Below are 57,671 nucleotides of genomic sequence, written 5' to 3' on the forward strand. Positions count from 1 at the left end.
TACGCAATGGCTCCGCTCACCGGGCCTTGACCACCCATACCAACCCAGAAAGAAAGGCGAACAGACTCTACTAACTCACGGCCCGGATCAGGGGGCTGGGTCACTCGCTCGGCATTGTGATCTGCCCACCTCCTCGGCAAATGCCCTTGAGCAACCGCTTCTTCGAGTTTCCGCGAAACGGCCTCGATACTGGATCGGATGTTTTGGAGTGCTCCGTAAGGAGAGAGGTCACCGGCAACGTTCGGAAACGTATCGGTCAGCGCGGCTGTAATACCCTCACCCTCGTCATCTAAGCGCCGGATCCAACCAACCGTCGACGGATACCCATCAGCAACGAGCGAAGCAGTGATTCGAGCAGCGAACTCTACGTCGACGGCTTCGCGCGCCGCGATGCTCCAGGAGCGTGGCGATCCCATATCTGAAAGCGCAAATGCCGCCTCCAATTCCGCCTGAAGCTCACTCACCCTTGCGCAAGCCGCTCGTAGTCGCTCGCGAACAAATGCTCGGTCACTTTGATCGTTCAGGAACTCCCAGCTTGCTCGAGCTGAAAGGCTTTCGTCTCGAATTTCAGTGAAAGCGCTTTGGATCGTAGTTTCACCTATAGCAGCGACCAATGTACCTAAATTCGAGAAGTCCAAGCGCGCAGGCGTCGATCTTCGGAGCTCGTGTAGGCGCGCCTTGATTTCGATCAAGCGTTCAGGATTGGAATTGGCGTCGATGCATAGCGAAACAGCTTGGTTTTTTGAGCGTGCCAAGAGCTCTTGAGCGTATCCTTGTATGTATTGAGGTGGGTCTGATTCGTCGATCATGCGAACACGGTATTACTTGCTTGATCTGGCGTCGCGGGAGATTCTTGGCACACCCCAAACATCTGAGATGACGTGACTCCAGAAATTCCTCCATGAAGAGATGGCCTGCGACCCTGTCGTCCCTCGTTTACTTCGAGAGTCTGAGCTCTCCGTTCGATTCCCGGCGGACCGCGGTCAGCGGCGGATAATTTCCACTATGTGATCCCAAGGGTCCAATCTCGGGCTCACTCGCTATGGCGTGCGCACTGCCGCGCTGGTTGCGCCGCGCACCACGCCGCCGCCATCGCGCCAACGGGCGAAAATCCTGACACCGGCGGGATCGAAGGCCACGGCACCATTGGCCCGAACGAAGACGGCGAATGTCTTCACCTCGCCTGCGCCGAAGCTGACCGTCGTCAGCGCGGCGCGGGGGGTGCGGCAGGCGCCTCCGTTCGACAAATCGGTCTCGCAGACCTCAATCGTCACCGGAATATCGGTTCCGGTCACATCGGCGGAGAAGGTGATCTCGCCGGTGCTGCCGAGGTTGAGCGCGGCGGTGGAAAGAAAGCCGACCCCGGAAGTCGAGGGAATGCGGATCACGCCGTCATTGGACGCGGTGGTGCCGATCGAGAGGATGTCGGGTTGCTGCGTGGTGTCGGCCGAGATCAGCACCGTGTTTACGCCGGCGACCGAAGGGGCGTCGTCCGCGTTGGCGCACGAATACGTCAGCGCGACCTCCCGCGCCGCGACCGGCTCTCTCGGTGTCAGGGCGAAGAGATAGGTGACTGGCCGCAGCACTTCCGCGCCGCGGGTCTCGCCTACGGCACCGTCGATCGCATTGGTCGCCGGGTTGGTCGGCCGGAATTCGAGATCGAAAGGCTGGGACGGGTCGGCGAGCGCCAGGCCGCAGTCGAGGCCGGCGCGATAGCCGTTGTTCAACAGCGTCGCGAAGCCGGTGATCGGCTGACCCACCACGCCGGAGCGCGCATAGGGCAGGGTCGCACCGCGCAGGCGGGGATAGAGCGTGTTGTCCCATCCCGCATTGACCCGGATGATGCCGCGCTGACCCGGCGGCGAGGTGATGACGAACATGATGCCCGGGCTATTCCGCCGCGGCGTGGATTCACGATTGGGCGCAAAGATCTCCGCCGATGTTAGCCCGTCGGCAACATTGTCATTGCTGGCCAGCGGCTCGCTGCCCTCCGAATAATAGGGCGAATACAGCGTAATCTGGGTATCGACGGTGCTACCAGACGTATTGATCGAATAGGGCGCAAGCTCGTATTCGCTCAGGCTCGACCCGTACCAGATGGAGGCTTCGGGGCTGAACCCAGCATGGTTTCCTTCTCCCGGGTCCGCGGTCGCGTAAGTATTGTCCACGACGCTGATAAACCGCGTCTGCTCACTGCCAACGGGATAGATCGGCTGGATCTGAGTCGGCGAATTCAGACTGTCATTAGACGGCGCTCCCGGCGACAGCCAGAAGGTGAAATCGCCCTGCTGGCGCATGTAGCTGGAAACCCGGATTGAGTAGGTCGTGCCCGCGACCGCGTCGAAATCGAAGACAAAGGGCGTCAGTGCCGGGGGTGGACCGCCATTGTGCGCTACACCCCTGACCAGCGAAAGCGCGTCGACCTCGCTCCCCGTATAGACGGCGATCTGCGGGTTGATGAAGGCCGAGGTGGCGTTAATGCGGTAGCGGCCGGTCTCGGGGGCCGTCCATCTGTACCAGACGCCAAGTTCCTCACGCTCGCGCATTAAATCGTAGAAGATGTCTTCGGTCGGTTCGTCGGTTTCTCCCGAGGCAAACCGGTTCTGGCCGTGGATAGTTTCGCCGAACGCGATCGAGATGGCGTCTGCAAAGTCGTCATTGAGTGGATTTTGACCCCAACCGATCGTCAGTCGATAGGGCGGATGGGGCGAGTCAGGAGCCGGGGCGCCCGGCATGCTATCAAGCTTCACGTAATAAGTTTGGCCGGCGTCGACATCGAAATAGGACTGAAAATGATTGATCGACGCCCCTTCGAAACTCGAGATCCGACTACCTAGTTGGATCAGATCGAGCTGTTCGTAGCTTGCTCCCTCGAAAACCTCGAAATTGATCAAGGGCCATGCGCTGATGCCGTCATAGACAATCGAACCTTCAGTCGTGATGTAGGCTCGTCCGTCGGATTCAGGAACAAATCTCCACCACTGGCTATGACCGCCGCCGCGCAGATCTGGGAAGCCGGGCTGCCGCGTGGCATAGCGGTTTGTACCTCGAAAGGACGATAAAGGTCCCACCACGTCCGTGGCGTCTGCGAAGTTGTCATTTAGCGGCGAACGATTGTCCTCAGGGCTGATAATTTCTAGAATTGCTCCGAACGTTCCTCGTCCGGAAACGTGGATTAGATACCTCTGGCTGGACTGTGCTTCGATCAAACCATCGTAAAGGTTCTCGACTCGGCTTCCAGCGTTGGACGTGAAGCTTGAGAGCAACGTATCGCCTGACGCGTCGAAAATTTCCACTAGGCCGTCTCGCGGGTATTCTTGGGTTCCGTCGATCGTATTGCCGTGTCTGAGCCGATAGGCGTGTCGACCCGAGTGTGAGGGGGTCCAGAGAAGCCAGGCATCGCCGCCTCCTGCAAAATAGCCGGGCAAGGACAACGGAGCCTGTACACATCTCTGAGTTAAACCGTGAAGCGCTATGGGCATCGACAATGATGAGCCAGATATTTCAAGCGGTGTGTCCCGCGTCTCGTAGCCCGTGCTCAGAGCAGGCATGAGTTGCACCCCAACCGCGTCGAAGTTTGGATCTCGGTTCTGTTGGACCGCGAAATGGAAAACCTCACCCGCTTCGGCTAGAAATCGGTAATACGGGTTGGCTCCCGCCGCGCCGCTTTCTGTAACAACGCCAGACTCGGTGTTGCGGACTGCACACCGCAACTCGGTTTGGATCGCTTCGAGCGCTTCAATATTCTCGCCGCGAAAAACTGAAGCGCGAAAGCTATAAAACGGCTGCTCTGCAGGCTCGCGCGCTCGAAAAATGTAATCGCCGCTCTCCGGTGCCACCCATTTCCACCAAAGCGTTCTTAGATTGGGGACAAGCCCAAGCACGCTTGCATTGGCTACGGCCTCGGCGCTTCCAAAATAGCCGAACCCGAAGTCGCGAAGACCACTTAGCTGGAGAGCATCCGGAAAATTGGTGTTCGGCGAACCCACAAGCAAAAGCACTGTGCGCCGCAGGGGGCGATATCCGTCGATTTCAATCGATACTGACGACCGATGCACCCCCGCAGGAAGCGTCGCGGCGACTTCGTTGAGGCGTATGATTATACTCGTCGTGCGCTGCGTAGAAGAGGGCGCTTCGATCTCAATCCAAGAGGCGCTTGCAGACGCAGACAACGGAATGCCGATGAATTCGTTTGGATTGTGAAATCCACCCGGAGTCGAAATTGAGATTTCGGCTTCGTAGGGTGAATTTATATAGCTTTGATACAGGCTGAAGGGCCCTCCTACCGTACCGCCGAAAACGATTTCACTATCAAACCCGGTACCGACTTCCCTGATAAAATCGAGCTGAGAGAACTCATTTATCCGAAATGGACCAAGAGTGGTCTGATCAAGTATATCCAGAGCTTGTCCGACGCGAACGGATGTCACTTCGTGATTGAGACGCCGATCGAGCAGGAAAGGACCGCTTGCGCGGAATGCGCCCCATATTTCCGTTGGAGAATATTGTCCAACGCTCCGGAGGAGGGCAGTGGCTCCAGCAACCTGCGCCGCGGCAGCCGATGTGCCGGTCACGGCACCGTATTCACCGCCCAGTGTCGATGTTGGCACTCCCTCTCCCGCCGCCGACAAATCTGGGATGCTGCCAAAGACATGCTCAGCGGTGCCTTCGTTCCAATTTGCGCTAGAATGAATGACCCAAGTATTTGAAAAATCCGATATCTCACCAGTTGCCGTTTCGGACTGAATAAACATGCGTCCAAAACCAACGCCGCATGGCATGCCTCGAAAACGCTGATATCGACCTTCGTTTCCGGAGGGTATAACTCGCGGTAGCTCGCTAATGGAGTTGGATCGTCCAAATGTAGACACGCATGCTGAGTTGAGATTGGTCGCGCTGTTCTCGACATCGATATAGGGCAGATCGGCAAATCCGTAGTAGATCGCTCCGACGTCTTCGTGGCGCCCATAGGCCCAGTGAGAGATTTCCAACTCTGCGGCAAAGAGATCTGAATACCATGCAACCAGGCAGGCATCGCGCTCGCCGCAATATTCTTCGCCGGTCATTCGCGTAAAAACCTGCACTGGCAATAGACGAGCGCCTGGCGCCACACCGCGCATGTCGGCGTTTGAGCCGACCATGATGCCCGCAGTTTGTGTGCCGTGAGCACATTCGGGCAGATCAGTACAAGCTTCGGCTGCGGCCGGCCCGACTGCGGTGGCCAAACCGCCCGGGCAGAGGCTCATGCCATTCTCTCGTGTAGTGGAAAAGCATAGGCCGTGTTCGAGATTGGCCGCGATGAAGGGGTGATCGGTGTCCACTCCTGTGTCGAACTGGACGATAGTCACACCGGTCCCATCAATTCCTTCGGCGTGTAGAATGGGGGCCTCGATCGCGTCCCCGATCTCGAGCATGGTCGGGCGCATGAAATGATCTGGCTCTACCGATGCGATATTGGGATCGGCTCGTAGCGCTTGAAGGGACGCCATATCGACGTCTGCGGCAAAATAATTCGGGTCACTGTACAGATGGGTGACAGAGAATGCGTCAGCTTCGCCTATGACGGCGCTCGTCCGCTCAACATGTCTTTGAAGAATTGTGCGGCGGAGGGTCTCCTGAGAAATCGCACTTCCAGATGACGGTTCGTTCAATCGTACGATGACGCGTTGGCGTTCAGTACGTTCGGGACCTGCTTGGGCGTTCGCGGTCGAGAAAAGCGAAACCGATAGGAGTGAAATCAGCGCAAGTGATCTGAACAAATTCAAGGGGATATATGACATGTTTGGATCCTTGCGATCTTCATCCTCAAATTTACCCGAGCCTTTTCGTATAGCAATCAGAGATTTATAACCGACCTGCTGACCCAGCCCCCTGACCCAGGCCGTGAGTTGGTAGAGCGTGCACTCCTGTTGCGCTGCTCCCAGAGAACTGGGCCGCTGGATCGCGACACACGTGCGCCCGCCGCAAGAATATACCCGTGATTGTCTCTCACGAGATCGCGCAGTAGTTTCGGACTGATGGCGATTGGATGAGCAGAATGAGAGTTGTCCTAGGCTTGGTAGGTGCCCTCTTACTCGCTGCGGCTGGCTTAGCCGCGCCTGTTGAGCTCGAACCCGAAACGCACGAGCGCCTCGATGCCGGCGAGCGTCAGCGCGTCATTGTGGAATTTGCGATCCCTGCGTTGGACTATGCTCGCGAGCGCAATGCGTCTGACGGTGAAATTGAAGCGATAATCGACGATGTGCGCGACCGGGTCCTGGCATCTGCTTTTGGACGTCCTGCCGGCATGATGGCGACGTTGGAAACCCCTGAACCGCAGGGGCCCGTGTTGGTGCGCGCTTTCCGTTATACGCCGGCCGCGGCGATGGTTTTAAGCGCAGCAGAATTGAACGCGTTGGCCCGCGAACCCGGCGTGAGCCGGATTATTGAAGATCGTCTCGACGCCCCTTTACTGGATCAGAGCGTGTCGGAAATCGGTGGCACCGATTTGCATCAGCGCGGGTTCGACGGAACCGGAACGGCGATCGCCATTCTCGATACCGGGGTTGATCTCCAGCATGGCATGTTTGTTGGACGCGCGGTGGCGAGCGCGTGCTTTTCCTCGACGGTGTCCGGGCAATCGACCAGCTTTTGCCCGAGCGGCGTGCCGCAGGCGATCGGAGGTCAGGCCGGAGATAACTGCGAAGCTCCGCTCATCAACGGAAATAGCGGGATTCTCGATTGCTTTCACGGCTCGCACGTTGCCGGCATTGCCTTGGGATCGAGCATCTTCAGCGAAGGAGCGCAAAACCTCCAAATTTCGGGTGTGGCTCCGGGTTCACAGCTTGTTGCGGTACAAGTGTTTTCGCGCTTCACGGGCGCACAGTATTGTGGGTCGGCGCCTGCATGCGCGCTGTCTTATGTCAGTGACCAGATCGCCGCCCTTGAGTGGATCTATAGCGAGCGGTCCAATCACCCCTTTGTCGCGGTGAATATGAGTTTGGGCGGCGGCGAATACCGAGATGCCTGCCTCGATGATCCGAGACGCGAGATCATCACCGCCCTTCGATCCGCCGATATTGCAACTGTCGTGGCGACCGGCAACGATGGATTTCGCGGTGCCATTTCTGCTCCGGCCTGCATTCCCGAAAGTGTCGCCGTGTCCGCGTTCGGAAATTATCCGAACATCGGTTTTTGGGGCGATCTGACTGCGCCTGGAACGGACATCCTATCGGCTTACCCGTCACCTGCAGATGAGGGAGGCAATTACGCCGCTATTGCAACCGGAACCTCGATGGCCGCTCCGCACGTCGCCGGAGCGTTCGCCTTGCTGCGGCAAATGTATCCGGAGGCCGGGATAGATCAGGCCGAGGCGGCCCTGATGACAACTGGTGCGACGTACATCCGCGTCGACCGCGCTGCAGATGGACTGGCCGGTCATGCGGGAAACCGCATTGGTGCTTTGGCGCTGAGCTCAGCTGGGCAAATCCGCTTCTTTCACCGCCAGTTCGACGACAGTTCGAGCCTCTATCGCGACATCACCATCACCAATTCCTCCGCGACCGCCGCGGATTGGGCGCTGGAGTCTAACCAGAACTGGCTGACGTTGAGATTAGTCGGCGAGGAAGAGACGGCGCTTCTTCTTTCAGGGACTCTCGAAGCCGGTGCCAGTGCTATAGTCCGAATTGAACCGGTTATCAGTCTGATCTCGGTTTACGAACTCGGCGCCAGCATCGAGATCAGTTCGTCGTCCTCAACGACGTCAATCACTCTCCCGGTTCGTATGTTGGTCCGGCCACCGCTTCCAGCGAACGACAACTTCGTCGATGCGCTCGAGCTCAATCCAGCAGGACGAACAACGGCATTCATCGACAATCGCGACGCAACAACAGAGCCAGGCGAGCCGGCTCATGCTGGTGTTCAGCCCATCGGGACGCAATGGTGGTTGCTCACGCCGGATCGAAATGGTGTCTACAACATCCGCGTGAGCCCCGGCGATTACGACGGTGTGGCCGCGGTCTATAGGGGTAATGCTCTGAACTCATTGGCGCTCGTTGCCCAAAGCAATAGTGCGCCAGACAATCCCAAGCATGCAGAAATCACTCTTCCAGTCACTGCAGGGGTAACCTATCGCATTGTGTCCGGGTCCGATGGGGAAGACGAAACCGGGCAGGGCTTTCTCTTCATCAGAACCGAACCCGACGTGCCCGCTAATGACCAGATCTCCGAAGCACAACGCATATCGGGGGCTCGCGGACGGCTTCGTGTCGACATGCAAGCAGCAACTCGCACTTCTGACGAAGAAGGCCGCCCTGGAATAACGATCTGGTACCGCTGGACCGCGCCGCGCAACGGCAATTTTGCGTTCTTCGCGCATGAAGGACGCACCGCACAATATGTCGACCTGTTCGATGGACCCGATCAGGCGGTGCAGCGAGGCGAGGTTACGCCCGATGTGGCGTACAATGGGACGCGGGTCACCGTTGAGCAGGGTGAAGAGCTATATATTGGTCTTCGCGCCCGAGGCCTTCGCCAATCCCCGATCGAGTTTGCGTGGCACCCTGCGGATGAGCAGGGCTTGCCCGTTCGCGCAGCGGTGCTCCCATCTTCACGTGTTGTGCGGCTCGGCGACTGGGCGACAGCATTTGTGACGCTGATCAACCCGGCATCGTTTGGGCAGACCTTGACCGGCTGCCGAATTCTGCCGCCTGCGATGTTCGGTGGAGGCTTCCATTTTCAGACGACAGATCCTGCGTCAAACACCCTGACTGGGACCAGAGATGCCCCCGTGACGATTGGTCCGGGACAGTCCCAGTCCTTTGTCGTGTCCATTCAGTCGCCGCAGAATGAGGCGATGGATTTTGATATGGAGTTCGTTTGTGACGGCGCTGCGGCCGCGGTTGCGACACCAGTCAGCGCATTCTGGCTGGCAACAAGCGATGTTCCCCGGCCTGACCTGCTCTACATCGCAGCAACGGCGAGTGGAAACGGCATTCTTGACCTTGAGCCCGGCGGAACGCGAGCCTTTGCCGTCGCCGTCGTGAATGCAGGTGAGCCGGGTCGGGCATCGATCGGAACCTACTCAACGATTGGAACGAACGCGACTATCCGAATGTGCGAGACTGACCCCACGAACGGGCAATGCGTATCAGACCGTGAACGGTCTTTGTTTCTCGAAATGGATCGCAATCAGGTGCGGACGTTCACCGTGTTCGTTGGATTAACCCCTGATGCGGTTGTTCCATTCGACCCCGCCAATTCGCGCGTGGGCCTCCAGTTTGGCAACTCAAATGATGCCGGGGTGGCCTCCGTCGCCGTCCGGACCCAATAGTGTGCTCGCGCGCCGTATAAATATGCGGAGCGGAATGTACGTCGCCTATAGCACTGGAATCTCCAACCAGAAGGAAATCCCGCAATCGGGCCTTGCCTCATTGCTTATGGCGTTACAGTCAGTTGAACACCCGGTGTCCAACCTCAAACGTAAGCAACGAAATCGCGAACATCGCGACCGCGAGCAACGCCCATCGGAAACTGGACTTGGTGATCTCCTTCATGCGCCCGAGCTTGTAAGCAAAGCGAACTGCTTTGAACGCGAATCACCTGCTGTGAGAATCCCGCATCGGGGATGAGGGTGGGGCGGAGATAAATTCGCTTAGAGGGCGATTGCGATTGCCTGCTTTGTAATTCTAGGCTGCTATTTGGACATGAAAAATAGACGTCAATCATATGCTGTGAAAACGAAATGCGACGCCTGTGGGTATATGTCATTTCATACCATTGAGCCTGAAGGTGTTGGACCGCAATTGAGCTACTGCAAAGATTGCGGGCCAGATCAACCTCTGCGGTCTGAAACTCTTTCCTTCGTCCGCCGTGACACGAGCGTTGCGCACGGGCTGTGACCAGCCGATGTCTCATCCCCGTTTGACCTGAGTGCTCGAAAAGTCAGTTCGAGTGACGGGGGCGGCGGCCGAGACTCAAAGCTTACTTTCTGAGAGCCTAAGAGAATTGGATTCGATCGAGCCGGCGAAAACAGCGTCGGTTCGCCATCGAAGCGACACGGCCGGGCGAAACGCCCGGCCGCGTTATCAAGGTCTGAGGCGACCCGATTGCTTCTTCTTGGCTGCCTTGCCGCCACGGCCGAGGCCGATCTGCTTGGCGAACTGCGAGCGGCGCTTGGAGTAATTCGGCGCGACCATCGGGTAGTCGACGGGCAGACCCCAGACGTGCCCCCTGTTTTCATCCAGCCGAAGCCAGAGTCCGGGGGTGATTTGTGCCGATTGACAATCCGGGCCATTCAGTCCCCAACAGAGACCGGTTCGCTTTTGTCTGAAAGCACCGCCATTTATTCCCGTAAAATCAGAGACTTTCCCCTAACCGGGACATTCCGGGCTTGCGGTGAGTGCCGCAGGCGGGACTGGAAAATGCATTCCGGGCAGAGGCTCGCCGCCGCCGGAAGGCATCCGTTCGCAGGCACTTTCGCAGAAACGAGCGACGCGCTGTTCTCAAATGCGAGTCATTGGGCGTAAGATTCCGGCTCGGGGGAGGACCGGGCGATGCGCAATCTGTTGATCGCCGGCGGCATTCTGGGTGCACTCGTACTCGCGGCCGGGCTTTATGTTGTTGGCGTGCTTCAGGGCTGGCACGGGCAGACCCGGGGGCCGGGCGATATCACCGGTGAGGCCATTCCTGCCGAAGTCATCGAGGATCGGGTTGCCCGTATCCAGGCATCGGCGGACGCGCTGGGCGAACCCGCCGATACGGAAATTCTGTTCGGCGATCTGCATGTCCATTCAACCTTCTCAACCGACGCCTTCGTCTGGGCCCTGCCGCTGCTGCGTGGCGAAGGGGCCAACCCGCTGGCGGATGCCTGCGATTTTGCCCGCTATTGTTCGGCACTCGATTTCTGGGCGTCCACGGATCACGCCGAAGCCCTGACACCGACACGCTGGAGCCAGATCATTGGCACCATGCAGCAATGTGCCGCGCGCTCGAACCCGGACGGCACGCCGGATGTCATCCCCTTTGTCGGCTTCGAATGGACCCAGGTTGGTGCGCTTCCCGACGAGCATTATGGCCACAAGAATGTGATTTTCCGCACGCTGGACCCGGATCAGATCGCCGCCCGTCCGATTGCGGCCGCGGGCATTACCGTCACGGCGCTGCGGGACAATGCGCAAGCCCTGCTGCCGCCGGAAGTCGCGTTTCTGGATCTGGCCAATCGGCAGGACTATTACGACTTCGGCCGTTTCGTTCAGGAGGTACGCGATGTGCCCCTGTGCGACGAGGATGTGCCGTCAAGCGAATTGCCGCGCGAATGTTATGAGATTGCCGCCACGCCGGGTGAGCTGGTGGCGCGGCTCGAAAGCCAGGGCCTTGATCCCCTGATCATTCCGCACGGCTCCTCCTGGGGCTTTTATACCCCGCCGGGCACGACATGGGACAAGCAGCTCGATCCCGCACAGCGGCCGGAAAGCTTTCGCCTGATCGAGATATTCTCCGGGCACGGAAATTCCGAGGAATACCGGTCCTGGCGTGCGGTGATCGGCGATGACGATGCCCCCGTCTGTCCCGAGCCGCCGGACAATTATCTGCCGTCCTGCTGGCGGGCCGGCGAGATCATCCGTCAGCGGTGTCAGGCCGAAGGCTTGTCCGATGAGGTTTGCGAAGCGCGGGCGATCGTCGCGCGAGAGGATGCGGCGTTTGTGGGTTTGGCCGGTCATTTGTCGGTGTTGGGCGAAGACGAGGAGGACTGGCTGGATTCCGGACAGTGCCGCGATTGCTTCCTGCCAACCTTCAACCATGTGCCGACAACCAGCGTGCAGGCCGGGCTGGCGACGACGCGATTCGACGATTCCGGCGACGCGTTTCGCTTCCGCTGGGGATTCATCGGCTCATCAGACACGCATACGGCCCGGCCGGGCATCGGCTACAAACCCTTCGAGCGCCACTACATGACCGATGCAGGCGGGGCGGTCAGCCAGGATATTGCCGAGCGCTTCCTGCCGGCGGATGGCGAAGCGCCCGCCGAGTCGCGCCGGATGTCGCGCGACGAGCTGATCCGGACGCCGGGCTTCCAGATCACCGAACTGGAGCGGCAGGCCAGCTTCTTTACCGGGGGCGGGCTGGTGGCGGCCCATGTCACCGAGCGGTCCCGGGATGGCGTCTGGCAGGCGCTGGAGAACCGGCAGGTCTATGCCACGTCCGGACTGCGCCAGCTCTTGTGGTTCGACCGGATCGATGAAGACGGAAACCGCCTGACCGCCATGGGAGGCGAGGCCGAGACCGCCGAGGCACCCGTCTTCCGGGTGCGCGCTGCCGGCTCCTTCCGTCAGAACGAAGGTTGTCCGGATTATGCGGTTCGCGGTCTTGGGCCGGATCGGCTGGAGCAGCTTTGCCGCGGTGAATGCCACAATCCCGGAAGCGAGCGGTATCGCATTACCCGCATCGAGGTCGTGCGTATCCGCCCGCAATCCCATGAGGGCGAGGCGCTGGACAATCTGATCGAAGATACTTGGATGACACTTCCCTGCGATGATCGCGGGGAGGGCTGCGAGGTGACGTTCTCGGATCCCGGCTATGCCGAAGCCGGACGCGACACGATCTATTATGTCCGCGCCATCCAGGAGCCTTCAGGCCAGATCAACGCGGAAGGTCTGCGCTGCACCTATGACGAGAACGGCCAGTGCATCGAGGTCAATCCCTGCTTCGGAGATTATCGTACCGAAATGAATGATGACTGCGTTGCCGATGTCGAACACCGGGCCTGGTCGTCTCCGATCTATCTCACCTACCTCGCGGGGGAAGCCGTGATCGAGGAGACCGAATGAGTCTCGGCAAATGGGCGTGGGGCGCCGGCGCTCTGGCCGGCGGTGTGATGGTGCTGGTCAATGTCTTGTGGCCAGACGAAGCGGCGATAGCCCCGGGCGATGACGCGGCCGCGATCGTGAACGGGCATGTCATTCCGGTCGAGGATGTCGAGATCGCGCTCGAAGCCATGGCCCGCGACAGCCGGGGCGCTATCGACCAGAGCGATGCCCGCTTCGCCATTCAGCGGCTGATCGACGAGGAATTGCTGTTCCAGCGCGGCATTGCGCTCGACATGCCGCGCAACGCCTCCAATGTGCGCCGCTCGATCGTCATGTCGATGATCGATTTTGCACAAGCCAATGCAGAACCCTTGCCTCCGGACAATGAGCTCAGGGCCTTTTTCGAAGCCAATCTCGACTTTTTCGAAGCCGCGGACCGCTATCGCGTCAGCTGGGAATCGGCCGCATCAGCGGACGCGGAGCGCCGGCGGCCAGCCGCCCACCCGCCGAACCGGATGCTGACCGCGACGGACCTTCGCAATTATCTGGGCGACGTTCTGACGGGCGCTGTCCAGTCCGCCGCGCCGGGGGAAACCGTTGGGCCCATCGCCAGTGGCGGCCGGGTTCACTGGATCACCGTCGTGGAGTTTGCTCCGGCCGGAGAGACGGAGTTCGAAACACACCGCCGGCGCGTTGAAGCGCTGTGGCAGGAGCGGGCAGCGGAAGCCGCTCTGGAGGCCTATCTGGCAGAATTGCGCCGGTCGGCTGATATCGAAATCCAGCCCTTGCCGAGCGAATGAGATTCTGGGTCGGCCTGCTTGCTGTCCTGATTATTGCGGGCGTGGCCGATGCGCACGAGCGCAGCCGCTCGAACTCGATCTGGCAGGAGACCGAGGCCGGGCTGACGGGCCGCATCTATCTGGAAGCCCGCCAGGCCACACTCCTGCTGTCGCTGGAAGATAGCGGCGTCAGTCTTCAATCCGCCTTTCAGCAGCGCCTGATCGAGGGGATTGCTGTCAGCCGCGGGGGAGGCGTCTGCGCGCTTCAGGCATCACCGCAAATCCAGCTACGGCCCGACGGGCGACTGGAGGGGGTCGGGTTCTGGGCCTGTCCGGAAAGTGGCCTGATCGAGATCGATGTTCAGGTGTTTTCACCGCTCTCGGCCAATCATGTCCATTTCATCCGTCTCGAAAGCGAATCCCACCTGAGCGAGCAGGTGCTTTCAAGGGGGCGCACGACCGCCCGTTTCGGTGATGAGAGGCATGCGGCGCCGGCCCGCTGGACCGGATTTCTCGGTCTCGGATTCGAGCATATCCTGGCCGGGCCAGACCATGTCGCCTTTGTCATCGGGCTGATCCTGCTGGTAACCCGATGGCGGCGTCTTGCGCTGGTGACGCTGGGCTTCACGCTGGGTCATTCCCTCACGTTGGCCCTGGCCGTTATCGGGTGGGTCTCCCCCCCCGGCGCCGCGATCGAATCCCTGATCGGGTTCTCCATCCTGTTCATTGCGGCCGAAGCGGCGCTCGCCAAACGAACCGAATTCGCGATCGCGGGCTGGAGCGGCGGCACCGCCCTGGCCGCGTTGGCCGCGCTGTCAGCGCTCTCCGGCGGGCTGCTCGCCTGGCCTGTCTGGATCAGCCTGATCGTGCTCACCCTCGCCTATTTCCAATGGCTGGCTTCCGGCGGGAATGCCCAGACAGCGGCACCCGTGCTCAGCGGCGGGTTTGGTCTGGTTCACGGGGTGGGCTTTGCCGGCATCCTGCTCGAGATCGACATGTCACGCGAAGCCCTGATCACGTCCCTTCTTGCTTTCAATATCGGAGTGGAGCTGGGCCAGCTGACGATTGTTGCTGGCGTGCTCATCCTTGCCGCCATCGTCCGGCTCGTCGCGCCGGACCGCATTCTGGAATACGGGCGAGCCGCAGCGCTGGCGGGATTGGCCTTTCTGGGGAGTTTCTGGTTTCTCGGGCGCGCCTTCGGCTAGCCGCCGTTGATCATCGGTGGATCGTGGGTCCGCGCCGCGGCCAGTTCGCTTTTGCCGGACTATGCCCCAGTTCGCTTCCATACGATCAGCGACCTTCCCGGAACCGGGAGACTGCGTTGATGACGCGTTCGAAAGTCGCCCTCCGGGGGCAGGCCCTCCCCGGCCGGCGATCTGCAAGATCGACTCTCCAGGTTTTCCCGATGTGAGCGGCCGGATCCGGCCCGAGCTGACCGCTATCAGATCGAAGCCGGAGCAAGCCGGAAATTCCGTCAACCCCCATGGATGTGGCGTAGGCGCGCCGGCCCCTGCACGCGACAGTGTTCTCTGCGTGCGCGCGCAACGGGGGGGAATTCCGATGGGACAGCGACCTGCCAAAACGAGGTTAGACCAGTCCCGGATTCGGAGCGGAATCCTGCTGCTGGGATCGAGTGCGGCCCTGATCTTCGCCGCGTCATCCCCCGCTTTGGCAGGAAGCGGCAGCATCGTCAGCGGTGTGACGCTCGCGATCGACGGGACCTGTTCCGCATCGCTTCCTCGGACGCAATTCCAGGCCACATACACCGCGACCGGGGTAACGAATGACGGCTTCGGGGATGACGAATTCCTCTACTATCTTCTGGACGGCGACAATTTCGTGATCGGTGGCTCGTCGATCATTGCCGTACCGCCCGGCAACACGGTCTCGCTCAGCGCGGCAATTTCTCAAAATGCCGCGTCCACTGCTGCCGATTACTCGGTCATTCTCGTCGATCTGCCGCATTTCCTGAGCCAGATCTACCCGCCGTCAGACGGAAGCACGCTCTACAACGCAGCGATTCACGGCGCGATTCTCGATACCGAAGCGTTCAACCCCGGAGCGCTTGACCCGGACTGTCCGAACTCGACACCTGCGGATACGACTCCGCCGGTTCTTGTCTCGATCGAACGTCAGACTCCGTCGTCGCAGACAATTGGCGCGATCACGACAGCGGTGACGTTTCGAGCGACGTTTGACGAAGCTATCGTTCCGGCTCCCGGCACCGCCGCTTTCTCGGTCGCGGGAACAGGGGTCTCCGGGTCGGTCCAGTCGGTCAGTGCGGTCAGCGGCCTCGTCTACGACGTGGTCGTCAACACGCTTTCCGGGGACGGCGTTCTCGGACTTGATGTGACCGGAGCGGTTTCGGATGCATCCGGAAACACGGTCACAGGTCTGAGCCCGACCGGCAGTGACGAAACCTATACGCGCGACGCCACCGCGCCAACGCTGACCATCACCGGTCCGGCGGGTCCGGTCAGCGGTGCCTTCACCGCCACCTTCACCTTCTCGGAGGATGTGAGCGGGTTCACCCTCGGCGACATTGCGGTCGGCAATGGTGCGGCGTCGAACTTCCTGTCCACGTCGGCCTCGGTCTACACCGCCACCATCACGCCGGCGGGCGACGGGGCGATCAGTGTTGACGTAGCAGCGGCTGCCGCCAGTGATGCTGCGGGCAATGACAATGCCGCAGCCACCCAGTTCTCGGTAACGAACGATGCCACCGCGCCGACCCTGGCGATCACTGGTCCAGTCGGCCCGGTCTCGGGTGCCTTCACGGCGACCTTCACCTTCTCGGAGGATGTGACGGGGTTCACCCTCGGCGACATTGCGGTCGGCAATGGTGCGCCGTCGAACTTCCAGACCATTTCGGCTTCGGTGTACACCGCGACGATTACCCCGGCAGGCGATGGCAGCGTCACGGTCGATGTGGCCGGTGCGACTGCGACAGATGCGGCGGGGAATGCCAGCACGGCCGCTACTCAATACTCCGTCGTCTCGGACGCCACCGCACCGACCCTGGCGATCACCGGTCCTTCGGGTCCGGTCAGCGGCGCCTTCACCGCGACCTTCACCTTCTCGGAAGACGTCACGGGGTTTGTGCTGGGTGACATTGCGGTCGGCAATGGTGCGGCGTCGAACCTCCAGACCACGTCGGCCTCGGTCTACACCGCGACCATCACGCCGGCGGGCGATGGCGCGGTCAGTGTTGACGTAGCAGCGGCTGCCGCCAGCGACGCGGCGGGGAATGCCAGCACGGCGGCTACTCAATACTCTGTCGTCTCGGATGCGACAGCACCAACGCTGACCATCACCGGTCCGGCGGGCCCGGTCAGCGGTGCCTTCACGGCGACCTTCACCTTCTCGGAAGACGTGACTGGCTTCACCCTCGGCGACATCACGGTCGGCAACGGTGCGGGTTCGGGCCTTGCTGGTTCGGGATCGGTCTACACCGCGACGATTACACCTGCAGCCGATGGCAGCGTCACGGTCGATGTGGCCGGTGCGGCCGCGACAGATGCGGCAGGCAATGACAATGTCGCAGCCACCCAGTTCTCGGTGACGAACGACCAGACCGCGCCAACGCTGACCATCACCGGCCCGGCGGGCCCTGTGAGTGGCGCCTTCACGGCGACCTTCACCTTCTCGGAAGACGTCACGGGGTTCACGCTCGGCGACATCTCGGTCGGCAACGGTGCGGGTTCGGGCCTTGCTGGTTCGGGGTCGGTGTACACGGCGACGATTACCCCGGCAGGCGATGGCAGCGTCACGGTCGATGTGGCCGGTGCGACTGCGACAGATGCGGCGGGGAATGCCAGCTCGGCAGCTACTCAATACTCCGTCGTCTCGGACGCCACCGCGCCGACCCTGGCCATCACCGGTCCAGTCGGCCCGGTCTCGGGCGCCTTCACGGCGACCTTCACCTTCTCGGAAGACGTCACGGGCTTCACCCTCGGCGACGTCTCGGTCGGCAATGGTTCCGCGTCGAACTTCCAGACCACATCGGCTTCGGTCTACACCGCCACCATCACGCCGGCGGGCGACGGGGCGGTCAGTGTTGACGTAGCTGCGGCTGCCGCCAGTGATGCGGCGGGCAATGACAATGCCGCAGCCACGCAGTTCTCCGTCACGGCGGATGCCACCGCGCCGACCCTGGCCATCACCGGTCCGGCGGGCCCGGTCAGCGGTGCCTTCACCGCGACCTTCACCTTCTCGGAAGACGTCACGGGCTTCACGCTCGGCGACATCTCGGTCGGCAATGGTGCGGCGTCGAACCTCCAGACCATTTCGGCTTCGGTGTACACCGCGACGATCACGCCGGCGGGCGATGGCAGCGTCACGGTCGATGTGGCCGGTGCGGCCGCCAGCGACGCGGCGGGCAATGACAATGCCGCAGCCACCCAGTTCTCGGTGACGAACGATGCCACCGCGCCGACCCTGGCGATCACCGGTCCGGCGGGCCCGGTCAGCGGTGCCTTCACCGCCACCTTCACCTTCTCGGAAGACGTCACGGGGTTCACGCTCGGCGACATCTCGGTCGGCAATGGTGCGGGTTCGGGCCTTGCTGGTTCGGGATCAGTCTACACCGCGACGATTACACCTGCAGCCGATGGCAGCGTCACGGTCGATGTGGCCGGTGCGGCCGCCAGCGATGCGGCGGGGAATGCCAGCTCGGCGGCGGCGCAGTTCTCTGTCACGGCGGATGCCACCGCAGCAACGCTGACCATCTCCGGTCCGGCGGGCCCGGTCAGCGGTGCCTTCACCGCCACCTTCACCTTCTCGGAAGACGTCACGGGGTTCACGCTCGGCGACATCTCGGTCGGCAATGGTGCGGCGTCGAACTTCCAGACCACGACGGCTTCGGTCTACACCGCCACCATCACGCCGGCGGGCGATGGCAGCGTCACGGTCGATGTGGCCAGCGCGGCTGCGACAGATGCGGCGGGGAATGCCAGCACGGCCGCTACCCAGTTCTCGGTGACGAACGATGCCACCGCGCCGACCCTGGCCATCACCGGTCCGGTCGGCCCGGTCAGCGGTGCCTTCACGGCGACCTTCACCTTCTCGGAAGACGTGACGGGGTTCGTGCTGGGTGACATTGCGGTCGGCAATGGTGCGGCGTCGAACTTCCAGTCCACGTCGGCCTCGGTCTACACCGCCACCATCACGCCGGCGGGCGACGGGGCGGTCAGTGTTGACGTAGCTGCGGCTGCCGCCAGTGATGCGGCGGGCAATGACAATGCCGCAGCCACCCAGTTCTCGGTGACGAACGATGCCACCGCGCCGCGGGTCGCCTCGATTACACGGCAATCTCCGGCCAGCGAACAGACCGATGCCGACAGCCTGACCTGGCGGGTGACGTTCAGCGAGGCCGTGACGGGCGTGGATGCCGGCGACTTTACAGTGTCCGGTAGCACGGCCACGGTCACCGGCGTTGTCAACACGTCCGGCAATGCGTTCGATGTGACGGTTTCGGGCGGCAATCTTGCCAACCTCAACGGAACGGTCTCGCTGGATGCGCTGACCACGGGCGGGATTGCGGACACGGCGGGCAATGCCTTCGCCAATGCCACCCCCACCGGTGCCAACGACAACAGCTATTCGGTGCTCAACGATGCGGTCGCGCCGACCGTCACATCACTCCTGCGTCAGAAACCGTCCGCCGAGCTTACCAATGCCGACACGCTCACCTGGCGGGTCAGCTTCTCCGAAACGGTAACAAATGTGGATGCGGCCGACTTCTCGCTCACCGGGACGACGGCGGGTGTGACCTCGGTCACGAGTGTGGCGGTGGCCTTTCCGCCGAGCGTTACGGGCGAAGCGGGCACGCCGATCCTGGCACTCGCGGCCAACGCCTTTGATGTGACCGCGTCCGGCGGTGATCTGGCCGGACTGAACGGCCCGGTCTCGATTGCGGTCTCGTCCGGAAACAACATCGCCGATACGGCCGGAAACCCGCTGGCGAGCGTTGCGCCGACCGGAAGTGCGCAAGATTATCTCCTGGACAACACTCCGCCGGGACTCGCGATCAGCTCAAATGTCACTCCACCGGCGTCGGGTGTGTTCACTGTCACATTGACCTTCACCGAAGCGGTGTCGGGATTCGATGCTTCGGATATCGCAGTGCTTGGCGGAAGTGTATCCGGGTTCGGCGCGACCTCGGCCTCGCTGTATACGGCCGAAATCACACCCGGTGCCCAGCCTGCCGTCGTTATCGAAGTCGATGCGGCGGCGGCGATTGACGCAGCCGGGAACGAAAACCTGGCTGCGAGCCTGTCTGTCGCCAATGATCCTGACCGCACGGTCAACACCGGTCTTGCCGGTCTCGGCTCAGGCCGGGTTACGAGCAATCCGGCCGGCATCGACTGCGTCTCGACCTGTTCAGAGAGTTTCGACCTGGGCACCTTGCTGGTCATCAGCGCCAGCGCTGACCCCGGCTCGAGCTTCGCGGGCTGGACCGATGGTCCCTGCACCGGAACGACAGCACCTGAATGCGCTGTGACGGTGTCCGCCGACATCAACCTGACCACCCGCTTCACGCTCGACAATCCGCCTCCGGGCCGGATCGTGGCCGCGACCCTTCCGGCGGCGCGGTCGGGCTATGTTGGCGGTCCGGTGATCTCGGCCTTCCTCTCGGTTGTCAGCCGCGCATCCACGCCGGCGCAATCGTGCCGGATCACGCCGCCGGGCCATGCGCCCGTGACGTTGATGACCCGGGCGCTCGGCGCTGACGGGCTGGCCACAGGTCCCGTCGACCCGCTGTTCGACATACCGGCGGGCGGGACGGCTCATTTCGTGATGAGCATGACCGCGCTCACACCGACCGGAGCGGACGGGTACGACTTCTTTCCGGCGATCACCTGCGAGAATGCGAGTCTTGATCCGATACCGGGTGTCAATTCCGTCCTGCTGATCATCGACACGGCGCCTGTGCCCGACATTCTGTCCATCGCGGCCACGCCATCTGGCGACGGTGTAATGAGAATGACGCGTCCCGGGGGTGCCCAGGTCATGACTGCGTCGGTCGTCAATATCGGGGCAAGCGACGGATCCGCGGGCGCCGGCGAGGTGACACTCACGGCACGGGCCGACACCGGACCGGCCGTGCTCCCGCTGAGCCTGGAGATCTGTCAGACCGATGCGCTCTCCGTCTGCCAGACCCCGCGTGGAATTTCGGCGACGGCGGTTGCTGCAGCGAATACGCCCATCTTCTTCGCCGTCTTCGCGCGGGACTCGAGCGACGGTGCAGGCATTCCGTTCGATCCGGCCAATGCCCGTGTCTTCATGCGTTTCAATGATGCGACCAGCACGATCCGCTCGGTAACGAGTGCCGCGGTCACCGCACCAGCCGAAGCGGACCGGCCGGCGATTGCGGACGGTTTGCCGGTTGGCCAATGGAGCGTGTTGCGCCGCGCGGGCGGGGGGGCATCCGAAGGACTGATCCGCACCCGTCTGTTCGTGCTCGACGATGGCCGCGTGATCATCGATGACGGAGTCTCGATCGAGCGACTGATGATGGCTCAGGGTGCAGGTCCGGGCGTGTTCACCCTCTCCGGTCTCTCGGGAAGATGGACGGCTACCGGAACAATTCGTGCCGGCCGCGACTGGGCGGAAGGACCCGGCGCTTTCTGGGGCGTGCGCGATGATCGAAGCGATCGTCCGGCCCATTGGCGTGATGCGTCAGGTCGCTTCGTCCCAGCGAATGATCGCGGCCAGTTGACCCTTTCCGCGGACGGGGTGATCTCGGGCGTGCTTTCGGGCTGCATCGTTTCGGGGCAGCCGGTGCCGGAAAACCCGTCGGCTCCGGGACTTCTGGCCGCCACGGTCCATCTGTTGTCGTGCCGAGAGGCCGGAACATATTCGGCGGTCCTCAGCCTGGCGGGCAACCCCGCAGAAGCCACCAGCCTTCTGATCGCGAATGACGAACATGCGTGGCGCCTGACCGGCGGCTGAGGCCGTAACGGAGCATTGTCAACGGCAGCGGATGCCCGGGTCCGGGCATCCGACCGGGGTATCCGTATCGGGACCAGAAACATGGCTACTCGGTCATCACCCGCCCACTAGTCTTCGACCGGTTCACAATCGGAAGGGGAGGCCAGTCATGCCGGAGAACAAGGTAAACGGCGTCGCTCTCGTGATGGCGGCGACACTCGTCTGGCTGAATTCCCCGGCCGCGAACGCAGCTCCGTGGCCCCTGGCTCAGACGGATATCCGTCAGACGCCGCATGCCGCGAAGCAGGATTCCGGCCTCACTGCCGCCGAGGTGAGACAGGAACAGCGCCGCCAGGCTGATCTCGTGGAAGCCGTGCTGGACGAAATCGAGGACTTCACCCCCGACCATCGCGCCTTCATCGCGGACAATGATCAGGCGCAAGCCGATGCGATGGAGGCCCTGGAAGTCTTCCGCGAGCGGATGGCTGCGGCGATCACCGCTGATCTCGTCGCCATGGCTGCCGATACCACCAACAGCTATGCGGCACGCACGGCCACCGCGGCGAACCGGCATGCCGCCTACACGGAACGGACGATTTCGTCGGTTGATCTCGACCGTTTCCGCAACAGCGGCGGGCGGGACGACCTGGCCATCGCGCAATATTTCCTGATGGCCTATCGCGCCGAGCAGATGCGGCAGCTGGCACGGCTCTATCCGCAAAGCGAACCGGTCGCGCAGGCCCGGCAAGTTGCCGACAGGCTGATGGCCGAGCTTGGCTCGCTGGAGTCGGTGATCGAGGGCCGCGAAGCGGCACAGGCCGCGCGCATTGCCGAAATGCGCCTTTATCCCGCGGTTCGAAGCGACCCGGCGACGGAGCAGAATTTCGCCGCCGCCTTTGCGGCCAGCATCTGGACTCAAGGGGAGTTTGCCGGCAGCGAGATCGTGCGTGTCAACCTGATCAGCCCGGGCTGGACGGTGCGGCGCAACCCGATCACGGGTGTCATCCTCTCACGCGACCAGCGGGCCGATCTCGGGGTTCGCCGTCGCGACGGGCGGTGTTTTTCCTACGTCGTCGAGTTCGAGCAGTCTTACCAAGGCGGTGGATATGGCGGCACACGCATGGCGTCTGGCCGCGATCTTGAAATGCTGTGCGAGAATATCACGCCCTAGGGCCATGGGGATCCGACGCCCTTCACCGGGTCCTGCCCTGAAAAACGGGAAACGCCATCTCTCGCGGCAAGCCATATTCATGGTTTTCCGCACCGGTGTCGGTGCCATAGAGATGGTGGCCGCCGGCCGAGTTCGGGTATCGTCAATCGCCGGGACGGGAGGGGCCGATCGTGAGCGTAGTGACCGGTAGCCGCATCATCGACCGGTTGCGCCGTTCGAACCTGGTCCGGCTGCTCGGTGCGACTCTCGTTGTGCAGCTCCTGTTCTGGCTGGGTTTCAATCCGATCTTCATCCAGCCGGCAACCGCCCCGGTCGAGTTCTACGAAGTCACGCAGCTCAGCGTCGCGGAACCGGGCGCGCCCGACGCAACCGCACTGGCCCGAGCCCAATTTCGTCCCATCGATCCGCAGCCCAGCGTGATGTTCCCGATCGGCTACAGCGCGGTGCGTGCCGAGATCGAGCTCGAGCAGATCCCGAGCGAAGGGCTGGCGATGCTCGATCAGAATGGCGGTGACAACAGTCAGATTTATGTCAACGGCCAGCTGCTCCACGGCGAGGGCGAGATGCGGCTGCCCGGCGTCACCTACCATGCCCTGACCAGGCAGATCATTCGTATCCCGCCCGCCATGCTGGTCACCGGCACCAACCGGATCGACACGCTGCGGGTGTTCGACATGCCCCAGCCGGGCGCCAATTTTCCATCGCTGTTCGGCAACTATGATGAAGTCACAAGCGCGTTTGGCTGGAGGGCTTTCCTGCTCGGCCCGGCGCGGATCATTTCGCTGACGACTGGCTGCGTGCTCGCGCTGTTCATCTTCGTTGCGCTGTTGCGGGCGCAGCGCAGGACATTGCTGGTGTGGCTGTTGTTGCTCACGGTCAGCTGGGCCATGCGCAGCCACTTCCTGATGTGGGTCGACATGCCGCTTCACGGTTTCGACCGGGGTCTCTATTACGCGGTGGCCACGCTGTTCCTGTCAGCCTGCTGGCCGATCCTCATTGACGCCTGGTCGGACCGTCCGATCCGTTTCTTCAAGCCCGCCATGCTGGCGATATTCGCGGCTGCGGCGGCTGTCATCGCCTGGTGGTTGATGGTTCAGCAGGACAATTCCTCCTGGGACCGCTCGACCGATCTCATCGACAAGGTCGGCATGATCTTCATGGCCATCATGCTCGGGCGTGTGATCTGGCATTTCCTGACCACTGACGATGAACGCCACTGGGAGGGAGCCATCCTCCTCACATTGGGTCTGACGGTGGCGATCTTCCTCGTGAACATCATCCTGTGGGGCAGGAACACGCCCTATCTGACGATCACCCAGCCGCTGATGCTGCTGGCGTTCTCGATGGCCTTCTTCGCGCGCAATTTCCGGCTGTTCCAGTCCTCCGCCCAGATCAGCGCCCTGCTCCAGACACAGCTGGATGAGCGCACCGCCGAACTGGCTCAGGCGCATGCGCGCGAGAAGGAGCTCGTCAGGCTCGAAGCGCATGGCGCGGAGCGCCAGCGCATCCTGCGCGACATGCATGACGGTCTGGGCAGTCAGCTGATGTCGATGCTGATGATGGCCAAGCGCGGGAAGGCCAGCCAGGACGCGATCGTCGAAGGCATCCAGAGCGTGATCGACGAAATGCGGCTGATGATCGATTCCATGGATTCGGTCGGCGAGTCGCTCAGTTCCGCTCTGGCGATCTTCCGCCGGCGGATGGTGCCCCGGATCGAGGCGGCGGGTTTCACCTGCGTCTGGCAGATGGCCGAGGACTGCCCGCTTCCCGATTACGGTCCACGCGATGTGTTGCAGATATTCCGGATCCTGCAGGAAGCAGTCACGAATGCGCTGAAGCATTCGGGCGGCGACCGGATCACGATTGCCATCCGCCCGGGCGGCAGCACGGATCATCCGCTGCGGATCACGATCGCCGACAACGGGGCCGGACTGACCGCATCCGACGGGCGCGGGCGCGGTCTTGTCAACATGCGGGCCCGGGCGCGCAGCCTTCATGCGGGTCTGGACATCAGCGGCGCAGGGACGGGCTCCCAGGTCGCGCTCGACCTTCCCGCGGGACAGGAGAGACATCGCTGACATGCGCGCGCCACCATATTCCGGGCTGTCGCCACACCGCCTTTTATGGACGGTCCGCGCCCGTCAACTCGCAACGGGGCAGGTCCTGCGATGACCGATGATACACGCCAGACGCGCCGCATCGCCGTGGTCGAAGACGATCTGAACCTGCGCGACCACTTCATCGAGATCATCAGCGGCGCGGCCGATCTCGATCTCGCCGGCGCTGCCGGTTCGATCGCCGCGGCGCGCGACCTGATCCGGCTGAAGCCCGATCTCTTCCTGCTCGATATCGGCCTTCCCGATGGCAGTGGTCTTGATCTCGTTGCCCCGATCCGGGCGGCAACGGCAGCGCGGGTGCTGATCGTCACCAGTTTCGGGGACCGCGAGACGGTGGTGGCCGCCACGCTGGCGGGAGCGGATGGCTATCTCCTCAAGGACAGCGATCCGTCGGAAGTCCTCGACGGCATCCGCGCCACGCTGGATGGTGGAGCACCGATCAGCGCGGCCGCCGCAGTCTATCTCCTCGAGCGCCTGCGCAAGGAGACCGCGCTGGTCGAGCCGGCCGTCTCCGAGGAAGACGGGCTGAGCGCACGCGAGGTCGAATTGCTGAACCTGTTCGCCCGCGGATTGAGCTACAAGGAAGCCGCGATGCAGATGGGCATCTCGCCGCTGACCGTCGGCAATTACGTCAAGACGATCTACTCCAAGCTCGCCGTGCATTCGCGCAGCGAGGCGGTCTATGAAGCGCTCAAGACCGGCCAGCTGAAAATCTGAGCCTTTCAAAGGTCTTGGCCCCAACCATATTCATGGCATCAGCGCCTCTGGCGTCCGGTCTACACCCTGTCCCGACTTGGTTTCAGTTATCCTGGGGACAGCACCATGCGTACGGCCATTATCGGGAAATCACTGCTTCGTCGGACAACGCTTGCAGGCATGGCGGCGATTCTGGCGCTCGGGACGACGAGCCCTGCCTCGGCAGCGACGGTCAACAGCATTACCGGGTTTACGGTAACGGACGTCAACAACGCCTGCCGCATCTCGGCGGTAGTCAGCCTAACCGGCGTCAACACCGATCAGACCATCACGTCTGGTCCAATTGACTGGGTCCAAGTTGATGTTTCCGACATCAACGGCACGCCAGGATCCGTTTTGTTCTCAAGCGGTTCCAATCTTGCGGGCCACAACGCGCCTGTTGGATCAACGGTGTCGGTAAACACAGGGGCGCAATTCCGCCCGATCCCAGGGTCGGTGAGCGGTGACCTGTACCTCAACGTCTATGAGGTCGCCAGCAATTCGCCGACGGCACCAAGGACTGCGATCCTGGGTCAGGTCCAGATAACCCAGGCGATGATAAATGCCGCGGGTGGTGAGTGCCTCTTCCTCCTGCCGAATACACCGCCTGTTGTGAATGCAGGTACGGATTTGACGGTTGCCGGGGGCGCCGCAGTCGGGCTTGTCGGCACGGCATCCGATCCGGACCCTCAATTTCTCACCTACCAATGGACACAGTCTTCGGGACCTGCGGTGAGCCTGAGTGGAGCGACGACCCTGACGCCGAGTTTCGTCGCGCCGGCGAAAACAAGCTCCCCTCAAATCTTGACCTTCGACCTTGTCGCAAACGATGGCTTCGCTTCTTCAGCGCCGGATTCTGTCGCGGTGACCGTCGCCGCCAACGCTGGCCCAACCGCCAATGCCGGGCCGGACCAGACCGTGCTGGCCGAAAGTACAGTCACACTCAACGGATTCGCCTCTGCCGATGGCGATGGCGATCCGATCACCTACCTGTGGACCCAGACCGGCGGCACCCCCGTGACCCTGTCCAACGCCACGGCGGGCAACCCGAACTTTATCGCTCCGCCGCTCACCGCCGCTGCACAGGCCCTGACCTTCGATCTGGTGGTGAATGACGGCATCACGGCATCGCCTGCCGACAGTGTCACCATCACTATCCCGGCCAACACGCCCCCTGTCGCGAATGCCGGACCGGACCAGAATGCCGGTCAGGGCGCGACCGTTACGCTCGATGGCACCGGGTCCAGCGACGTCGACGGGCAGTCGCTGTCCTATGCTTGGTCGCAGACGGCCGGCCCCGCTGTCACGCTCACGGGTGCAAACGCCGCCAATCCGACCTTTGTCGTACCCCCCATCACTGTCGCGACCGCCATCGTCTTCGAACTGGTGGTGAATGATGGACTCACCTCGTCGAGCCCGGATGTCGTTGTGGTCGCAGCCTTTCCCAATGCCCCGCCCACGGTCAATGCCGGCACTGACGTGACCGTCGCCGGCAACAGCCCGGTGACGCTGGCCGGATCGGCGTCCGACCTCGAGAACGATCCGCTGACCTATCAGTGGACGCAAACCGCCGGTCCGGCGGTGACGCTGACCGGTGCCACGACGCTCACCCCCGGCTTCACGGCACCGGTCAAGGCCAACAGTGTGCAGGTACTGACCTTCAGCCTCGTCGCCAATGACGGCACGTCGAACTCCACCGCAGACACGGTGAATGTCAACATTCTGGCGAATGTCGGCCCGACCGCCGATGCGGGTCCAGATGTCATTGCCGGCGGCGGCACATCCGTGACGCTTGACGGAACGGGATCGACCGATGGCGACGGCGATGCCCTCACCTACGCCTGGACGCAGACCGCCGGTCCGGCGGTGACCCTGACGGGCGCCACGACGGCCAGCCCGACCTTCACCGCTCCGGCGAGTTCAACCGCCAACCAGGTCCTGACCTTCAGTCTGACGGTCGATGACGGGCTGCTCAGCTCCGCTGCTGACACGGTCGAGATCACCATCCCGGCAAACGCCCCGCCAACGGTCGATGCGGGCAATGACGTGACCTTCCCGGGCGGCAGCCTCGTGACGCTGGAAGGGATTGCCGCGGACCTCGAGAACGATCCGCTGACCTATCAGTGGACGCAGGTCGCCGGGCCTTCGGTCACGCTCAATGCGGCGACTACGCTCAATCCCAGCTTCACCGCACCGCCCAAGACGAACAGTGTGCAGGTGCTGACCTTCAGCCTCGTCGCCAATGACGGCACGTCCAACTCCGCGCCGGACACGGTGAATGTGAACATTCCCGCGAATATCGGTCCGATTGCCGATGCGGGTCCGGACGCAACGGCGGGCGGCGGAACGCCGGTCACGCTCGATGGCAGCGGCTCTACTGACGGCGACGGCGATCCGTTGAGCTATGCCTGGACGCAGACCGGAGGCCCGGCGGTGACCCTGACGGGCGCCACGACGGCCACCCCGACCTTTACCGCTCCGGTGAACACCACCGCCAATCAGGTCCTGACCTTCAGCCTGACGGTCAATGACGGTCTGCTTGGCTCGGCGGCCGACACGGTCGAGATCACGGTGCCTGCGAATGCGGCGCCGACAGTCAATGCCGGGACCGATCTGACGGTTTCGGGCAATAGCGCGGTAACCCTGGCCGGTACCGCGACGGACAATGAAAACGATCCGCTGACCTTCAGCTGGACCCAGACGGCCGGCCCCTCGGTGACACTCACCGGCGCCAATACGCTGACGCCGAGCTTCACCTCGCCGCCGAAGACCGGGGCCGCGCAATTGCTGACATTCAGTCTGACCGCGAATGACGGCATCTCAACCTCGGCGCCCGATACGGTTGATGTGACCGTGGCGGCGAATCTCGACGTGATCGCCAATGCGGGGCCGGACGAGACTGTGCCGGGCAACAGGGACGTGGCTCTCGACGCGACGGGCTCGGTCGATCCGGATGGCGATCCCCTGACCTATGCCTGGACGCAGACGGCCGGCCCTTCGGTCACGCTCGACGATCCCACTTCGCCGACACCTCAATTCACGACTCCCGCGAGCACCGCTTCAAGCCAGTTGCTGACTTTCCAAGTCAGTGTTTCAGACGGTTTCGGACCGTCCGCGACCGACAGCGTCGATATCACGGTGGCCCCCAACAGCGCGCCGGTCGCGAATGCCGGGGCCGACCAGGGCCCTGTCGACAGCGGCCAGACGGTCACGCTCAACGGAAGCGGCTCGAGCGATCCGGACAATGACACGCTCAGCTATCAGTGGAGCCAGATCTCCGGATCGTCTGCGACGCTCAATGATGCGACGGCTCAGAATCCGACCTTCACGGCACCGCCGGTGAATGGAACCGACACGCTGGTCTTCCAGCTGATCGTCAATGACGGTCAGGTGAATTCGCCGCCGGACACAGTCCAGGTCCAGGTCCGGGCGCTCGGCACGATCACGCTGGTCCAGCAGATCGAGGGCGGGGATGCGTCGGTGCGCTACACGTCCAACCTTCCCGCGCTCGACACCAGTGTGACGACGACGGGCGGAACGGCGACGCTGGTGGCAAACAATGTGGTCGCCGGCAATTATTCGCTCACCGTCGAGGATTTGCGCTCGCAAGGCTTCGCGTTGACCGACCTCAGCTGCAATGACAGTGACAGCGCGGTCGATGCGGCAGCCCGGTCCATCGCCCTGGCCCTGTCGCCGTCGGAAGACCTTGTCTGCACGATCACGATGATCGAGACCCGCGATGCAACGCAGGAGGCCATCCGGGACTTCGTCTCGGGGCGCAATGCGCTGCTGCTCGCCAATCAGCCAGACCTGCAGCGCCGTATCGGCCGTCTCAATGGCGGCGGCGGGCAGGGCGGATCAGCCTCGGTCGGCGGTCTCGCCGTCCCGGGAAGCGGTTCGCTGCCCTTCAACATGATGGCCAGCGAGACCGAGATGCGCCTGCAGACCAGCCGGTCGATGGCCTCGGGCCCGCGGGAGCTGAATGCGGACGGTCAGAGAATCGACGTGTGGGCCGACATCACGCTCGCCGATGTCACGATCGGCACGCATGAAGGCCGGTTCAGCCTGGTCTATCTGGGGGCGGACATGCTGGTCAGCGACGATGTTCTGATCGGTGCCCTGGTCCAGTTCGACGGTTTCGAGCGCGACGGTGCCATCCTTCCGGGTGCCGCAGACGGCGAGGGCTGGATGGTCGGCCCCTATGTCACAGCCCGCCTGGCCCCGCAACTCTATGTCGATGCCCGCGTGGCCTGGGGCCGGTCGGACAATTCGATCTCGCCCTTCGGCACCTATGTCGACGATTTCCAGACCGAGCGCGTGCTGTTCTCCGGTTCGGTGGTCGGTGATGTCGAACTCGGCGCGCGCACGACGATGTGGCCGGAGCTGTCCCTGCGGTATATCCGCGAGGAACAGGAGGCCTATCTCGACAGCTTCAGCGTCCCCATTCCGGGACAGGTCATCGACCAGGGTGAACTCGCCTTCAGCCCGCGCTTCGACTACCGCATGGATCTCGACAATGGCTGGACGATGCGACCGTTTGCCGAGGTCGAAGGGGTGATGACGTTCGGGGCCGAGGACAATTCCGTCATCGAGAATGGTCTGAGGGGGCGGGTCGCTGCGGGCTTCGATGCGGGTGGTCCCGGGGCCGTGCGTTTCAACCTGCAAGGCTTCTACGACGGGATCGGCGCGGAGGACTTCCGCTCGGTCGGCGCGACGCTCGGAGTTTCGCTGACTTTCTGATCCCGTTCGGCAGAAGGAAAGGCGGCGCGCGAGGCGCCGCCTTTCGCCATTCCGGCGGATGCCTTTCCCCTCGAGTCCACCAGCCCCGCCCGGGTTGGTGAACACAGCCTGGACGATCGCCCAGGACGCGCCGCCACCACCCGGCTATTCCTGAGCGGGCTTCATTCCGATCGAGGCGAGGATTTCATCCGTGTGCTCGCCGTGTGAAGGAGAGGCGCGGTCGAGCTTCAACCCGCTCTCCGAAAATTTGAGGGGTGAACGCACGCCCGGCACCCCCTCTGGATCGATGCGCATGCCGCGTGCGACGGTCTGGGGGTCGGAGAAAACCTCGCCGACATCGTGGATCGGTCCGGCTGGGATGACGTGCGCCTCGCATGCCGCGAGCAGGGCGTCCCGCGTCCATTTCCGGGTTTCCGCCTCGATCAGCGGCACGAGCTCGTCCCGGTGCGTGACACGGCCGGAATTGGTCGCGAAGCGCGGGTTGCGCCCGGCCTCGAAATCCAGGATGTCGCACAGGCGGCGATACTGGCCGTCATTGCCGACGGCGATGATCAGATAGCCGTCCGAGGCAGGAAAGACCTGATAAGGCACGATGTTGGGGTGGGCCGAACCGATGCGGTGCGGCGGCGTGCCGGAGACCAGGAAGTTCAGGGCCTGGTTGGCCATGACGCCGGTCATGCAGTCCATCAGCGCCATGTCGATATGCTGACCCCGGCCTGTCCGCTCGCGCTCGGCGAGGGCCGCCTGGATGGCGATGACGCCGTAGAGACCGGTCAGGAGGTCGGCGATCGGGATGCCGACCTTCTGCGGCCGCCCGTCCGTCTCGCCGGTCAGATCCATCAGCCCGGTCATGCCCTGGATGATGAAGTCATAGCCCGGCCGGTCCGCATACGGACCATCATGGCCGAAACCTGTCACGGAGCAGTAGACAAGGCGCGGATTGACGGCCTTCAGGCTGTCATAGTCGAGGCCGTATTTGGCGAGCCCGCCATGCTTGAAATTCTCCACCAGCACGTCGCTTTCCGCGGCGAGTCGGCGGACGGCCTCCTGTCCCTGCGGGGTGCGGAAGTCGAGTACAACGGACCGCTTGCCGCGATTGCAGGCATGGTAGTAGGCGGCGGCGCGCTCGCCCTTCCGCTCGACCCAGGGCGGCCCCCAGTTGCGGGTGTCGTCGCCATCGGGGCTTTCCACCTTGATCACGTCGGCGCCGAGATCGGCGAGCGTCATGCCGATCCATGGTCCGGCGAGGACACGGGCGAGTTCGAGCACTCTGAGGCCGGTATGCGGTGGCTGCGTCATGACTCGTTTCCGCTGAAGCGGGGCGCGCGCTTTTCGAGGAAGGCGCGATAACCTTCCCGGAAATCCTGGCCCTGGAAGGCATCGAGGAACATCCGCTTCGTCTCGTCCGTGTCTTGATCGACGCCCGACAGGATCATGCGGATGATGGATTTCGTTACTCGCGCGGAATGCGGTGAGGCGGCCCGGACCAGTTCCAGCCAGCCCTCAAGCCCGGCCTCGAAATCGGCCTCGCCCCACACCCGGTCGACGAGCCCCATTTCGCGCGCTTCGGGTGCGCTGACGAGGCGGCCGGAAAAGAGAATGTCCTTGGCGTTGGAGGGGCCGACCGCGTCGATCAGGCGTTTGGTGTCGTTCAGCGTGTAAACCAGGCCGAGCTTCGCCGGGGTGATGCCGAAGCGCGACGCCTCCGTCGCGAAGCGGAGATCGCAGGCGAGGGCGAGCCCGCATCCGCCGCCGACACACGGGCCGGTGATCTTCGCCACCGTCGGCAGGGGGAAGGCGGCGAGACCGTCGAGCGCCGCCGCGACCGCCGCGGAATAGCGCGCAGCGCGTTCACGGGTCGAATAGACCTCCTCGAATTCGGCGATATCGGCCCCGGCCGCGAAAGCGCCACCCGCGCCGCGCACGATCAGTACACGGAGGCCTGCATCTTTCTCCACCTCGGCAAGGAGTTCCGGGATTGCGAGCCACATCTCCTGGGTAAGCGCGTTGCGCTTGTCCGGGCGGTTCAGCACCAGTTCGGCGATCGCGCCCTTGCGATCGAGATAGATGTCGGCGTCCGTCATCGTCAGATTACTCCCTTCTCGGCGAGCGCGTCGATCACCTTCGCCTGACGTTCGCGGTAGAAGTTGCGTTCTGGCGTGCGGACGGCGCCATGAATGAAAACCGATGCCATTGGATCCCGCTTCACCCGCTCCCGCCATCAAAGCCCGATCGAAGCGACGGACAAAGCCTCGCCGGAACACTTTCACAGGCAATTCAATGCTAGCAGGCCGGATGCGTCATTCCACTGCAAAGCCCTACGATCCGGTCCGGCCCGACGCGCTGAAACCGCTCGCGGCCACGCCCTGAACTCCCGGTCCACGCCACTGACGCTTGCCGGTCAGCCGTCCAGACCGGGCTGCGTTTCCGCTGCCTCGAGATACTGCCGCAAGGCGATGGCCGCTGCACGGGAGAGTTCGGCGACCCGTTCCCGGTCGGTTTCGTCGCCGAATTCGACGGTCAGGCCGGGGGCATTGTAGGTCAGGGCGAACCAGCTCTTGGCCGTCGGCAGGCCGGGATTGTGGCTCGGGTCGCGTGCGAAGGCCTCGCCTTCACCGGTCCAGGCCCCGTTGAGAAGCGCGATCCAGCCGGCCGAGAAATTCGCGGGCGTCAGGCCGGCATTGTCGTGCGGCGTGTAGATCACGTCGTGGCGCGTGCTGTGGAAGTCGAGCAGAATGAAGGGCGTGTGACCCGCCCCGTGCCGGGCGGTGATCGCGTCGCGGATCGCGGCGGTCTCCGGCTGTTCGAACGGTCCCCAGTCGCGGTTGAGATCGGTTCCGCCGAGATTTTCCCGCCAATGACCTTCCGCAACACCGTCGGGATTGAGGTCCGGCACGATCAGCCATTCGAACCGGTCAAGAGCCGCGTTCGCCGCCGCGTCCGCAAAGAGCGTGGTCAGGAAGGTGCGCAGGCCGAGCACGCCGGTGACTTCGGGCGGATGCTGACCGCCGACAATGATGATCAGCGGAGCGTCGGGTGTGGTGGCCGCTCGGGTCAGGGCCTCGATTGCCCGGCCATCGAGGCTGTGGCCGATGGTCTCGATTTCGAGCTCGTTTCGCGCTGCGAAATCTTCCCGCCACGCCGCGCGCTCGCCTATGCCGATCACCTCCTGGGCCGCGACCCGGTAGCGGCCGGGCGAGAGGGTCACGCGCAGCGTGGCTGCGTGACCGTCGTCATCAAGGCTGACCGCGGAGTCCGGAAACGCAATCCAGTTTCCGTCACTTTCTTCGACCTTCGGCCGGTAGCGGTGGCGGTATTCGCCGTAGTCGAGCGCGATCGACACTTCGGCTTCCCGGGCGGTCTCGATATCGAAGGCAAACCAGGGGCTGGGATTGATTGGCGTGCTTTCCGGCACGACGGTCAGTTCGAAGGCGGCCAGTCCCGTGCGCCGGCAGGCATAGTCGGGTGCGTTGGAAAAGTCCTGGGTGAGGCGGACCTCGCCCTGGGTGCAATCCGTGTTCTGGACCGTCGCGCACGCGGACAGGACGAACAGAACGACCGGGACGACAAGCACGAAACGCTTCACATCGAGCCTCATGGAATGGAAGGACGGACCGGGTCGGACGCCCGTGCGGCCATGGCCTGTTCGATCACCGCATCGACCAGTTGCCCGTCGAGGCCGAGATAGGTCGCCGGGTCGAGCAGCGCGTCGAGCTCGCCGGGTTCGAACAGGGCAAGAAGTTCACCATCGTCTTCGATCGCCTGGCGCAGGGACGCCCCTGTCTCTCCCGCTTCCGCGGCCAGGTCGCGCAGGCGGTGTTCGGCGCCTTCGCGGCCGAGATCGTCCTGAATGGCAAAGACGATGCGCTGGGTCAGGATCCAGCCCTCGCTGCGTGCGAGATTCTCCGCCATCCGGGCTTCGTTGACGCGCAGCCTCGCGATCAGCCGGCTGGCGTCGCCGAGCATTTCCTCGGTGGCGAGCGCAACGGCCTCGACCGCCTCGTTCGGCCGGGAGGTGTTGTCCCGCTCGAAGAAGTTGATCATGTCGTCCTGCACGATTTCCGCGAGACGCGGGATGACCCGCCCGTGCTGGATCAGGGCTTCGGAGAGCGACGGGTTGATCTTGTGCGGCATTGTGCTCGACCCGACCGCGCCGCCGGGGAGCTGTTCGTAGACCGAACCGATATCGGTCATCTGCAGCAGGAAGACTTCCTGTCCGAAGCGCGCCCAGGTGTGGGCGATCAACGACTGGACCAGCGCATATTCGGCAAACACGTCGCGGCCGGCATGCCAGTCGTCCGGCCAGGGTTCCGGCAGGCCAAGCTCGGCGGCCATCTGCCGCTCGATCTCCTGTCCGTGCTCGCCGAGGCCGAGATAGCTTCCAACCGCGCCCTTCATGATGATCGAGCGTTCAATCCTGCCCAGCAGGTCCGTCAGCCGGTCGATGTGGCGGCGGTTCTCGCCGATATAGCCGCTCAGCTTCTTGCCGAAGGTGATGGGCAGGGCGTGCTGGCCCAGCGTGCGGCCGATCATCGGCGTGTCGCGATAATGTGCCGCCTGTTCGACGAGTTGCAGTTCGATGGCGCGCAGGTCCGAAATCAGTTCGAACACGCTCTCGCGCATCTGCAGCATCGCCGCGCTGTCATAGAGATCCACCGTCGTCGCGCCGTAGTGGAGGTAGTCGGCACTGTCCGCGTCGAGGGAGCGGCGCAGCACATTCAGCAGTGCCACCATGCGATGCCGGACGATCGCGTATTCCGCATCGAGTTCGGCCTGCGGCAGGTTTTCCGGAATCGCGGCCGCTGTGATCGCATCGGCGGCCGATTGCGGGATTACGCCATGGGCGGCCTGGGCCCGGGCGAGGGCGGCCTCAAGTCGCAGGACCTGGGCATTCAGCGAGGTCACCGAAAAGATTTCGGCGATCTCGCCATTCGGCGACAGCGTTCCGGCCTGCGGGACGAAAGGTTCGGACCGGACGTCCGCTTCGGCGGCCGGAGCGTCCTGGGCGCCAGCGTCCGCAAGCGGCAGGCACAGTGCCGCAAAAAGCGCGGCCACGATCGCCGCGGCCGTCCTCATTCGACGCCTGCCATGAGGCCGAACAGGAGAACGTTGAGATAGTCGTTGGTTGCCGATTGCGGGCTTTCCGACATGCGCCAGTCGTCGAGACTGTTCGCGGCGGCGAGCGTGTAACCGCCATTCAGGAACATGACGCTGGCCAGGATCGCTTCCACGGTGCCGGTGTCGTGTTCGCGGGCGCTGCCATCGGCCAGCGCGGCATCATGCGCGTCACCCAGCCGGCGCCAGATATTGCGCAGCCGTGCCTGATAGCGGTTGCGCCGTTTCGCCGGCAGGGCGGCCATCAGCTTCAGCCGGATGATCGGCGTCATGCCGCTCGCCTGCATGTAGATCAGGTCGAACAGGACGCGCTGGATCCAGTCGAGACCGGAGTGGCCCTCATCGGCGTGATCGAGTGTCGCCTCGACAGCTTCGAGCGAGTGATCGACGCACTGGTCGAGAAAACTCTCCTTGTCCGGGATGTGATAGTAGAAGGCCCCGCGCGTGACGCCGAGCGATGCGGCGACATCGGCCAGAGAGACGCCTTCAAATCCGTACAGGTTGAAGAAGCGGATCCCGGCCTTGAGCAAAGCTTCGCGCTTCATCTCGTTGCGGGCGTCCCGGTCGAATATCTGGGGCAATTCCTTTTGCGTGCTGAATTGCAGCGTGACCCGGGACGGTACCGATCCGGCGCGCGTCAGCCCCTGGCGAAGAACATCGATCAGGACATTCGAGGCCGCCCGGAAATCCGGACCCGACATCTCGTTCGCGCTGAGTTTCAGCCAGTCGAGCAGTGCGAACATGCAGAAGGTCACCGGCTCGCTGCGGCCGAGTGCGCGGTCCGACTGGCCGAGCCAGTCCTGAACCATCTCGTTGACCTGTGCGACTGGAGCGCCCAACCGCCCTGTGATCCGCGCCTGCGCCTCATCGGGCAGCGCATCGAGTTCCTGGATCTGCGCCGGGTGGGCCCGCCTGCCGTCGAGCGCGTCGAGCAACTGGTCGGCATAGGTGCGGAACAGGAGAAGGAGTTTCTGGTCCGGCGAGGCGACCGTATCGGCAGCCGCCGATACCGCATCCTCGAGAAACTTGACGGCGGTCAGGAAAACCGCTTCGGCCAGTTCGTCCTTGGACGCGTAGTAATAGGCGATGCTGGTCTTGGTCAGGCCGAGATCCGCCGCGATGTCTTCGAGCCGCGTGCCGCGCACGCCCTGGACGTCAAACCGCTTCGACGCCGCCGAGCGGATCGCGGCGGTCTTCCGGTCGCGCTCCTGCTTTCGCGAGAAGGGCGATCCGTGGTCGGGAAATTTCGGTCTGAGAATGGCCATTTCGGACGTCACCAGATCTTGAACTGCCGCGCAGGCTGGGTCCCAGCCCGCGCATTCTTGGGTACTGGCCACTGAGGGGGTTTGTCCACAGTGTGTACGAAATTTGAACGGAGTGTATAATTTTTGTTGACACTGTCCAGCGTCGTTGTTTTCGTCTCCGCAAAACATCGAGGGGAGTACACGATGTCGTTTCGGGGATTCTTGAAGACTGGAATTGCGCTCGGGGTTCTGGCGCTTGGCAGCGCCGCCTATGCGCAGGAAACGCCGGCTGATGCCGCACCGCAGGCCGAGGAAGGCGATGTCATCGTCGTCACCGGCACCAATATCCAGGGAGCGCGCATCAACGAGGCGCTTCCGGTCACGATCGTCGGACAGAACGATCTGGATGCCATTGGCGGCGTGGACGGCGAAGACCTGATCCGCTCCCTGCCGTCCCAGGGCAGTGTGCAATTCCGGACCGACAACAACACGACGAACAACAATGCGCGCGGCGACGTGGCGTCGATCAATCTGCGCTCGATCGGGTCAAGCGGCACGCTGGTGCTGCTGAACGGCCGCCGGATGGTCAATCACCCGTCGACCCAGGCGGAACTTTCGACGCCGGTCACGACGGTCAACGTCAACGCCCTGCCGGTTGCCGGCATCGAGCGCGTTGAAGTGCTGAACGACGGGGCCTCGGCCATTTACGGTTCGGATGCTGTCGCGGGCGTGTTCAACACGATCCTGATGGACGATGTGGACGGGCTCTATGTGCGCGGCCGCTATCTCTACGCGACGAATTCCGGCCTCGACGAATCGACCCTCACGCTGCGCACCGGCCGGGACTTCAATGACGGCCGCACCAATATCTCGGTCTCGGCGGAGTATTCGCACCGGAACGGCATGTTCGCCAATGAGCATCCGCTTTCGGCGAGCGAGGACCTGCGGCCCTTCGTCGCCGGAACCACGTTCGACGGCGACGCCTCGTTCAACAACATGGCGACGCAATCGCCCTGGGGCCAGTGGACGCTGCGTACGACGACGGCCAACCGCGTGCGCCAGAACGGCACGACGCTGACCTCGACCTCAGGCGTGTTCCACCTGCAACCGACCAGCTTCGCGGGTTGCCGGGCGGCCACGGCGGGCGCTCTGTCGGTTGCCGATCTGTGTATCGACGACGGATCGCTCGATGCCGACCTGCGCTATGACGGGGCGTATGAGCGTTCAATCATCTCCGACCGCGACCGCTTCAACCTGTTCGCCTTCCTCAACCACGATCTGACGAACGGCGTGCATCTGTACGGCGAATTCGGCCTCTATTATGCCGAAACCCAGTCGACCAACGAACCGCGCAACGGTATTGCCGCAACGGAAATCTCGATCCCGCGGAATTACTACTGGAACCCGTTCGGCCCGGTGAATTTCTCGAACGGAGATCCCAACCCGAACCGCCTGCCGGGCCTGACCAACGTTCCGGTTGAAGGTCTTCCGGTCTTCACCGATGGCGGCCGTTACCGCTTCGTCGATGTCGGCTTCCGCGACATCGAGGTCGTGAACTCCCAGTGGCGTATTCTCGGTGGCGCGCGCGGCGAATTCGGCCAGACGGGATGGGATTGGGACAGCGCGATCCTGTACAACCGCTCCTTCGCCGAGGATTTCGTCAACAATTCGGTGTCGATGACGCTGCTTCAGCAAGCGCTGTCGCGTGAAACGGCGAACACCTACAACATCTTCAACGGTGGCGATCCGAACAATCCGAACATCGGCGATGCCACGCCGAACGCACGCGAACTGATCGAACCCTTCCTCGTCGACGTCGTTCGTACCAGCTCCGCGGATCTGGCGCTCGCCGACTTCCGGGTGTCCAATGGCCGCATCTTCACCATCCCCGGCGGCGATATCGGCGTCGCAGCGGGCGTCGAGGCGCGCTATGAGGGCTATGACGAAGATCGTGACTCGCGTGTCGACGGGACGATCACCTTCACTGACGCCGTCACCGGCGACGTCAGCGAGACCGACATCTATGGCACCAGCCCGACCCCGGACTCGTCCGGCTCGCGCAATGTGACGGCCGGCTTTGTCGAATTCTCGGTTCCGCTCGTCAGCCCGGACATGAATATTCCGCTGATCCAGACGCTCGATCTGCAGATCGCCTCCCGCTACGAGCATTATTCCGACTTCGGCGGCAGCGGTCTCAATCCGCGTATCGCAACAGCCTGGGCGCCGGTTGAAGGCATCATGTTCCGCGGTGCGTATTCGGAAGGCTTCCGGGCCCCGAACCTGCTGGTCGTCAACGAGGCGGTCGACCGGTCGAACGCCCGCGAGGACAGCTATTTCTGCGAAGCCGGCGTGCGTAACGGCACCTTCGCCAACTTCGCGGCCTGTACCGGTTTCTCGGTCGGCCGGACGGAGCGCCGTTCGGTGGCCGACGATATCGGTCCGGAAGACGACGTCTCGATCACCTACGGTATCGTTCTCGAGCCGAACTGGTTCTCCGGTCCCGCGAGCTTCCTGAACAATCTGACCGTCACCATCGACCGCTGGGAAATCCAGCGCCGCGGCGTGGTCGGCGTGTTCGGTGCGGAAAACCACATCAGCCTGGACTATCTGCTGCGCATGCAGGGGTCGTCCAACCCGAACGTGGTGCGTGCCAATCCGAACCAGGACCAGATCAACTACTTCACCGCGGCTGGTCTCGATCCGGCCGGCGATATCCTGTTCATTCGCGATACCTATGACAACAACGAGGATATCGACGTCGAGGGTATCGATTACGGTGTATACTTCACCTTTGAATCCGACCGGTTCGGCGAGTTCGACATCAGCGCGAACGCGTCCTATCTCGACACCTACTTCATCGCCCTGTCACCCGGTGCCCAGCAGATCCGGGACGCGGTCGACAGCGGACTGATCGCCAGTGAAATCACGGTTTCGCAGGAAGGCAACATCATCCGCCAGGACGGTCAGCCGGAATGGAACATGCAGACGACGCTGACCTGGCGTCACGACAATGGATGGGGTGCCGGCGGTCTGGTCAGCTATATCAGCGACTTCATCGACACTGGTGTCGGCTTTGATCCGAACGGCGATCCGTTCATCGTCGAGGAATTCATCACGGTGAATGCCTATGTCGAATACGAGTTCCAGCGGGCCGGACCGCTTGAAGATCTGCGGTTCCGCGTCGGCGCGAACAATCTGTTCGACGAGGATCCGCCGCTTGCCGACGAGACCAATGGCTATGATGCGGCCTATCACAGCATCCGCGGCCGTCAGATCTATTTCGACATCCGCAAGATCTTCTGATCAGTGGTGCAAGGGACGCCGGTGAAAGCCGGCGTCCCGGCCCTGTCATGACCCGCTTTCTCTTCATCATTCTGACTGCCGCGCTGCTTTCCTTCGGTTCGGCGTATGCTGACGACTGGCGATCGGGCAGCTTCGTCTTCACCGATTGGCCCGGTCCCCCGATCACAATTCACTATGTCGAACCGGATTCCGTAGACACGGGCGACGCTCCGGTGGTCATCGTCATGCACGGCGTCGACCGGAATGCCGACGACTATGCCGCAAACTGGCGCGGCCTGGTCGCGGAACACGGCTTTCGGGTCTACGCTCCGGAATTCTCCGACGCCGATTTCCCGGGGGCCGCGATGTACAATCTCGGCGGGATCGGGACGGACGGGCCCTATGCCTATTCCGCGATCGAGCCGCTTTTCACCGCGATCGCCGAACGGGGCGGAACCGCCGAGGGCTACTATCTCTTCAGTCACTCCGCCGGCGCGCAATTCGTGCATCGCGCCGTCCTGTTCGAGGCCCTGCCGCGCCTGATCATGGCCTTCTCCGCCAATGCCGGCTGGTACACGCTGCCCGATCCTGCCACCGACTGGCCATATGGGCTGAGCGGCACATCCGTTGATGAGGCGGCGATTGGCGCATGGCTCGGGCGGCCTCTCGTTGTCCTTCTGGGCGATCAGGACACAGACCGGCGCGATCCCAATCTCCGGCGCACCGCCGAAGCCATGGCGCAGGGCGAGCACCGCTATGCGCGGGGGGCCTTCTTCATGCGCACGGCGCGGGACCGGGCCGTTGAACTCGGCGTACCCTTTGCCTGGACGGCCTATAACGTCCCGGGCGTCGCGCACGACAATGCGGGCATGGCACAGGCGGCAGCCTTGCTGATTGCGCTTGACGCGGAAGCGGCCATTGGCGGCGAAGACTAACTTTCCGGCGTGCCTTCACGGGCTATCATGAACCGACAGACAAAGAACTGGCGAACGTAATGACCGCACGAGAGGAAACCGGACCCGCGCTCTATCAGCGGATTGGCCTCGTCCTTGGGCCGGTGGCCGCTCTCATCATCGGTTTCGGATTCGCGCCGGAAGGCTTGCCGCGTGAGGCAATCATTGTCGCCGCCATCGGCGTTTGGATGGCGATCTGGTGGGCGACGGAAGCCATTCCCGTTGCCGTCACGGCCTTCCTGCCGCTGGTTGCCCTTCCATTGCTCGATGTCGTGTCGACACGCGACATCGCGGCGCCCTACGCGCATCCGATCGTCTGGCTCTTCTTTGGCGGTTTCGTCGTGGCACTGGCGATCGAACGGTGCGGGCTGCACCGCCGCATCGCGCTCGGCGTCTTCGCCATGGCCGGAGCCGACGCCCGGGCGCTGGTCGCCGGCTTCATGCTCGCTGCGGCCTTTGTCAGCATGTGGATTTCCAACACATCGACCACGTTGATGCTGCTGCCGATCGCGATGTCGGTCGTCACGGTGATCCGCGAAACCATGCCCACGCTCGCGCCGCGGCAGCATGCCAATTTCGGGGTCTCGCTTCTTCTCGGCCTGGCCTATGGCGCAACGCTGGGCGGGCTGGCGACACTCGTCGGTACGCCGCCGAATGCCTTCATGGCCGGGTTCATGTCCGACAATTACGGCGTCGAGATCGACTTCGCCCGCTGGATGCTGGTCGGAATGCCCGTCTCGCTGGTCCTGTTGCCGATTGCCTGGCTTGTGCTGACGCGTTTCGTCTTTCCGATCGACTTCAAGGCTTCCGACGAAGCGATGCGCCACATCCACTCCATGCGGGCCGGCCTCGGCCGGATGAGCAAGGCGGAATTCCGCACGATGCTGCTCTTTGCCTTTCTTGTGTTCGGATGGCTGTCGCGCGGCTGGCTGGAATCGCGGTTGCCGTTCGGCGAGATCACAGACACCGGGGTTGCCATGGCCGCTGCGGTCGCGGCCTTCCTGATCCCGTCGGGCAAGAAGGGGCAGGCACTGATGACCTGGGACGCCGTCACCAAACTGCCCTGGGGCGTGCTGGTCCTGTTTGGCGGCGGTCTGGCTCTGGCGGCTGCCGTTTCCTCGTCCGGCCTGGCGCTCTGGCTCGGGCAGCAGCTGGTCGCGGTCGGTGCCGTCAACGCCATCCTTCTCATCGTGGTGGCAACGGCCCTCGTGATCTTCATCACCGAACTGACGAGCAATCTCGCGACGACGGCGACCTTCCTTCCCGTCATTGCGGCGATCGGCGTGGAAACGGGTCAGGACCCGCTCGTCTATGTCATCCCGGTCACGCTCGCGGCGAGCTGCGCCTTCATGCTGCCGGTGGCGACGCCGCCGAACGCCGTGGTGTTCAGCTCGGGCCTGGTTGCCATTCCCGACATGGTCCGCGCCGGCCTGGTGCTCAATGTCATCGCTGTCGTGGTGCTCAGCGTCATCGCGCTGTTCGTGGCCCCGCTGGTGTTCTGACGACCGTTGCGCGCTCGCGCGCAAGTCCGGCGGACCGATTTTGTGCCGCGGCAGGTCAGGCGGAAACTTGCCGCCCCTGCCGACATAGCCTAATCGGAGCACAGGGACGCCGGTCGCCTCCTGCGATCGGCTTACGGGGGTTTTCAATGCGTATTGCTATCGTAGCGTTGTTTATCGCGTTTTCCGCGAGCTGTGCGCTCGCCCAGGAAACGCAGAGCGAGGTTCTGTCCGGTGAGGTCACGGCTTCCCGGCCGCAGGTCGACTTTCCGTTCGAACTCGATGCCGGCGATGTCGTCACGCTGACGACGATGTCGGACGAGAATTTCGATACCATCCTGACGCTGACCGGTCCGAATGGCGCGCGGCTGGCCCAGAATGACGACATGGCGTCGGGTGAAAGCCTGCAGTCGCAGATCGTTCACGTGGCCACGGCGTCGGGTCAGTACACCGCTTCGGTCACCGGATACGGCAATGCGCTCGGGTCCTTCGAACTCGAAATCCTCCATGGCATCGATTTCGGCCTGTCCGACGACGCGCGCACCATCATGGAAGGCGTGGTCACGATCGATTCGGCCCGTCCGACCCGCAATTTCACCGTCGATCTGGCTGAAGACGACATTTTCGTCGCCTCGACCTTCGCGCTGAGCGACAGCCTCGACACGACGCTCGCGCTGCTCGATGCCGACGGCAACACGATCGCGCAGAATGACGATCGCGGCGATGGCACGCTGAATTCCCACCTGATCTTCCAGGCCCCCGAGGCCGGGCGTTTCCAGGTCCAGCTCGGCTCCTGGTCAGGTCAGGACCAGGGCGATGCCATCCTGTCTCTGGCGATCGACCCGAATGCCGAAGTTCCGTTCGATTTCAGCTCCATCGAGGGCGAACGGATTGCCGCCTACGCTGATTATCTCGGTGCCGATCCGGAATCGATCGAATACCCGGTGACGCTCACCGAAGGCCAGACGCTTTACGTGATGGCCGATACGGTCGAGGGCGATCTTGACCCGGTCATCCGCCTTGAGGGTCCGGACGGCTTTCCGGTCGCGCTGAATGACGACCGCGGTGACGGATCGCTCAACTCCGCCTTCGCCTACACGGCGACCGAGGCCGGCACCTACATGCTGGAAATCAGCCGCTACCAGGGCAGCGACACCGGCGGTCAGTTCGAGCTCGTCCTGATGTCGGTCGACGCGTCCGTCGTCGAAACGCTGCAGGCCCTGCTCGACAATTCGATCCAGCTCAGCGGCGAGGTGCAGTCGATCCGCACCGACGACTTCATCGTCTATTACACGCTTGAGGGCGAAGACGCCTCCTCGCTCGAATATGCGCAATCGGTGGCGGTCGCGCTGCAGGAGATGCTCGACATCCAGGTCGGCCGCATGGGCTGGGCCGAACCGATCCGCGACAATGAAGGCCTCTACCGCGCCTATGTCGGCGATGCCGGCGGCTCGCTGGGCTTTACCCGTCCGGCGCAAATGGTGTTCGACAATCCGAACACGACGGATGTCCGTGAAATGGCCGCGGCTCGCGCGATCTTCCTGATCGAGAACGACTTTGCCGGTCTCGGCAAGGCGGCGTCGCCGCACAGCCTGATGCGGGCGACGGCAACGCATGAATTCGCGCACGTCATCCAGTATGCCTATGACGCCGAGGAAGGACTCGACTGGCTCTACGAGTCGACCGCCTCCTGGATCGAGGTGGCCACGGTCGGTGCCGACCAGGACGCCACGGATTACGTGTCGAGCGACTACGATGCCCCGGAGCGTTGCTGGACGACCAGCGAAAGCGGTCACAATTATTCGCAATGGACGCTGCTGCAGTCGCTTGCCGACGTCTATGGCGAGGACCTGATCGTGCGGATCTGGGAGAACACGGTCGAACTCGACGGGTTCGAGACGGTCGCCGCGGCGCTGCGCGAGGAAGGCACGACGATTCCCGACGTGATTGAACGCTGGCGGGCGCAGAATCTGGCGCTCGACTATGAACTGGCACCGCTGTTCAATTCGACGGTGGCGCTGCAGCGCACGTTATCGCAGGCCGGTTCGTGGAACGCCAAGGGCGGGCTGGAACAACTCGGCGCGAACTATTTCACGGTCGATCTCGATGGCCGGTTCACGGTCACGCTGGACGGCGAGTCCGGGATCGAAGTCCTGGCGCTCGGCGTGCGTGACGGTGAAATGCATGTCGTTCCGCTCGGGCAGTCCGGTGCGATCGACACGGCCGGCTGGGACTATCTCGGCCTGATGGTGTTCAACGCCAACATGCCGGAAGAACCCGGCGCGTGCTCCGGCTCCGGTTACACGCTCGACGTCCAGCCGTCGAACGCGGCGATGGCCCGGGCGGCCTACCGCTTTGACGCCCGGCATTTCATCGCGCCGGGACAGGAATAGGCGTTACGCAGGACGGCGGGGCGGGGGCGCGAAAGCCCCAGCCCCGCCTGTTCCCCCGACCTGCGACATGCGCGGCGTATTGCCCCACTCTGCGTGGGGTCTCTTGAAAGCCGTACTTAAGGTGTGGGATTGAACCCACAGGACATTCGTCGGGGGACTCAATGACGAGCATCGCATTTCCCGCACCGCGGAAGGGGGGCGCTGAAGGCTTCCTGATCGCGCTCATCCTGATCGGGGTATTCTTCTGGTCGCTCTACGCGGTCGCCCGGGGCGGCGACCCGCTGATGGAACAGCAGGGCTGGCTGATCATGGCGGGGTCGCTGATCGGCTTGATCATGTTGGTCGGCGCCTTCTCAAAGGGCGGCCCGGTCAATGACGAGTCGCAATATGCCGAAGGCGTGATCAAGGCCGGGACGATCGCCACCATGTTCTGGGGCATCGCCGGTTTTCTGGTCGGCGTGATCATCGCGCTCCAGCTGGCCTTTCCGAACATCTTCTACTTCGAGGATTTCGGCTTCACCAATTTCGGCCGGTTGCGGCCCTTGCACACCTCGGCGGTGATTTTCGCGTTCGGCGGCAATGCGCTGATCGCGACGTCCTTCTATGTGGTGCAGCGGACCTGCCGCACCCGGATCGCCGGCGGCCTGTGGCCCTGGTTCGTTTTCTGGGGCTACCAGTTCTTCATCGTCATCGCGGCGACCGGCTATCTGCTCGGCATCACCCAGGGCAAGGAATACGCCGAGCCGGAATGGTATGCGGACATCTGGCTGACCCTGGTCTGGGTGGTCTATCTGCTCGTCTTCCTCGGCACGCTGTGGAAGCGGAAAGAGCCGCACATCTACGTCGCCAACTGGTTCTATCTCGCCTTCATCGTGACCATCGCGATGCTGCACGTGGTGAACAACCTGGCGGTTCCGGTGAACTGGTTCGGTGCCTGGTCCTATCCGGTCATGTCGGGCGTGCAGGGGGCCTTGACCCAGTGGTGGTACGGCCACAACGCGGTCGGCTTCTTCCTCACCGCCGGCTTCCTGGCGATCATGTACTATTTCATCCCGAAGCGCGCCGAGCGTCCGGTGTTTTCCTACCGGCTGTCGATCGTGCACTTCTGGTCGCTGATCTTCATCTATATCTGGGCCGGTCCGCACCACCTGCACTACACGGCGTTGCCGGAATGGGCGCAGACGCTCGGCATGACCTTCTCGGTGATGCTGTGGATGCCCAGCTGGGGCGGCATGATCAACGGGCTGATGACGCTGTCGGGCGCGTGGGACAAGCTGCGCACCGACCCGGTCATCCGCATGATGGTGCTGTCGGTCGCCTTCTACGGCATGTCGACCTTCGAAGGTCCGGTGATGAGCGTGCGCGCCGTCAACGCGCTGTCGCACTACACCGACTGGACGATCGGCCACGTGCATTCCGGTGCGCTGGGCTGGGTCGGCTTCATCACCTTCGGCGCGATCTACTGCCTGGTTCCGTGGCTGTGGAAGCGCAAGGGCATGTGGTCGAAGGCGCTGATCGAGTGGCATTTCTGGCTCGCGACGATCGGCATCCTCTTCTACATCGCGGCGATGTGGCCGTCGGGGATCACGCAGGGCCTGATGTGGCGCGCCTACAATGATCTCGGCTTCCTCGAATATTCCTTCGTGGAAACGGTCGAGGCCATGCATCCCTACTACATCATCCGGGCGTTCGGCGGCTTCCTCTTCCTCTTGGGTGCCCTGCTGATGGCCTACAATGTCTACCGCACCATCAGGGGCGGGGTCGAAGAGACGGAGGACCGGGTCAATCCGCAATCCTCCCTCGTGGCAGCCGAATAGGAGGCCTGAGCCATGTCGCAGAAAAAAGGCTTCTTTCAAGGCATTCACGCCCGGTTCCTCGAACGGAACAGCCTGATCCTCACCGTGGCCATCCTGGTCGTGGTGTCGATCGGGGGCGTGATCGAGATCGCCCCGCTCTTCTACCTCAACTCGACGATCGAGGAAGTCGACGGGATGCGGCCCTACACTCCGCTCGAACTGGCCGGACGGCAGATCTATGTCCGCGAGGGCTGTTACAATTGTCACTCGCAGATGGTCCGTCCGCTGCGTGACGAGGTGGAGCGCTACGGGCACTACTCGCTGGCCGCCGAGAGCATGTATGACCGGCCGTTCCAGTGGGGTTCGAAGCGAACCGGTCCGGACCTGGCCCGCGTTGGCGGCAAGTATTCCGACGAGTGGCACCGCGATCACCTGATCGACCCGCAATCGGTGGTGCCGGAATCGGTGATGCCGCCCTACGCCTTCCTGGCGGATGCGGCGCTCGATTACGGCCAGATCGAAGGGCATCTGCGCACGAACCGCCTGTTCGGCGTGCCCTATTCCGACGAGATGATCACCAATGCCGCAGCCGATCTCGCGGCCCAGGTCGATCCGTTCTCTTCGGGATATGACGATCTGATCGCGCGCTATCCCGGTGCCCAGATCCGCGATTTCGACGGCAATCCCGACGAGATCACGGAACTCGACGCCCTGATCGCCTACCTGCAGGTGCTCGGCACCATGGTCGATTTCTCGACCTATGAGGCCGAGGCGCCGGAAAACCAGAGATAGGAGAACGACATGTACGAAGCGCTTTCGCAATTCGCACAAACCTGGGGGCTCCTGCTCTTCGTTCTCCTGTTCGCCGGCGTGCTGGTCTACGCGTTGTGGCCAGGCAATGGCGAACGTTTCCAACAAGCGGCACAGATGCCGCTCGACGATGCCGAAGGACCCGAAGGCTTCGATACCGGGAAGGGCCGGAACCATGGCTGAGCACAATCACAAGGACGAAGTGACCGGCGTCGACACGACCGGCCACGAATGGGATGGCATCCGCGAACTCGACAATCCGCTGCCGCGCTGGTGGCTGTGGATCTTCTATGCCTGCGTCGCGTGGTCGGTGGTCTACATGGTCTTCATGCCGGCCCTGCCGGCTCCCCCGGGCTTCGAAGGCTTTACCCGGGGCCTTACCGGCAACTCCGAACGCGTGAACGTCGCGCAGCAGATGGCGGATCTCCAGGCCTCCCGCAGCACCAATTTCGAGCGGTTGCAGAATGCCGACTTCGCGGGGATCGAGAGCGATCCGGAGCTGTTCCGCTTCGCCATCGCTGCCGGCCGTTCGGCCTTCGGCGACAATTGTGCCACCTGTCACGGCAGTGGCGGCGGCGGTGCGGTCGGCTATCCCAACCTCAATGACGATATCTGGCTGTGGGGCGGGACGTTCGAAGATATCCGCTACACGCTGCATGTCGGCATAAGGTCCGATCATCCCGATACCCGGTTCTCGCAAATGCCGGCTTTCGGCCGCGACGAGCTTCTGAGTCAGGCCGAGATCCGCGATGTGACGCAATATGTGTTGCAGATGGCAGGTCAGAGCTTCGATGCGGCGGCCGCCAGCCGCGGCGCCGAGACCTATGACATGCAGTGCGCCTCCTGCCACATGGCGGACGGTTTGGGCGATCAGGCTCAAGGTGCGCCAAACCTCACCGATGCCGACTGGCTCTATGGTGGAAGTGCCGCGCAGATCGAAGCGACGATCCATCGCGGACCCTACGGGGTGATGCCGAGCTGGGAAGGCCGGTTGAGCGAGCCGATGATCACTGCGCTGGCGACCTATGTGTATTCGCTGGGCGGCGGTCAGGAAGACAATGGCGACGTCATGGGAGCTGGCGGGCAATAGCCCGCCAGCGGCCCTTTTGCCGCATCGACAGCCGGGCTGAAAACGCGTCCCTAGAGACCATGGTCCAGATTCATCCCAAGGCGGCCGCACCGGGCATCGAACAACACGATGCCGAAGCGGTGAACGATGCCGCGACCCGCAAGCTCTACAAGAAGCGCGAGCCGATCTATCCCAAGCTCGTGCACGGGAAATTCCGCTTCGCGAAATGGGTCTTCATGGCCCTTGCGCTCGGGGCCTACTACTTCATTCCCTTCCTCAGATGGGACCGGGGCGGCGGCGCGCCGGACCAGGCCGTGCTGGTCGATTTCGAGGGACGGCGCTTCTACTTCTTCTGGATCGAGATCTGGCCGCAGGAAATCTATTTCGTTACCGGTCTGCTGATCCTCGGCGCACTGGCGATGTTTCTCGTTACCGCGCTGTTCGGCCGGGTGTGGTGCGGCTATGCCTGCCCGCAGACGGTCTGGACCGATCTGTTCATCGCCGTGGAACGCCTGTTCGAGGGCGACCGCAACGCACGGATCAAGCTCGACCGCGCGGGCTGGAGTGTCGACAAGGCGTGGCGGAAGACCGGCAAGCACGCGGTCTGGCTTGTCATTGCCGGGGCGACGGGCGGGGCGTGGATTCTCTATTTCCACGACGCGTTCGACGTGTTGAGCCACTTCTTCACCGGCGGGTCGCCGATGTCGGCCTACCTCTTCTTCGGCATCCTGACCTTCACGACCTACACGCTCGCCGGGACGATGCGCGAACAGGTCTGCACATACATGTGCCCATGGCCCCGCATCCAGGCGGCGATGATCGACAATGACGCGCTTTCCGTCACCTATCGCTGGGATCGCGGCGAACCGCGTGGTCCGCACAAGAAAAACGACAGCTGGGACGGCCGGGGCGACTGCATCGACTGCAAGGCCTGTGTCGTCGCCTGTCCGATGGGGATCGACATCCGCAACGGCTCGCAGCTGGAGTGCATCAATTGCGCGCTGTGCATCGATGCCTGCGACGACATCATGAAGAAGGTCGGCCGCCCGACCGGCCTCATCGCCTACGATACGGACGTCAATATCGAGCGGCGCCAGGCCGGCGAGAAGGCGAGCTTCCGCTTCGTCCGGCCGCGGACGATCGTCTATGCGGTGACGCTGGCGCTGGTGGCGGCGGTCATGCTCGTCGCGCTCGGGTCCCGCTCGACGATGGACCTCAATGTCCTGCGCGACCGGAATCCGAATTATGTCATGCTTTCAGATGGTTCGGTGCGCAACAGCTATACCGTCAAGATCATCAACAAGACCCATGAGCCGCATCAGTACCGCATCACCGTCGAGGGCGATCCGGCGCTGAATGCCTGGCTGCTCGGGCAGGAGGATGGCGACCTGGTCGTGACCGTCGAACCCGACCGCACCACCGATTTCCGCCTGTTCGCGTCGCTGCCTGCAGAGGCGATCGACCGGAACAGCGAGCCGCTGCTTTTCCGTGTCGAGGACCTTGTCTCCGGTGAGGTTCAGGTGACACGATCGGTCCTGCAGACCGGGTATGACCGATGATCAAGCGCGTGACGGGCTGGCATGTTCTCGCGGTGATCCTCGTCTTCTTCGGGGTCATCATCACGGTGAATGTCATCTTCATCATCCAGGCGACGCGGACCTTCCGCGGCGAGGACCAGCCGCGCTCCTATGTCCAGGGTCTCGACTACAATTCGACCCTCGCTGCGCGCGCCGAACAGGCCGCGCTCGGCTGGACCGCCACGGCAGCGGTCGAGGACGGGAGCATCGTGGTTCACGTCCTTGATGCCGACGGCCATCCGATCGACGGACTCGACCTCAACGGCACGCTGCGCCATCCGGCGGACACGTCACGCGACGAGATTTTGACCTTCCAGGCCCGGGCCGAGGGGCGCTATGTCGCCGCGCTGCCGGAGGGCATGCGCGGACGCTGGCAGTTGCGGGCATGGCGCGAGGGCGAACCGCCCTTTACCCTGCAGTCCGAGCTATGGCTGCAATAGACCCGGCATATTCCGTCTCGACCGACGCCGATCCGACGGCCTTCGTGCGCGAGCGCGACGGGCACCGCGAGATCGACCTTCTGGTGAAGGGTGTGCATTGCGCGGGCTGCATCGCCCGCGTCGAGGGCGGCATGACGGAAATGCCGGGCGTGCGGAATGCGCGGCTGAACCTGTCGACCGGGCGGCTGGCACTGAGCTGGGACGGCGACAAGTCGAAGGCACGCGATTTTGTCCGCCGCCTCGCCGAGATCGGCTATCCCGCGACACCGTACGCCCCCGAGGAAAGCCGGTCGGCGCAGGATGTCGAGGAAAAGCGGCTGCTGAAATGCATGGCGGTGGCCGGCTTCGCAACCGCGAATGTGATGCTGTTCTCCATCCCGGTCTGGTTCGGCCAGGGCGAGATGGATGCCGGCACGACAGGGCTGATGCACTGGCTGTCGGCGCTGATCGTGCTGCCTTCCGTGGCCTATGCCGGGCGTCCCTTCTTCGAGTCGGCCTGGCGTGCCCTGCGCGCCCGCCAGGTCAATATGGACGTCCCGATCACGCTCGGCGTCACGCTCGCCTGCGCCCTCAGCATCTGCGAAACGGTCTGGGGGTCCGGCCACGTCTATTTCGACGCGGCGGCGATGCTGCTCTTCTTCCTCCTGATCGGACGGTTTCTCGACACGCGTCTGCGCGCCCGGGCCGGCGCGGCGGCACGGCGCCTGGCCTCGATGCAGGCGGCGACGGCCAACCGGATGGACGCCAACGGTCATGTCGAGGCCATCCCCGCCCGCGACGTGAAGCCCGGAGACCGGCTGTTGATCGCGGCCGGCGAGAAAGTACCGGTCGATGCCATCGTCTTCGAGGGCGACACCACGCTCGATACCGCGCTCGTCACCGGCGAGACCCTGCCGCGTGCTGCCGCGGCGGGGGAGAAGATCTTCTCCGGAATGGTCAATCTCACCGCGCCCGTGATCGCCATCGCCGAAGCCCGGCGCGAGGATTCGCTGCTGGCGGAGATCACGCGGCTGGTCGAGGCCGGTGAGCAGGGACGGTCGCGCTATGTCCGCCTCGCCGACCGCGCGGCCAAGCTCTATGTGCCGATGGTGCATACGCTGGCGGCATCCTCCGCCATCGGCTGGCTGGTATTCGGCGCCGAGATCTACACCGCGATCATCATCGCCGTGTCGGTGCTGATCATCACCTGTCCCTGCGCCCTGGCACTGGCCGTGCCGGCGGTGCAGGTGGTCGCGACGGGCCGGCTCTACCGCTCGGGCGTGCTGGTGAAGTCCGGCGACGCGCTGGAGCGCATGTCGGAAGCCGATCTCGCCGTGTTCGACAAGACCGGCACGCTGACCGTCGGCAAACCGCAACTGATCAATCGCGACACTCTCGGACACGAGAATTTCGAGCTCGCCGCGATGCTTGCTCGCACCAGCCGTCACCCCCTGTCGCGCGCGGTCGCCGATCTTGCCGGAATGGGCGATGTCACGCCCAAGGTCAGGGAAACGCCCGGTGGCGGCCTCGAAGCGGTGGTTAACGGCAAGTCCGTGCGCTTCGGATCGGCGGCCTGGCTCGGTCTTGAAGGCGGCACGGACGGCGTGTCGGAGGCCTGGCTGATGGTCGAGGGGCAGGATCCGGTCCGGTTCGCCTTTGCCGACACGCTTCGCCCCGACGCGGCGGAAACCGTGTCGCGGCTGCGCGTGCTGGGGCTGGAGCCGGTCCTGCTGTCCGGCGACCGTGAAGGCGCGGTGCGCGAAGTTGCCGAGGCGCTCGGGATCGCGCATTGGCGCGCCGGCCTGAAGCCTCAGGAAAAGATCGCCGAGATCGAGGGCTTCAAGACGCGCGGCCGCCGGGCGCTGATGGTCGGTGACGGCATCAATGACGCGCCGGCGCTCGCCTCGGCGCATGTCTCGGTCTCGCCGGCAGCGGCGGCCGACATCTCGCAGGCCGCGGCCGATTTCGTGCTTCAGGGCGAGGGACTCTCCGCTATCGCCGAAGCCATCCTTGTGTCGCGCGCGGCGCGGCGCCGGGTGCTGGAGAATTTCGGCCTGACCATTCTCTACAACTGCATCGCCGTGCCGCTGGCGGTGTTCGGCTTCGTGACGCCACTGGTGGCGGCGATCGCCATGTCCGGTTCGTCGATGGTGGTGACGCTCAACGCGCTGAGGCTGACCCGCTCATGACGATCATCCTGCTCCTGATCCCGGCCGCGCTGCTGCTGGCCCTGTTCGGTCTCGGCGCCTTCTTCTGGACCGTCAGGTCCGGCCAGTACGAGGACATGGACGGCGCTGCGCAGCGCATCCTGCTGGATGATGACGGTCCCCTGCCGGAACGCGCCGATGGCGATCAGGACGGGAAAAGATCCCGGTAGGCCCGGAAGCTGGCATGCCCCAGCCAGGGGAAGACGAGTGCCAGCGGCAGGATGAAGAGGGCGATCCCGCCGGCCGTCATCAGCGCGATGGTGATCGCCCAGCTCAAGGCCAGGACCGGCATCCGCTTCACCGCATCGACACTGGCGATCAGCGCCGTGACGGCATCGACATCCCGGTCGATCAGCATCGGGAAGGAGAAAGCGGAAATCGCGAATGCGGCGAATGCCAGCGCCGCGCCGATCACCGTTCCGACAGCGATCATCGCCAGGCCGGCCGGATCGGCCAGGGCAAATTGCGTGAATTCGCCGACCGGCAGGTAGTTACCGGTGGTGAAGGCGGCATAGAGCGCCCGCGCGATCAGGATCCAGAACAGGAAGATCACGACCAGCAGGACGCCAAGAAAGGCCACCTGTCCGAACCGCCCCTTCGGAATCTCGCGCACGCTGGTCCAGGTTACCTTCTGGCCGCCATCGACCAGGGCCGAAATGCGGTAGAAGCCGACCGCGAAGGCCGGCGCCACGAGCGCGAAGCCGGCGAGCGCGACGGGGGTGAGCGAGCCAAGGCCGAGCGACCAGAGGCCGGCGGTGATGGCCAGTCCCACGCCGACGAAGACCAGCCCGTATCCGATGGAGTGAATCGGTGCGGCCCACAGGTCCTGCCAGCCGGACTTCAGCCAGGCCCAATGCGAAGCGGCGTCCACATGCTGCGCTGTCATCGTTGTCATCTTCGCCTCCCCGCGTCGAAAGACCACATTCAATTTACGGATGATTTCGTGTCAGGTTCAAGCGTTCATAAGGCCGCAGGTGCAGGGGAAGAGTTTGGACCACGGCGCGACCGCATCCATCCTGACCCATCCCGGCTTTGCTGGCGGTGTGCTGGCGGGCTTCGCCAGCACGCTGCATTGCGCCGTGATGTGCGGCGGGATCGGGTCGGCAGTCATGTTCTCGCTGTCGCCCGGCGGATCGCTGGCCGCGCGCGCCGGCCTTCTGGCAACGGCGCAGGCCGGCAAGTGGATCACCTATATCACGCTCGGCGCGCTGGCCGGCTGGCTCGGATCCGGGCTGTTGGGCTTTCTCGATCCGGGACCGGCGCATCTCGTCACGCGCTGGCTCGCGGCCGTGACGCTGGTGTGGATCGGACTGTCGATTACCGGCGTGCTGCCCCCCTTCGCCGCCGCCGACCGCGTGTTCGCGCCGGTGACCCGGCGGCTGGTCCAGTCGGCCGGGTTCCGGGCGGCCGGGCGTGCGGCTCCTGTCGTCGCCGGTCTCGTGTGGGGGCTTCTGCCCTGCGGTCTGGTCTATGCCGTCCTGCTGCTCGCCATGAGCGCCGGTTCGGCGCTGGACGGGGCCGTGGTGATGGCCGGATTCGGACTGGGCGTGATCCCCGGCGTCACCGCGACGGCGCTCGGTTTCGGCAGTCTGGCGAAACTGGGTCAGGCCGCGCAGATCCGCGGCGCGGCGGGTCTGGCGATCGCCGCGCTGGGCATGGCGAGCGTCGCCTATGCTCCGGCGATGGCGTGGATCTGCCGCTAGCGCAGGGGTTCAGACCGAAAGGGAGTGTTTCGCGTTGCCGGTCATGAGGCGCGTATCGAAGGCGGCCGCCACGATGCGCGCGAGCGTGCGGTAGTCGGGATCTATCACGATGCGGTCGCCGTCGCGGCTGACAATGCCGTCGGCTTCCAGCTCCGACAGGTCCGGGTTCGGAACGGGCTGTCCGTGCTTGCGGGCGAGCGAGCCGATATCGGCTTCGAGATCGCACATCAGACGTTCGATGATCTCCGACCGGAACAGGTCGTCACCCTCATAGGCACAGCCCCGGGCGACCGGCAGATCACCCGCTGCCACGGCCTTTTCCCACGCGGCGATGTCGGCGGTGTTCTGGATATGCCCCTGCGGCAGGCGGCCGATGGCCGATGCGCCGAAGCCCATCAGCACATCCGCCGCGTCTGTCGTATAGCCCTGGAAGTTGCGATGAAGCTGACCGGTGCGCTGGTGTTCGGCGAGCGGGTCGCCGGGCCGGGCATAGTGGTCGAAGCCGATGGTGACATAACCGGCGGCAACGAGGCGCCCGGCGATTGCCTGGGCCTGGGCGATGCGCGCTTCGGTGCCCGGCAGGTCGCCGGTCTCGATCAGGCGCATATGCTTCTTCATATGCGGGACATGGGCATAGCCGAAGACCGACAGCCGGTCGGGATCGAGTTCCAGCACGCGGTCCACGGTCTCAAGGCAGCTTTCGAGCGACTGCTTCGGGAGGCCGTAGACGAGATCGACATTGATCGCGTTCACGCCATTGCCGCGCAGGCGGTCGGCGCAGGCTTTCGTCACCTCGAACGACTGCATCCGGTTGATGGCGCGCTGGACGTCCGGATCGAAGGTCTGCACGCCGATGCTGGCGCGGTTGAAACCGGTCTCACCGAGGGCCGCGGCGCGTGCGTCGTCGAGCGTGCGGGGATCGACCTCGATGGCGATCTCTGCGCCGGGCTGAATGTCGAAACGGTCGCGCACCAGCGCCATGATGCGGCGCATCCGGTCCGCCGGAACGAGAGTCGGGCTGCCGCCGCCCCAGTGCAGATGGTCGACCTTCAGCCGGTGCGGAACGAGCGCGGCCGTAGTGTCGATCTCCATTTCCAGACGGTCGAGATAGCGTTCGATCGGGCCGTCCTTGAGGCTCGCCCGCGTATGGCAGCCACAATACCGGCACAGCACCCGGCAATAGGGCAGGTGGAAGTAGAGCGATCCGCGCTGCTCAGAGGCGAGTTCACCCAGCCAGCGCGCATAGGTCTCACCGTTCACACCGGCATGGAAGTGCGGCGCGGTGGGATAGCTGGTGTAGCGCGGCGTGTTGCGCGCGGCGTATTTCAGGAGCACCAGGTCGGTCATGCGATCTGCCTATACCCGTGAGAAAAGTACGGGAATGCGACAAATGCGACCGGCCTATTTCCAGACCGCCGCCATGCCGGCAAGACGCTGGGACGGGCAGGGCGTGGCGCCCGGTTCGGTCGTCGGGGCCGAGCCGGACAGCGCGGCGGCGGCGCAGTCCGGGTCGAGATCGCGGATCGCCTCGAACTGGTGCAGATAGACCTTGCCGGTCAGTTCCGCGGGGAAGTGTGAGCGCTTCAGCGCATCCATCACCGGACCCTTCACCTCGCTCAGATGGAGTTTCGCCCCGGCATCGTCGAGGCGGCGGTTGATCGCCTCGAGGCTTTCCAGCCCGCTGGCATCGATCCGGTTCACCGCCGGGCACATCAGGATGAGGTGTTTCAGGTCCGGCCGGTTGGCGAGGATCTGCGCCGCCGTCTCCTCGAGGAAATTCGCCGAGGCGAAATAGAGGCTTTCGTCGACCCGGATGGTCAGGATCGCGTCCGGCACCACGACCGGATGGCGATTGACGTTGCGGAAGTGCTGGCTGCCCGGCACCTGGCCGACGATGGCGAAGTGCGGCCGGCTGGTGTTGTAGAGATGCAGGAAGAGGGACAGGACGACGCCGGTCGTGATCCCCCATTCGACGCCGAAGCTGAGTGTCACGGTGATCGTGCCGCCCATGGCCGCGAAGTCGGTCTTCGAGAAGCGCCAGACCTTCACGACTTCCTTCAGATTCACCAGCGACAGGACGGCGATGATGATGGTCGCGGCGAGCACGGCCTGCGGCAGATTGTAGAGGAAGGGTGTCAGGAAGAGCGTCGCCAGCGCGATGCCGATGGCGGTGAAGGCACCGGCTGCCGGGGTTTCCGCGCCGGCATCGAGATTGACCGCGGAGCGGGCTAGGCCGCCCGTCACCGGATAGCCCGAGGACAGGCCGGACGAGAGGCTGGCCGCGCCGAGAGCAACAAGCTCCTGATTGGCATCGATGCGTTGGCGTTTCTTCGCTGCGAGCGTGCGCCCGACCGAAACCGATTCCACGAAACCGATCAGGGCGATGAGGGCTGCCGAACCGGCCAGCTGGGCCCAGACATCGGCGTCGAAGCGGGGGATGCCGAGCGCAGGGAGATCGCGCGGGACGTCACCGAGGATGCGCACGCCCCGGTCGGCGAGACCGAGCGCGGTCACGGCGACGATGCTGGCGATCACGGCAAAGACCGGCCCGGCGCGCGAAACGAGCGTGGCGGGTGTCTCCGGGACGCCGAGGCTCCGGAGGAGGGGTTTCAGTCCGCTGCGCGCCCAGGCGAGGAAGGCGAGTGAGGCAAGGCCGATGACGAGTGTCGGGATGTTGGTCCGGGGCAGGTCGCGGGCGAGCGAGAAAAGCTGGGAAAAGAGGTTATGACCCTCGGCCTGGACGCCGAGAATATGCTTCAGCTGCGAGGCGGCGATGATCAGGCCCGAGGCGGTGATGAAGCCGGACACGACGGGGTGGCTGAGAAAGTTGGCGAGAAAGCCCATCCGCAGCAGGCCCATCACCAGAAGGATCGCGCCGGACAGCAGGGCGAGCACCAGCGCGGCCTCGACATAGGCGGGCGAGCCGGGCGCGGCGATGCGGCTGGCCGCGGCGGCCGTCATCAGCGACAGGATGGCGACCGGGCCGACGGCGAGCTGGCGGCTGGTGCCGAACAGCGCGTAGACGATCAGCGGCAGGATGGAAGCGTAGAGCCCGACCTGCGGCGGCAATCCCGCGAGCATCGCATAGGCGAGCGATTGCGGGATCAGCATGATGGTGACGATCAGCGCGGCGTTGAGATCGCTGACCAGCGTCTGGCCGGTATAGCGGCGGCCCCAGTCGAGGATGGGGAGGTAGCGCGAAAGTTTCACCGCTGGCCCATCCGCCTCAATCCGTTCCCGTCATGTTGTCCCCCGACTCACGCGATCATAGCGCGTTGATCGGAAGTTTCATGTAGCGCTGGCCATTGTCCTCGGCGGGGGGCAATTCGCCGGCGCGCATGTTGA

33 protein-coding genes and 2 pseudogenes (1 of these 35 running past the window's edge) are annotated in these 57,671 nt (G+C 63.6%); 23 read left to right on the plus strand and 12 right to left on the minus strand.

Annotation, left to right across the window (positions count from 1 at the left end):
* Nucleotides 1-809, minus strand: an 809-nt coding sequence (locus tag ACFOOR_RS14855) for a hypothetical protein (RefSeq protein ID WP_380214909.1), incomplete at its 3' end; no start/stop codon positions are given.
* Nucleotides 810-1,040: 231 nt separating this feature from the next.
* Nucleotides 1,041-5,780: a S8 family serine peptidase gene (locus ACFOOR_RS14860; RefSeq protein ID WP_343165231.1), complete on the minus strand. Its 4,740-nt coding sequence runs from the start codon at nt 5,778-5,780 to the stop codon at nt 1,041-1,043.
* A gap of 257 nt (nt 5,781-6,037) precedes the next feature.
* Between ACFOOR_RS14860 and ACFOOR_RS14865 the strand changes: the two genes are divergently transcribed.
* Nucleotides 6,038-9,310, plus strand: coding sequence for a S8 family peptidase (locus ACFOOR_RS14865; protein ID WP_343165232.1), 3,273 nt, complete (start codon nt 6,038-6,040; stop codon nt 9,308-9,310).
* Nucleotides 9,311-10,064: 754 nt separating this feature from the next.
* Here ACFOOR_RS14865 and ACFOOR_RS14870 read toward each other — a convergent pair.
* Nucleotides 10,065-10,199 (minus strand): annotated as a pseudogene (locus tag ACFOOR_RS14870) (MucR family transcriptional regulator); the annotation flags it as partial.
* Nucleotides 10,200-10,532: 333 nt separating this feature from the next.
* Between ACFOOR_RS14870 and ACFOOR_RS14875 the strand changes: the two are divergent.
* The 9 genes and pseudogenes from ACFOOR_RS14875 to ACFOOR_RS14915 all read left to right on the plus strand — a co-directional run bounded on the left by ACFOOR_RS14875 (nt 10,533) and on the right by ACFOOR_RS14915 (nt 30,259).
* Nucleotides 10,533-12,806, plus strand: a complete 2,274-nt coding sequence (locus ACFOOR_RS14875; protein ID WP_343165233.1) for a DUF3604 domain-containing protein — start codon at nt 10,533-10,535, stop codon at nt 12,804-12,806.
* Complete coding sequence (locus tag ACFOOR_RS14880) at nt 12,803-13,585, plus strand: peptidyl-prolyl cis-trans isomerase (protein ID WP_343165234.1); 783 nt, start codon at nt 12,803-12,805, stop codon at nt 13,583-13,585. Before ACFOOR_RS14875 ends, ACFOOR_RS14880 begins: the two co-directional genes overlap by 4 nt.
* Nucleotides 13,582-14,769, plus strand: coding sequence for a HupE/UreJ family protein (locus tag ACFOOR_RS14885; RefSeq protein WP_343165235.1), 1,188 nt, complete (start codon nt 13,582-13,584; stop codon nt 14,767-14,769). Before ACFOOR_RS14880 ends, ACFOOR_RS14885 begins: the two co-directional genes overlap by 4 nt.
* 493 nt (nt 14,770-15,262) lie before the next feature.
* Nucleotides 15,263-21,517, plus strand: a complete 6,255-nt coding sequence (locus tag ACFOOR_RS14890) for a beta strand repeat-containing protein (protein ID WP_343165236.1) — start codon at nt 15,263-15,265, stop codon at nt 21,515-21,517.
* 148 nt (nt 21,518-21,665) lie between these two features.
* Nucleotides 21,666-22,667, plus strand: coding sequence for a hypothetical protein (locus ACFOOR_RS14895; RefSeq protein WP_343165237.1), 1,002 nt, complete (start codon nt 21,666-21,668; stop codon nt 22,665-22,667).
* A 170-nt stretch (nt 22,668-22,837) separates the two neighbouring features.
* Nucleotides 22,838-24,745, plus strand: coding sequence for a sensor histidine kinase (locus tag ACFOOR_RS14900; RefSeq protein ID WP_343165238.1), 1,908 nt, complete (start codon nt 22,838-22,840; stop codon nt 24,743-24,745).
* A gap of 90 nt (nt 24,746-24,835) precedes the next feature.
* Nucleotides 24,836-25,501 (plus strand): response regulator transcription factor, encoded by a 666-nt coding sequence (locus tag ACFOOR_RS14905; protein WP_343165239.1) that lies wholly within the window; start codon nt 24,836-24,838, stop codon nt 25,499-25,501.
* 573 nt (nt 25,502-26,074) lie between these two features.
* Nucleotides 26,075-26,380: pseudogene (locus ACFOOR_RS14910) on the plus strand (PKD domain-containing protein); the annotation flags it as partial.
* 3 nt (nt 26,381-26,383) lie between these two features.
* On the plus strand, nt 26,384-30,259 hold the full coding sequence (locus ACFOOR_RS14915; RefSeq protein ID WP_343165240.1) for a PKD domain-containing protein: 3,876 nt from the start codon (nt 26,384-26,386) through the stop codon (nt 30,257-30,259).
* A 144-nt stretch (nt 30,260-30,403) separates the two neighbouring features.
* Here ACFOOR_RS14915 and ACFOOR_RS14920 read toward each other — a convergent pair whose 3' ends face one another.
* The 5 genes from ACFOOR_RS14920 to ACFOOR_RS14940 all read right to left on the minus strand — a co-directional run bounded on the left by ACFOOR_RS14920 (nt 30,404) and on the right by ACFOOR_RS14940 (nt 36,639).
* A complete protein-coding gene (locus ACFOOR_RS14920) occupies nt 30,404-31,558 on the minus strand; it encodes a CaiB/BaiF CoA transferase family protein (RefSeq protein ID WP_343165241.1) in 1,155 nt (384 codons plus the stop codon).
* A complete protein-coding gene (locus ACFOOR_RS14925) occupies nt 31,555-32,343 on the minus strand; it encodes an enoyl-CoA hydratase-related protein (RefSeq protein ID WP_343165242.1) in 789 nt (262 codons plus the stop codon). Before ACFOOR_RS14925 ends, ACFOOR_RS14920 begins: the two co-directional genes overlap by 4 nt.
* A 317-nt stretch (nt 32,344-32,660) precedes the next feature.
* Nucleotides 32,661-33,845 (minus strand): M14 family metallopeptidase, encoded by a 1,185-nt coding sequence (locus ACFOOR_RS14930; protein ID WP_343165243.1) that lies wholly within the window; start codon nt 33,843-33,845, stop codon nt 32,661-32,663.
* 8 nt (nt 33,846-33,853) lie between these two features.
* Nucleotides 33,854-35,335 (minus strand): lyase family protein, encoded by a 1,482-nt coding sequence (locus tag ACFOOR_RS14935; RefSeq protein ID WP_343165244.1) that lies wholly within the window; start codon nt 35,333-35,335, stop codon nt 33,854-33,856.
* Nucleotides 35,332-36,639: a TetR/AcrR family transcriptional regulator gene (locus ACFOOR_RS14940; RefSeq protein ID WP_343165245.1), complete on the minus strand. Its 1,308-nt coding sequence runs from the start codon at nt 36,637-36,639 to the stop codon at nt 35,332-35,334. The genes ACFOOR_RS14935 and ACFOOR_RS14940 overlap by 4 nt, the downstream gene beginning before the upstream one ends.
* 201 nt (nt 36,640-36,840) lie before the next feature.
* On the opposite strand from ACFOOR_RS14940, the gene ACFOOR_RS14945 reads away from it, so the two are divergent.
* From ACFOOR_RS14945 to ccoS, 12 genes are all read left to right on the plus strand, one after another.
* Complete coding sequence (locus ACFOOR_RS14945; RefSeq protein WP_343165246.1) at nt 36,841-39,921, plus strand: TonB-dependent receptor domain-containing protein; 3,081 nt, start codon at nt 36,841-36,843, stop codon at nt 39,919-39,921.
* A gap of 47 nt (nt 39,922-39,968) precedes the next feature.
* Nucleotides 39,969-40,835: an alpha/beta hydrolase gene (locus ACFOOR_RS14950; protein WP_343165247.1), complete on the plus strand. Its 867-nt coding sequence runs from the start codon at nt 39,969-39,971 to the stop codon at nt 40,833-40,835.
* A 59-nt stretch (nt 40,836-40,894) separates the two neighbouring features.
* Nucleotides 40,895-42,355, plus strand: a complete 1,461-nt coding sequence (locus ACFOOR_RS14955; protein ID WP_343165248.1) for an SLC13 family permease — start codon at nt 40,895-40,897, stop codon at nt 42,353-42,355.
* A 146-nt stretch (nt 42,356-42,501) separates the two neighbouring features.
* On the plus strand, nt 42,502-44,745 hold the full coding sequence (locus ACFOOR_RS14960) for a DVUA0089 family protein (RefSeq protein WP_343165249.1): 2,244 nt from the start codon (nt 42,502-42,504) through the stop codon (nt 44,743-44,745).
* A 335-nt stretch (nt 44,746-45,080) separates the two neighbouring features.
* Entirely contained in the window at nt 45,081-46,562 is a 1,482-nt protein-coding gene (ccoN, locus tag ACFOOR_RS14965) for a cytochrome-c oxidase, cbb3-type subunit I (protein WP_343165302.1), read from the plus strand.
* A gap of 12 nt (nt 46,563-46,574) precedes the next feature.
* Nucleotides 46,575-47,333, plus strand: a complete 759-nt coding sequence (ccoO, locus tag ACFOOR_RS14970) for a cytochrome-c oxidase, cbb3-type subunit II (RefSeq protein ID WP_343165250.1) — start codon at nt 46,575-46,577, stop codon at nt 47,331-47,333.
* A 9-nt stretch (nt 47,334-47,342) separates the two neighbouring features.
* The gene (locus ACFOOR_RS14975) at nt 47,343-47,534 is read left to right on the plus strand and encodes a cbb3-type cytochrome c oxidase subunit 3 (RefSeq protein ID WP_343165251.1); all 192 of its coding nucleotides are present in this window, start codon (nt 47,343-47,345) and stop codon (nt 47,532-47,534) included.
* Nucleotides 47,527-48,441, plus strand: coding sequence for a cytochrome-c oxidase, cbb3-type subunit III (gene ccoP, locus ACFOOR_RS14980; RefSeq protein ID WP_343165252.1), 915 nt, complete (start codon nt 47,527-47,529; stop codon nt 48,439-48,441). Before ACFOOR_RS14975 ends, ccoP begins: the two co-directional genes overlap by 8 nt.
* 59 nt (nt 48,442-48,500) lie before the next feature.
* Nucleotides 48,501-49,979 (plus strand): cytochrome c oxidase accessory protein CcoG, encoded by a 1,479-nt coding sequence (ccoG, locus tag ACFOOR_RS14985; protein ID WP_343165253.1) that lies wholly within the window; start codon nt 48,501-48,503, stop codon nt 49,977-49,979.
* Complete coding sequence (locus tag ACFOOR_RS14990) at nt 49,976-50,437, plus strand: FixH family protein (RefSeq protein ID WP_343165254.1); 462 nt, start codon at nt 49,976-49,978, stop codon at nt 50,435-50,437. Before ccoG ends, ACFOOR_RS14990 begins: the two co-directional genes overlap by 4 nt.
* Nucleotides 50,425-52,605, plus strand: a complete 2,181-nt coding sequence (locus tag ACFOOR_RS14995; protein WP_343165255.1) for a heavy metal translocating P-type ATPase — start codon at nt 50,425-50,427, stop codon at nt 52,603-52,605. Before ACFOOR_RS14990 ends, ACFOOR_RS14995 begins: the two co-directional genes overlap by 13 nt.
* On the plus strand, nt 52,602-52,793 hold the full coding sequence (gene ccoS, locus ACFOOR_RS15000) for a cbb3-type cytochrome oxidase assembly protein CcoS (protein WP_343165256.1): 192 nt from the start codon (nt 52,602-52,604) through the stop codon (nt 52,791-52,793). The genes ACFOOR_RS14995 and ccoS overlap by 4 nt, the downstream gene beginning before the upstream one ends.
* Here the strand turns inward: ccoS and ACFOOR_RS15005 are convergent.
* Entirely contained in the window at nt 52,769-53,518 is a 750-nt protein-coding gene (locus ACFOOR_RS15005) for a DUF2189 domain-containing protein (protein WP_343165257.1), read from the minus strand. The genes ccoS and ACFOOR_RS15005 overlap by 25 nt on opposite strands.
* 94 nt (nt 53,519-53,612) lie before the next feature.
* Here ACFOOR_RS15005 and ACFOOR_RS15010 point away from each other — a divergent pair, with 94 nt between their 5' ends.
* On the plus strand, nt 53,613-54,326 hold the full coding sequence (locus ACFOOR_RS15010) for a sulfite exporter TauE/SafE family protein (protein ID WP_343165258.1): 714 nt from the start codon (nt 53,613-53,615) through the stop codon (nt 54,324-54,326).
* 9 nt (nt 54,327-54,335) lie between these two features.
* Here the strand turns inward: ACFOOR_RS15010 and hemN are convergent, their stop codons facing one another.
* The 3 genes in view from hemN to ACFOOR_RS15025 are tightly spaced (at most 55 nt apart) and all read right to left on the minus strand, a layout consistent with a single transcriptional unit that may run on beyond the window.
* Nucleotides 54,336-55,673 (minus strand): oxygen-independent coproporphyrinogen III oxidase, encoded by a 1,338-nt coding sequence (gene hemN, locus ACFOOR_RS15015; protein ID WP_343165259.1) that lies wholly within the window; start codon nt 55,671-55,673, stop codon nt 54,336-54,338.
* A 54-nt stretch (nt 55,674-55,727) separates the two neighbouring features.
* A complete protein-coding gene (locus tag ACFOOR_RS15020) occupies nt 55,728-57,536 on the minus strand; it encodes a SulP family inorganic anion transporter (protein ID WP_343165260.1) in 1,809 nt (602 codons plus the stop codon).
* 55 nt (nt 57,537-57,591) lie between these two features.
* A protein-coding gene (locus ACFOOR_RS15025; RefSeq protein ID WP_343165261.1) for an MBL fold metallo-hydrolase crosses the window boundary here: on the minus strand, nt 57,592-57,671 show its 3' end. The gene runs 787 nt beyond the window's last position; only the last 80 of its 867 coding nucleotides appear in the window; its start codon lies beyond the right edge, outside the window; it ends in the stop codon at nt 57,592-57,594.

The organism is Hyphobacterium vulgare (assembly GCF_042643335.1).
GTDB lineage: Bacteria > Pseudomonadota > Alphaproteobacteria > Caulobacterales > Maricaulaceae > Hyphobacterium > Hyphobacterium vulgare.

Coding starts and splice junctions, on each gene's coding strand:
- ACFOOR_RS14860 (WP_343165231.1), bottom strand. CDS start 5,780: ATGTCATATATCCCCTTGAATTTGTTCAGATCACTTGCGCTGATTTCA.
- ACFOOR_RS14865 (WP_343165232.1), top strand. CDS start 6,038: ATGAGAGTTGTCCTAGGCTTGGTAGGTGCCCTCTTACTCGCTGCGGCT.
- ACFOOR_RS14875 (WP_343165233.1), top strand. CDS start 10,533: ATGCGCAATCTGTTGATCGCCGGCGGCATTCTGGGTGCACTCGTACTC.
- ACFOOR_RS14880 (WP_343165234.1), top strand. CDS start 12,803: ATGAGTCTCGGCAAATGGGCGTGGGGCGCCGGCGCTCTGGCCGGCGGT.
- ACFOOR_RS14885 (WP_343165235.1), top strand. CDS start 13,582: ATGAGATTCTGGGTCGGCCTGCTTGCTGTCCTGATTATTGCGGGCGTG.
- ACFOOR_RS14895 (WP_343165237.1), top strand. CDS start 21,666: ATGCCGGAGAACAAGGTAAACGGCGTCGCTCTCGTGATGGCGGCGACA.
- ACFOOR_RS14905 (WP_343165239.1), top strand. CDS start 24,836: ATGACCGATGATACACGCCAGACGCGCCGCATCGCCGTGGTCGAAGAC.
- ACFOOR_RS14920 (WP_343165241.1), bottom strand. CDS start 31,558: ATGACGCAGCCACCGCATACCGGCCTCAGAGTGCTCGAACTCGCCCGT.
- ACFOOR_RS14925 (WP_343165242.1), bottom strand. CDS start 32,343: ATGACGGACGCCGACATCTATCTCGATCGCAAGGGCGCGATCGCCGAA.
- ACFOOR_RS14935 (WP_343165244.1), bottom strand. CDS start 35,335: ATGAGGACGGCCGCGGCGATCGTGGCCGCGCTTTTTGCGGCACTGTGC.
- ACFOOR_RS14940 (WP_343165245.1), bottom strand. CDS start 36,639: ATGGCCATTCTCAGACCGAAATTTCCCGACCACGGATCGCCCTTCTCG.
- ACFOOR_RS14950 (WP_343165247.1), top strand. CDS start 39,969: ATGACCCGCTTTCTCTTCATCATTCTGACTGCCGCGCTGCTTTCCTTC.
- ACFOOR_RS14955 (WP_343165248.1), top strand. CDS start 40,895: ATGACCGCACGAGAGGAAACCGGACCCGCGCTCTATCAGCGGATTGGC.
- ACFOOR_RS14960 (WP_343165249.1), top strand. CDS start 42,502: ATGCGTATTGCTATCGTAGCGTTGTTTATCGCGTTTTCCGCGAGCTGT.
- ccoN (WP_343165302.1), top strand. CDS start 45,081: ATGTTGGTCGGCGCCTTCTCAAAGGGCGGCCCGGTCAATGACGAGTCG.
- ccoO (WP_343165250.1), top strand. CDS start 46,575: ATGTCGCAGAAAAAAGGCTTCTTTCAAGGCATTCACGCCCGGTTCCTC.
- ACFOOR_RS14975 (WP_343165251.1), top strand. CDS start 47,343: ATGTACGAAGCGCTTTCGCAATTCGCACAAACCTGGGGGCTCCTGCTC.
- ccoP (WP_343165252.1), top strand. CDS start 47,527: ATGGCTGAGCACAATCACAAGGACGAAGTGACCGGCGTCGACACGACC.
- ccoG (WP_343165253.1), top strand. CDS start 48,501: ATGGTCCAGATTCATCCCAAGGCGGCCGCACCGGGCATCGAACAACAC.
- ACFOOR_RS14990 (WP_343165254.1), top strand. CDS start 49,976: ATGATCAAGCGCGTGACGGGCTGGCATGTTCTCGCGGTGATCCTCGTC.
- ACFOOR_RS14995 (WP_343165255.1), top strand. CDS start 50,425: ATGGCTGCAATAGACCCGGCATATTCCGTCTCGACCGACGCCGATCCG.
- ccoS (WP_343165256.1), top strand. CDS start 52,602: ATGACGATCATCCTGCTCCTGATCCCGGCCGCGCTGCTGCTGGCCCTG.
- ACFOOR_RS15005 (WP_343165257.1), bottom strand. CDS start 53,518: ATGACAACGATGACAGCGCAGCATGTGGACGCCGCTTCGCATTGGGCC.
- hemN (WP_343165259.1), bottom strand. CDS start 55,673: ATGACCGACCTGGTGCTCCTGAAATACGCCGCGCGCAACACGCCGCGC.